Annotated in this window: 46 protein-coding genes and 4 pseudogenes (1 of these 50 only partly in view); 25 read left to right on the top strand and 25 right to left on the bottom strand. The window is 60.5% G+C overall.

The window, feature by feature from the left end:
* The first annotated feature begins 258 nt into the window (after positions 1 to 258).
* Positions 259 to 960, top strand: a complete 702-nt coding sequence (locus tag E4P00_RS23700) for a sterol desaturase family protein (RefSeq protein ID WP_223018448.1) — start codon at positions 259 to 261, stop codon at positions 958 to 960.
* A 5-nt stretch (positions 961 to 965) separates the two neighbouring features.
* On the opposite strand, the gene E4P00_RS23705 is transcribed toward E4P00_RS23700, so the two are convergent.
* From E4P00_RS23705 to E4P00_RS23730, 6 genes are all read right to left on the bottom strand, one after another.
* Positions 966 to 2,411 carry an acid shock protein gene (locus E4P00_RS23705; RefSeq protein ID WP_216091773.1) on the bottom strand — a complete coding sequence of 482 codons (1,446 nt, stop codon included), beginning with the start codon at positions 2,409 to 2,411 and terminating at the stop codon, positions 966 to 968.
* Between the two features lie 149 nt (positions 2,412 to 2,560).
* Entirely contained in the window at positions 2,561 to 2,917 is a 357-nt protein-coding gene (locus E4P00_RS23710) for a hypothetical protein (protein ID WP_078821772.1), read from the bottom strand.
* 2 nt (positions 2,918 to 2,919) lie between these two features.
* Entirely contained in the window at positions 2,920 to 3,915 is a 996-nt protein-coding gene (locus E4P00_RS23715; RefSeq protein WP_216091774.1) for a hypothetical protein, read from the bottom strand.
* Positions 3,916 to 4,054: 139 nt separating this feature from the next.
* Positions 4,055 to 5,122 (bottom strand): lipocalin-like domain-containing protein, encoded by a 1,068-nt coding sequence (locus E4P00_RS23720; RefSeq protein WP_216091775.1) that lies wholly within the window; start codon positions 5,120 to 5,122, stop codon positions 4,055 to 4,057.
* Positions 5,112 to 7,574: an FtsX-like permease family protein gene (locus E4P00_RS23725; RefSeq protein WP_248133223.1), complete on the bottom strand. Its 2,463-nt coding sequence runs from the start codon at positions 7,572 to 7,574 to the stop codon at positions 5,112 to 5,114. Before E4P00_RS23725 ends, E4P00_RS23720 begins: the two co-directional genes overlap by 11 nt.
* Position 7,575: 1 nt before the next feature.
* The gene (locus E4P00_RS23730; RefSeq protein ID WP_032880406.1) at positions 7,576 to 8,244 is read right to left on the bottom strand and encodes an ABC transporter ATP-binding protein; all 669 of its coding nucleotides are present in this window, start codon (positions 8,242 to 8,244) and stop codon (positions 7,576 to 7,578) included.
* Positions 8,245 to 8,517: 273 nt separating this feature from the next.
* Between E4P00_RS23730 and E4P00_RS23735 the strand changes: the two genes are divergently transcribed.
* From E4P00_RS23735 to E4P00_RS23745, 3 genes are all read left to right on the top strand, one after another.
* Entirely contained in the window at positions 8,518 to 9,198 is a 681-nt protein-coding gene (locus tag E4P00_RS23735; RefSeq protein ID WP_248133168.1) for a histidine phosphatase family protein, read from the top strand.
* Positions 9,199 to 9,382: 184 nt separating this feature from the next.
* Positions 9,383 to 11,038 (top strand): lipid IV(A) 4-amino-4-deoxy-L-arabinosyltransferase, encoded by a 1,656-nt coding sequence (gene arnT, locus E4P00_RS23740; protein ID WP_248133169.1) that lies wholly within the window; start codon positions 9,383 to 9,385, stop codon positions 11,036 to 11,038.
* A 21-nt stretch (positions 11,039 to 11,059) separates the two neighbouring features.
* The gene (locus tag E4P00_RS23745) at positions 11,060 to 12,577 is read left to right on the top strand and encodes a glycosyltransferase family 39 protein (protein WP_248133170.1); all 1,518 of its coding nucleotides are present in this window, start codon (positions 11,060 to 11,062) and stop codon (positions 12,575 to 12,577) included.
* A 56-nt stretch (positions 12,578 to 12,633) separates the two neighbouring features.
* On the opposite strand, the gene E4P00_RS23750 is transcribed toward E4P00_RS23745, so the two are convergent.
* Genes E4P00_RS23750 through E4P00_RS23760 form a run of 3 tightly spaced genes read right to left on the bottom strand, consistent with a single transcriptional unit; the run spans position 12,634 to position 15,395 of the window.
* Positions 12,634 to 13,542, bottom strand: a complete 909-nt coding sequence (locus tag E4P00_RS23750; protein ID WP_248133171.1) for a LysR substrate-binding domain-containing protein — start codon at positions 13,540 to 13,542, stop codon at positions 12,634 to 12,636.
* Complete coding sequence (locus E4P00_RS23755; protein WP_148853579.1) at positions 13,542 to 14,390, bottom strand: EamA family transporter; 849 nt, start codon at positions 14,388 to 14,390, stop codon at positions 13,542 to 13,544. The genes E4P00_RS23750 and E4P00_RS23755 overlap by 1 nt, the downstream gene beginning before the upstream one ends.
* Positions 14,391 to 14,447: 57 nt before the next feature.
* Complete coding sequence (locus E4P00_RS23760; RefSeq protein WP_248133172.1) at positions 14,448 to 15,395, bottom strand: TauD/TfdA family dioxygenase; 948 nt, start codon at positions 15,393 to 15,395, stop codon at positions 14,448 to 14,450.
* A gap of 457 nt (positions 15,396 to 15,852) precedes the next feature.
* Between E4P00_RS23760 and E4P00_RS23765 the strand changes: the two genes are divergently transcribed.
* Complete coding sequence (locus tag E4P00_RS23765; protein WP_005789528.1) at positions 15,853 to 16,161, top strand: hypothetical protein; 309 nt, start codon at positions 15,853 to 15,855, stop codon at positions 16,159 to 16,161.
* A gap of 48 nt (positions 16,162 to 16,209) precedes the next feature.
* On the opposite strand, the gene E4P00_RS23770 is transcribed toward E4P00_RS23765, so the two are convergent.
* The gene (locus tag E4P00_RS23770) at positions 16,210 to 22,479 is read right to left on the bottom strand and encodes a non-ribosomal peptide synthetase (protein ID WP_248133173.1); all 6,270 of its coding nucleotides are present in this window, start codon (positions 22,477 to 22,479) and stop codon (positions 16,210 to 16,212) included.
* Between the two features lie 490 nt (positions 22,480 to 22,969).
* On the opposite strand from E4P00_RS23770, the gene E4P00_RS23775 reads away from it, so the two are divergent.
* Both E4P00_RS23775 and E4P00_RS23780 read left to right on the top strand, forming a co-directional pair.
* Positions 22,970 to 23,764, top strand: a complete 795-nt coding sequence (locus tag E4P00_RS23775; protein WP_078821783.1) for a helix-turn-helix transcriptional regulator — start codon at positions 22,970 to 22,972, stop codon at positions 23,762 to 23,764.
* Positions 23,764 to 25,233, top strand: coding sequence for an efflux transporter outer membrane subunit (locus tag E4P00_RS23780; protein WP_248133174.1), 1,470 nt, complete (start codon positions 23,764 to 23,766; stop codon positions 25,231 to 25,233). The genes E4P00_RS23775 and E4P00_RS23780 overlap by 1 nt, the downstream gene beginning before the upstream one ends.
* Here E4P00_RS23780 and hpaA read toward each other — a convergent pair.
* On the bottom strand, positions 25,160 to 26,050 hold the full coding sequence (gene hpaA / locus E4P00_RS23785) for a 4-hydroxyphenylacetate catabolism regulatory protein HpaA (protein ID WP_179119839.1): 891 nt from the start codon (positions 26,048 to 26,050) through the stop codon (positions 25,160 to 25,162). The genes E4P00_RS23780 and hpaA overlap by 74 nt on opposite strands.
* A gap of 98 nt (positions 26,051 to 26,148) precedes the next feature.
* On the opposite strand from hpaA, the gene E4P00_RS23790 reads away from it, so the two are divergent.
* From E4P00_RS23790 to hpaI, 8 genes are all read left to right on the top strand, one after another.
* Positions 26,149 to 26,814, top strand: a complete 666-nt coding sequence (locus tag E4P00_RS23790; RefSeq protein WP_078821785.1) for a fumarylacetoacetate hydrolase family protein — start codon at positions 26,149 to 26,151, stop codon at positions 26,812 to 26,814.
* Positions 26,811 to 27,581: a fumarylacetoacetate hydrolase family protein gene (locus tag E4P00_RS23795; RefSeq protein ID WP_078821786.1), complete on the top strand. Its 771-nt coding sequence runs from the start codon at positions 26,811 to 26,813 to the stop codon at positions 27,579 to 27,581. The genes E4P00_RS23790 and E4P00_RS23795 overlap by 4 nt, the downstream gene beginning before the upstream one ends.
* 5 nt (positions 27,582 to 27,586) lie before the next feature.
* On the top strand, positions 27,587 to 29,047 hold the full coding sequence (hpaE, locus tag E4P00_RS23800; RefSeq protein ID WP_032880382.1) for a 5-carboxymethyl-2-hydroxymuconate semialdehyde dehydrogenase: 1,461 nt from the start codon (positions 27,587 to 27,589) through the stop codon (positions 29,045 to 29,047).
* A gap of 154 nt (positions 29,048 to 29,201) precedes the next feature.
* Positions 29,202 to 30,059, top strand: coding sequence for a 3,4-dihydroxyphenylacetate 2,3-dioxygenase (gene hpaD / locus E4P00_RS23805; RefSeq protein ID WP_078821787.1), 858 nt, complete (start codon positions 29,202 to 29,204; stop codon positions 30,057 to 30,059).
* 15 nt (positions 30,060 to 30,074) lie between these two features.
* Positions 30,075 to 30,467, top strand: coding sequence for a 5-carboxymethyl-2-hydroxymuconate Delta-isomerase (locus tag E4P00_RS23810; RefSeq protein ID WP_248133175.1), 393 nt, complete (start codon positions 30,075 to 30,077; stop codon positions 30,465 to 30,467).
* A gap of 46 nt (positions 30,468 to 30,513) precedes the next feature.
* A complete protein-coding gene (locus tag E4P00_RS23815) occupies positions 30,514 to 31,818 on the top strand; it encodes an MFS transporter (RefSeq protein ID WP_078821788.1) in 1,305 nt (434 codons plus the stop codon).
* Between the two features lie 11 nt (positions 31,819 to 31,829).
* Positions 31,830 to 32,633: a 2-oxo-hept-4-ene-1,7-dioate hydratase gene (hpaH, locus tag E4P00_RS23820; RefSeq protein WP_078821789.1), complete on the top strand. Its 804-nt coding sequence runs from the start codon at positions 31,830 to 31,832 to the stop codon at positions 32,631 to 32,633.
* 16 nt (positions 32,634 to 32,649) lie between these two features.
* On the top strand, positions 32,650 to 33,450 hold the full coding sequence (gene hpaI, locus E4P00_RS23825; protein WP_248133176.1) for a 4-hydroxy-2-oxoheptanedioate aldolase: 801 nt from the start codon (positions 32,650 to 32,652) through the stop codon (positions 33,448 to 33,450).
* A gap of 124 nt (positions 33,451 to 33,574) precedes the next feature.
* On the opposite strand, the gene hpaR is transcribed toward hpaI, so the two are convergent.
* Positions 33,575 to 33,997 carry a homoprotocatechuate degradation operon regulator HpaR gene (gene hpaR / locus E4P00_RS23830; RefSeq protein ID WP_005789546.1) on the bottom strand — a complete coding sequence of 141 codons (423 nt, stop codon included), beginning with the start codon at positions 33,995 to 33,997 and terminating at the stop codon, positions 33,575 to 33,577.
* 206 nt (positions 33,998 to 34,203) lie between these two features.
* Here hpaR and E4P00_RS23835 point away from each other — a divergent pair, with 206 nt between their 5' ends.
* The 5 genes from E4P00_RS23835 to E4P00_RS23855 are packed head-to-tail and all read left to right on the top strand — an operon-like array spanning position 34,204 to position 38,272.
* The gene (locus E4P00_RS23835) at positions 34,204 to 35,502 is read left to right on the top strand and encodes an FAD-binding oxidoreductase (RefSeq protein WP_103733833.1); all 1,299 of its coding nucleotides are present in this window, start codon (positions 34,204 to 34,206) and stop codon (positions 35,500 to 35,502) included.
* Positions 35,503 to 35,535: 33 nt separating this feature from the next.
* On the top strand, positions 35,536 to 35,901 hold the full coding sequence (locus tag E4P00_RS23840; RefSeq protein WP_078821793.1) for a cupin domain-containing protein: 366 nt from the start codon (positions 35,536 to 35,538) through the stop codon (positions 35,899 to 35,901).
* Between the two features lie 11 nt (positions 35,902 to 35,912).
* Entirely contained in the window at positions 35,913 to 36,734 is an 822-nt protein-coding gene (locus E4P00_RS23845; protein ID WP_078821794.1) for a molybdenum cofactor biosynthesis F family protein, read from the top strand.
* A complete protein-coding gene (locus E4P00_RS23850) occupies positions 36,727 to 37,530 on the top strand; it encodes an SDR family oxidoreductase (RefSeq protein WP_248133177.1) in 804 nt (267 codons plus the stop codon). Before E4P00_RS23845 ends, E4P00_RS23850 begins: the two co-directional genes overlap by 8 nt.
* Positions 37,520 to 38,272, top strand: a complete 753-nt coding sequence (locus E4P00_RS23855; protein ID WP_248133178.1) for an SDR family oxidoreductase — start codon at positions 37,520 to 37,522, stop codon at positions 38,270 to 38,272. Before E4P00_RS23850 ends, E4P00_RS23855 begins: the two co-directional genes overlap by 11 nt.
* 67 nt (positions 38,273 to 38,339) lie before the next feature.
* Here E4P00_RS23855 and feaR read toward each other — a convergent pair.
* The 3 genes and pseudogenes from feaR to E4P00_RS23870 form a co-directional block, all read right to left on the bottom strand.
* Positions 38,340 to 39,285, bottom strand: a pseudogene (feaR, locus tag E4P00_RS23860) (transcriptional regulator FeaR).
* Between the two features lie 228 nt (positions 39,286 to 39,513).
* A complete protein-coding gene (locus E4P00_RS23865; protein WP_216091787.1) occupies positions 39,514 to 40,080 on the bottom strand; it encodes a DUF3156 family protein in 567 nt (188 codons plus the stop codon).
* Positions 40,043 to 41,542, bottom strand: coding sequence for an APC family permease (locus E4P00_RS23870; protein WP_122733803.1), 1,500 nt, complete (start codon positions 41,540 to 41,542; stop codon positions 40,043 to 40,045). The genes E4P00_RS23865 and E4P00_RS23870 overlap by 38 nt, the downstream gene beginning before the upstream one ends.
* Before the next feature lie 217 nt (positions 41,543 to 41,759).
* Here E4P00_RS23870 and E4P00_RS23875 point away from each other — a divergent pair.
* Positions 41,760 to 43,075 (top strand): annotated as a pseudogene (locus E4P00_RS23875) (hypothetical protein).
* A 32-nt stretch (positions 43,076 to 43,107) separates the two neighbouring features.
* Here E4P00_RS23875 and E4P00_RS23880 read toward each other — a convergent pair.
* A pseudogene (locus E4P00_RS23880) lies at positions 43,108 to 43,581 on the bottom strand (flavin reductase family protein); the annotation flags it as partial.
* Between the two features lie 58 nt (positions 43,582 to 43,639).
* Entirely contained in the window at positions 43,640 to 44,809 is a 1,170-nt protein-coding gene (locus tag E4P00_RS23885; RefSeq protein ID WP_194438711.1) for a p-hydroxyphenylacetate 3-hydroxylase oxygenase component, read from the bottom strand.
* A gap of 236 nt (positions 44,810 to 45,045) precedes the next feature.
* Between E4P00_RS23885 and E4P00_RS23890 the strand changes: the two genes are divergently transcribed.
* Positions 45,046 to 46,533, top strand: coding sequence for an aldehyde dehydrogenase family protein (locus E4P00_RS23890; RefSeq protein ID WP_248133179.1), 1,488 nt, complete (start codon positions 45,046 to 45,048; stop codon positions 46,531 to 46,533).
* A gap of 563 nt (positions 46,534 to 47,096) precedes the next feature.
* The gene (locus E4P00_RS23895; protein ID WP_078821802.1) at positions 47,097 to 47,372 is read left to right on the top strand and encodes a DUF6124 family protein; all 276 of its coding nucleotides are present in this window, start codon (positions 47,097 to 47,099) and stop codon (positions 47,370 to 47,372) included.
* 222 nt (positions 47,373 to 47,594) lie between these two features.
* On the opposite strand, the gene E4P00_RS23900 is transcribed toward E4P00_RS23895, so the two are convergent.
* The 8 genes and pseudogenes from E4P00_RS23900 to E4P00_RS23935 all read right to left on the bottom strand — a co-directional run bounded on the left by E4P00_RS23900 (position 47,595) and on the right by E4P00_RS23935 (position 54,849).
* A complete protein-coding gene (locus tag E4P00_RS23900; protein WP_248133180.1) occupies positions 47,595 to 48,482 on the bottom strand; it encodes a pyridoxamine 5'-phosphate oxidase family protein in 888 nt (295 codons plus the stop codon).
* Between the two features lie 79 nt (positions 48,483 to 48,561).
* The gene (locus E4P00_RS23905; RefSeq protein ID WP_248133181.1) at positions 48,562 to 49,446 is read right to left on the bottom strand and encodes a LysR family transcriptional regulator; all 885 of its coding nucleotides are present in this window, start codon (positions 49,444 to 49,446) and stop codon (positions 48,562 to 48,564) included.
* Positions 49,446 to 50,366, bottom strand: coding sequence for a LysR family transcriptional regulator (locus E4P00_RS23910; RefSeq protein ID WP_216091792.1), 921 nt, complete (start codon positions 50,364 to 50,366; stop codon positions 49,446 to 49,448). Before E4P00_RS23910 ends, E4P00_RS23905 begins: the two co-directional genes overlap by 1 nt.
* 16 nt (positions 50,367 to 50,382) lie before the next feature.
* On the bottom strand, positions 50,383 to 51,009 hold the full coding sequence (locus tag E4P00_RS23915) for a glutathione S-transferase (protein ID WP_216091793.1): 627 nt from the start codon (positions 51,007 to 51,009) through the stop codon (positions 50,383 to 50,385).
* 140 nt (positions 51,010 to 51,149) lie between these two features.
* Entirely contained in the window at positions 51,150 to 52,397 is a 1,248-nt protein-coding gene (locus tag E4P00_RS23920; protein ID WP_032880344.1) for an ATP-grasp domain-containing protein, read from the bottom strand.
* Complete coding sequence (locus E4P00_RS23925; RefSeq protein ID WP_248090266.1) at positions 52,394 to 53,311, bottom strand: DMT family transporter; 918 nt, start codon at positions 53,309 to 53,311, stop codon at positions 52,394 to 52,396. Before E4P00_RS23925 ends, E4P00_RS23920 begins: the two co-directional genes overlap by 4 nt.
* 22 nt (positions 53,312 to 53,333) lie before the next feature.
* Positions 53,334 to 53,894, bottom strand: a complete 561-nt coding sequence (locus E4P00_RS23930) for a phosphoribosyltransferase family protein (RefSeq protein ID WP_005789578.1) — start codon at positions 53,892 to 53,894, stop codon at positions 53,334 to 53,336.
* Positions 53,872 to 54,849 (bottom strand): annotated as a pseudogene (locus E4P00_RS23935) (cysteine synthase family protein). The gene E4P00_RS23930 and the pseudogene E4P00_RS23935 overlap by 23 nt, the downstream one beginning before the upstream one ends.
* A gap of 346 nt (positions 54,850 to 55,195) precedes the next feature.
* Here E4P00_RS23935 and E4P00_RS23940 point away from each other — a divergent pair.
* Together E4P00_RS23940 and E4P00_RS23945 are read left to right on the top strand one after the other, a co-directional pair.
* Positions 55,196 to 56,272, top strand: coding sequence for an aldo/keto reductase (locus E4P00_RS23940; RefSeq protein WP_248133182.1), 1,077 nt, complete (start codon positions 55,196 to 55,198; stop codon positions 56,270 to 56,272).
* A 223-nt stretch (positions 56,273 to 56,495) separates the two neighbouring features.
* Positions 56,496 to 57,671, top strand: partial view of a DUF1835 domain-containing protein gene (locus E4P00_RS23945; protein WP_248133183.1) — the 5' portion only. The gene runs 30 nt beyond the window's last position; the window shows 1,176 of its 1,206 coding nt (coding positions 1-1,176); it begins with the start codon at positions 56,496 to 56,498; the stop codon falls past the right edge of the window.

Genomic DNA, 57,671 nt, shown 5'->3' on the forward strand with positions numbered 1-57,671 from the left:
GGGTTACTTTTGCGCTTTTTTCAAAAGTGACCCGCTGTAAAAGCGGAACCAATATCAGCCGTTACCCAAATAACGGATATGTACTCGGTCTGATCCAGCATCCTGGTCGGCCCCGAGGCCGCCATCGGGAGCAAGCCCCCTCCCACAGGTCCGGCGTAACGCCAAAGTTGTGTAAATACCCATGCCCCCAGTAAAAGCTCGCACATTCCTCCCCACCCACTAAGCTCAATCTCGAACAAAAACAGCGAGCAGCCCGCCATGCCCCATCTCACCGAAACGTTCCGCAGCCGCTACCGCGCCAACGTGAGTCGCCATTACAACCCCTGGCTACACGCCGCGTTCGTCCTCGGCTACGGCATCACCTGTATCACCCTGGCCTGGTCCTCCACCGCACAGATCACCGCCCTGCAGTGGCTGACGGTGCCCTTGACGCTGGTGTTCTTCAACCTGTGCATCTACCTCGTGCACCGTCACCTCGGCCATCACAAACACTCATTCGCCCGGCTGTTCTACGCGCGCCACACCGGCGATCACCACAGTTTCTTCACGCCCGGCCACATGACCTACGACAGCCCGCGTGACTGGCGCGTCATCCTGTTCCCCGCCTGGCTGATCGTACTGCACAGCCTGGCCATCACCCTTCCCGGCTGGTGGCTGCTCAAGCAACTGAACCCCAACGTGGCGGGGTTGTTTGCCGGGTGCATGATCCTCGGCTACCTGCTCTACGAGGTGTTCCACGCCTGCGAACACTTACCCGCTGAACACCCGGTGGCGCGCCTGCCGTGGATTCGCCAAATGCATCGCCTGCACGCCCTGCATCACCGTCGCGAGCTGATGCAGGGGCGCAATTTCAATATCGTGTTGCCGTTGATGGATTACCTGTTTGGCACGCTGCATTGGGAGCCGGCCACAAAAAAAGGGAGCAGCCCAGATGGACTGCCCCCTGCTTCACATTCCTAGATCAATCAGCGCACGATGGTCTGGTTGCAAATGTGGCCCAGGCTGACGTATTGGGTGATATTGCCGCCTACGCCCACACCCGGAAACTCCTTGAGCTCGATGCGCCAGCCACCTTCGTTGAACCAGGTTTCCCAGTTGTAGGTCTGGCCCGACGCGCTGTCCGGGTACCGCACTTTATAGTCGCCGGAGCAAGTGCCCAAGGCGACATTGCCCGAAGCTGCACCCGTGATGCCGGTCTTGGCCTCATAGTTGACCCAGTTGTAAGTTGCACCAAAGTGCTTGTCGACCCGCAGCACTGGGGTGACCCCGCGCAATGGCTCACCGGTGCTGTCCGACCATTGGGTGCTCCAGCTCAGATTGCGGGCTGCCTGGGTGGCCAGCTGGAAGATCGAGCTGGGAATGCGCACTACGTTATCGCCGTTCACGTTGTGCTGGTTCAAGCGAGGCGCCGAACCCAGGGTCAACTTGTACTGCGCCTGAGGGTTCAACGCCACCGCCGGGTTCGCCCGCACACGTACCTTGACCGTGTAGCCCGGCGTCAGGTTCGGATAGGTGGAGGTGGAATCCGGCTGAATCACTACCCAGTTATTACCGTCGAAACGCTCGAAGATCCACTGGTTGCGCGTACCCGCACCATCATCACCCAGAAACATGCCGACACCCTGGCCACGCAGCGACGTGAAGGAGAAGTAATCCACATCATTGACGCTGTCGAGGTTACCGGTCACCTGATTCAGCGCATCCGGCAGGGCAAATGCGGTTTGCTCGGTATCGTTGGGCTCGTAGGCATCAATGTTGCTGTCTACCGCCACGCCGAAGCTGAACTGCGAGTTGCTCGCGGCATTGGCCACCATGAACCAGTAGTAGTCACCGGCCGGCAATACACCGTTGAGGTACTCATCGGCATTGCCGGCGTTATCAGACGTGCCCAACGGGGTCAGATTACCCTGCCCGTCATCGTGGAACAGGGTCAGCGACATGTCGGTGCCGACACTCTGGTTCAACAACTGCACCTGAATTCGCGCATTCTTCGGCAGGTTGAAGTGGTAGGCGATCTGCGCGCCGGTCTCCACCCCGGTCAGCGTGTAAAGGGTGTTGATATCCAGAGTTGGAAACAGCGGAGTGAAGGCAGCAACCGCCGCTTCCTTGAGTTTCGCCTGATCGGGCTTTACCAACTCGCCTACCTTGGCATCAACCACCGCATTACTGGCAATTGCCTTGCCGGCTGACACCTTGGGCTTGCCGGCCTTGGCTGCATCGAGCTTTTGCTTGAGTGCGTCCGAGACAATGGCCTTCTCCACTGTGCCACCTTGTTTCAACGCTTTGTCCACGGCCTGCTTGACCGTCTGCGCACTGAGCTTGGGAGGGGTTTGCTCGGCCAGGGCAAAGGCCGAAACAAAGCAGGAGGCCATCATGGCCGCGCCTAGCATAAGGGCTTTTTTCGATTTCATTTTTTATCCATCCATAGTTAAAAAATTGAAGCTCAGGTGACCGGTGACATCCGGTCACCTAGGATGGACTGTAGGACAATACTGTACGCATGAACAGTATTTTTTTTAAAATGTGAACCATGGTATTCAGGTCGTGGAAGCGAGCACCTCTAAAGCCAGGTGCACCAATAGCCCCAACTGATAGCCCAAATCATCGCAAGGCGATAAGGCCATACAGCCCAACGCCTGAGCGCTGACGGAATGGCGGCTGACTCTGCCTCAGTCATAAAGCCTTCTTTCACGGAGCTTTCTGGCGCGCGAAGGATATCAATCATCAGACACATACGATGAAATCTGATAAACCGCTGGTTTCGTCCCCAGCGTTGCCGATGTTTACGGACCTGCGGGTTTTCACTGAAGTAACCTTCCAACTCATCGAGTTTTGTTCGTTCGAAAAAAAGTATCAGTCCCAAAACCACAAACGTCCCGATAATCATCACAGCGGTATAGGCGAGAAAAAAATCCATGCTCAAGCCCCCCCTGGCTGGAATATCAAATCACCGTTGTTCTCTACAATTTTTCCACCCAGGAACGCCCCACCATCCCCGCCCTTCTTACCTCCTAGATACCCTGCCATCGCCCCCCCAATTATTGCGCAGGTCAGAGCACCGGTTCCTCTCGTCGCGACACCTAGAAAAATGTTGCATGCACGGCGTGTTAACTCAGCACCAAGCCCCCCTGCGCCAGCAGCCCCTACCACCCCACCCACCAACCTCCCCGTCTCCACATATTTCGCTCTTTTGCATTGCACCTCCCTTCCCACCACACACGCCTCCCTGATTTCCAAACCCGCCACGCCTACATCCATCGCCAGCCCTACATAAGTCCCATTCCCCAGCCATTTCGAAGCCTGCGCAACTGCCCCGATCCGCTGTGCATACCCTGCTATTTCGCCTTTATGCAGGTAGCTCTTGGTTGAAACGCCAAGCACCTTTTTCAATGACTGATTCCCCCTCAGCCCTGTCCCAAACCGCGCTGCACCTTGCAGTTGCCTATCCAGGTTCCCGAACAGCATCTGCCGTTGTCGAACAAACTCAACCCGGTCCAAGCCACCCCCTTTCAACCGCTGATGTAACTGTTCAATCGACTCGAGCGTAAGCACCACCTCATCCAGATGTCGCCCCCACGCAGATGTCGCACTCCCCACGCCTATCGAGCCATACCCCAACAGGCTCTGCAGCAGGTCATAGTCATTGATCACTGCTGGCCCAGCCGACGCATCCAGTGCCAGTCCCCGGCGAATTTCTTCGGCATAGCGCATCAACCAGGCTTCTTCGGCACTGCAAGTTACGCTGTAATTATCAGGAATAATCACCAACTGTCCTGGCGTCACCAGCTTATGGCGCAGGTGCCGATTCAACACATCGAAATGATCAGAGCGCTGCCGATTCAACGCCCCACCCATTAGCCTGGACTTCAAACTGAGGTAGTCCGTGGTGCGGTCGTTGAGGTATGCCTGCGCCATGCCTTACATCTCGAATGCCATGAAGATGGCATCGAAATATAAGCAAGCGCCTACAGCCCGGACACAAGCAGGCGGGGGTCAAACAATACGTTTGGGAAGTTGCCTACACAGCAAAAGATAAGCGCCTACGGAAGACGCCCTAATACCCCGTCATCTCCAAATACCCCACCCCACCCTCGAACTTCACCGGCCCTTCCCAGTAGGGAATCCCCAGGTTCATCCACGCTTGCGGATTGACCGCCTCGGTGGTGATGTCCAGGTGTTTGCCGGGGATCTTCAGCGACCAGCGCGTGGGAATGCTGCGCCCGTCAATCTCGGTTCTGGTCAGCGGCGCCAGTTGAATATCTGCGTTGTGCAGGGTCTCGGTGCGGCCCTGGGCGTCGATCCAGGTTCCGGTGAGGTACCCACCGCCGTCTTTGTCTCGCACGCGAAACAGCATCAGTTGCGCGCCCCGGTCCAGGTGCAGGGAGAACCAGTCCCAGCCGGTCTGGCTGGCGGCCAGGGGTTGGCTGCTCCATTCGCGGTCGAGCCAGGCCGGGCCGCTGACTTCGTACGTCTGGCCGTCGATACTGATGCTGCCGGTGGCAGTGAAAAACGGCTGGCTGTAGTAGTACGACGCCTGGCCCTGGTCGGATTTGCGGCTGTAGCCGTTGTCGCCTTGCAGCACCAACGGGCGGCTGGAGGTCAGTTGCAGGTCGTAGGCGAATTGCCCGCCACTGGCCTTGAGTTGCATATCGGCCAGAGCGCTAGTGGCGCCTGGGCGGGTGGCGAAGTTCCAATCGTCGATCCAGGCGTTGAACGGCAACGCTTGCGCTCCGGCCTGGCCGACACCACCACGGGCGAAGCGTTCGGCGGCGTAGTGGTGGGTGGCGCTGGTGACGGCGGCGTGGCCGAGCCAGATGGTGGAGTCGCGCCAGCCTTGCTGCATCGGCCCGGCATTCACGGCGTTGCGAAACAAGGTCCATTGCACGCCGAACACATTGCCCTGGGCATCCTTGAGGTTGGCGGTGACGTACCACCATTCGATGCGAAAGCCTGGGTGCGGGCCGTGATCTTCGGGGAAGCTGAAGACTTTGCCGGGGACCACTTGGGCAAATTCCGCCGCATCGCTGCCCAGCCCGGCGAAGCTTTCCTCGGGTGCAGGCGGCTTGTCACAGGCACTCAACAGCAGCAGCAACACCCCCCACGCCAACGCTTTAATCTTCATTTGCAAAGGTCCTCAACAAATCCGCCGGGCGGCTGCGGTAGAGCTGCCATAGCGGCCAGGCCGAGGCCAGCAATGTCGCAAGCAACGCCAGCCCCATCAACTGCGCAAGCTGCCCGGGGAATACCTGCAACGGCAGGCGCCAGCCGAACGCCTGGACGTTGATCACCGCATCCAGGCACCACGCCAGCAACAGCCCCAACGGCAACGCAAGGACCAGCGTCAGTACCGCCAGCAGCCAGGTCTGGCCAAGGTTGAGCAGCATCAGTTGGCGGCGTGTCACCCCCAGCGCCCACAACGGCGCAAGTTGCCCGAGGCGACTCTGGCTCTGGGTCAGCAGGCTGATGAACAATGCCACGCCCGCCACGCCCAGGGTCAGACTGTTCAACGCAGCAGTGGCGGCGAAGGTGCGTTCGAAGACCTGGCTGGACCACCCCTTGAGTTGTTGTTGATCGACGATACGGCTGTCTTCCAGGGCAAACTCGCGCTGCACTTCACCCACCAGCGGCTGCACATCCTGGGGCGCCACGCGCAGGTTGAATCGCACCGGTGACAGCGTCGGCCAATGAGCCAACAGGTGCTTGGCGTTGACCAGCATATGGCCCTTGGGGTTGCCATAGTCGGCGTAGATTCCGACGATTTCCGGTGCCCATGTGCCCTGCGGGGTGGGGACTTGAACCCTGTCGCCCAGGCGCACGTTCAAGCGCCGCGCCAACTGCTCGCTGAGCATCACGCTATCGTCTTGCAGCAAGCGGTCCCAGGGTGTGCTCGTCGCCTCCAGCAACGGCCAGTGCTGACGATAGGTGGGGTTGTCGACCACACCAAACAGCTCCGCCGGCCAGCCTTGCAACTGCACCGCGACCTGCCAGCTGGGCAGCACCGCCTGCACCAACGGCTGCTGTGCCAACCATGTGTGCAGTTGCTGCGCCTGAGCCGGATTTTGCGGGTTGAGGTAAAGCTCGGCGGTCAGGCGTTGTTCCAGCCAGTGGTTGAAGGTCTGGCGAAAACCCGAGGTCATGGAGCTTGCGCCAATATTGGCCGCCAGGGCCAGCAACAGCGCCATGAGTGCCAAGCTCAAGGCTGGCAGTTGCTGGCGACAGTCGGCGAGGAACCACTGGCCCAGTACCGAACGACTGCGCCCCAGCACGCCGTTCAACAGCGCATTGAGCAACACCGGCAAACCCAGTGCAGCGCCCAGCAGCAAGGCCGCCATCAGCACGAATCCGGCGGCCAGGCTGTTGCCCAACTCCAGGGCCAGCAGTGCAATGAGCAGCGCCGCAACCGCCACCCAACCCTGGCGCCGCAACCAGCGCCCGTGGGCCTCATGCCAGGCTTGTGCATTGGCCAGCGCCAGCAACGGCAAACGCGCCGCACGCCACAGGCTGCTGGCCCCTGCGAGCAAGGCGCCGAGCAGGCTCAAGCCCAGCCCTGCAAGCCACCACCCCGGGCTCAAGCTCAGTTGACCTGCCACTTCGGCCCCGTACAGGCCGCGCAAGCTGGCGGCGACGTCCGGCAGCAACAGGCTGGCCAGCAGGTAACCGCTGGCGACCCCGAGTACACCGCCCAGCAATGCCAGAACGCCCAGTTCGACACCCAGGCTCAGGATCAGCATTCGCGCACTGACCCCGCAGGCACGCAAAGTGCGCAACAAACCCCGCCGTTGTTCCAGGGCCAGGCCGATGGCTGCGTGCACGATAAACAACCCGACGACGAAGGACAAAAAGCCCAAGGCGTCGAGGTTCAGATGAAAGCTTTCGGTGAGACGTGAGAGGTTGTTGTCCTCGCCCTGCTTGAGTTGCAACCCGGCGGGCGCTTGGGGATGGCGGGCGGCGAAGGCGTTGTCCAGCAGCAAGCGCGACAGCCGCCCCTGCATGTTCAGCACGGGTTGGGCAAAACCGATATCGGTAAGCAGCATACCGGGGGCCATGTCCGGCTGAACCTGCAACGGCGGCAAGCGCTGCCCGCTGGCCGTCAGCGGTTGTTCGCCCGCGTGCAAACCGAGCGCCTCCAAGGTTTGCGCGGCAACCCAGGTACGCCCCGGCGCCTGGAAAAACGCCAGCATCTGCGCCTGGCTCAAGCGCTGCCCGGCCACGCTGCCGCTGCCAGGTAACGATACCGGCTCAATGCCCATCAATTGCAGCCGCTGCTCCTCATGCCCCTTGAGTACCACCCGCCCCTGCACCACCGGTGACACCGGCCACCCGGCGCGGCGCAATTGCGCAAACAGCGCTTGGGGGAAGGCGGCGCCGTCCGGTGCGCTCAAGCTGGCCTGCGGTTCGCCGCCGATCAATTGGCTGGCGCGCGCATAGCCGTCCCGTGCCTGGCTGTTGAGCGCCTGCACGCCCGTCAATAATGCGGTAGCCAGCCACAGGCCGGTCAGCACGCTGAAAAACTGCACCGGGTGACGGCGCCAGTGGCTCAACAACGCACGCAAAGCCCAGCAGAACACCGCCATCTCAGCGCGCGTCCATCGGCACGACACGGCCATGGTGCAGCAGCACCTGCTGGTCCAGGCGTGCGGCCAGGCGTGGGCTGTGGGTAACCATCAACAGGCTGGTAGGGCTGTCCTGCAGCAGATCCAACAGCAACTGCAGCACCTCATCGCTGGTGGTTTCGTCGAGGTTGCCGGTGGGCTCATCGGCCAACAGCAAACCCGGACGCGAGGCCAGCGCCCGCCCTACCGCCACCCGCTGCTGCTGACCGCCGGACAGTTGCTCCGGATAACGCTTGAGCAAATCGCCCAGCCCCAGACGTTCCACCAACTGCGCCTGCCAATGCGGATCGAAGCGCCCCGCCAGGCGCGCCTGGAATGCCAGGTTGTCCTCCACACGCAAGCTGCCGATCAGGTTGAACTGCTGGAACACCAGGCCGATTTCGGTACGGCGCCAATGGGCCAGTTGCCCTTCGTTGAGCTGGTCCAAGCGCTGCTCGCCAATGCGGATGCTGCCGCCGTCGACCCGATCCAGGCCGGCCACCAGGTGCAGCAAGGTGCTTTTGCCACTGCCCGACTCGCCCATCAGCGCCAGACTGCTGCGCGCCCCCAGGTACAGGTCGACACCGGCCAGCACGGCCAGCGGACCTTGGGGAGTGGCGTAGTGTTTGATAACCCCTTGTACCTGCAACATAGGAACGCTCATTTGAAGGACTGCCAACGAGAATAACGGCTGAGGGACATGCCCACGCAAATTTTTCACATGGATTTCACCGCCTGCCCATCCTCGACACTTTAAAGTGCGCTCCCAGCGGTGATAACTCGCAACTTGTTAGTTACTAATACTCACACTTTTTACGACGCGGATGTTCAGCAAAAAGACAGCAGCACTGTGACAGGCTGCTGCTCCACAACGGGCGATCGCCCATTAACCTCACTGGTTATAAGCACAACTAAAGGGCCGAGGGTGAATAGCGTGGCAGACATGATCCTGGCCAATCCAAAACCCAAATGGGCAAGGTTGAAGCGCCTGAAAAAATACCGCCTGCCTGTGCTGGGCATCAGCGTCATCGGCCTGCTGCTCACAGGTTTTCTATTGTGGCCCTCTTCCCCGCTTGACCTGGGTGTCGGCAATCGCCTGGTCACCTCCGGGGTGCTCGCCAGTTGGCGCCAGGGCGACCTGGTGGTTCTGGTGCGTCATGAAGAACGCTGCGACCGCTCGAAAAATCCTTGTTTCGGCCCTGTCAGCGGCCTCACGATCCAGGGCACGCAACGCGCGACCGAACTGGGCAAAGCCTTTGATTCATTGGGCATGGAGGCCACCGACGTGCTGAGCAGCCCGACCACGCGCACTGCCCAAACCTCGCTGTTCATGTTCGGCAAGACCGAGCTGTCCCCGGGCCCGCTCGCCATTTGCGGGGATGCCATGGCGGAGGAAATCCTCAGCCATAAAAAGCCGAGTCGCAACCTGATGTTGATCACCCACAGCGCCTGCATGAGCGACTTCCAGACGAGCCTGGGCTTTCCCCATGCCGCAGCGGCCGAATATGGCAGTGCACTGTTCGTCAAGGTATTGCCCAACGGCAAACTTGAGGCAATGGGCACTCTGAAAATCCAGCAATGGGCCGCAGTACTTAAACAACTTTAATTACACTTATTTACCTATTCAGCAGCTATTACGTTCAGCAAAACGACAGCCCTGTTCTGGCATGTTCAGTTGCGCCTCTTAGTTAGGTTCCCCCCCTCATTGATTCAGTGAACATCACGATGCTCGGCCCGATTAATTCAATACTCTTCTTGCACCTGTTTGAACGTCATGGAGCGATGTGCTCATGACCCGCTTGAACCCTCTGCCCTGGTTAATCCTGGGCTTTGCCGTTTTTTTCTTGCTGCCCCTTGGCTTTCACGGCCTGTGGATTCCGGATGAAACCCGTTATGCCCAGGTCAGCCAGGAAATGCTGATGAGCGGCAACTGGGTAGCGCCGCACTTTATGGGCGTGCGTTATTTCGAAAAGCCCGCCGCGGGCTATTGGCTGATTGCCCTGGGCCAGGCGGTGTTTGGCGAAAACCTGTTCGGCGTGCGTATTGCCTCGGTCCTGGCCACGGCGTTGAGTGTGCTACTGGCCTACCTGATCGCGCGGCGCCTGTGGAACGACCCACGTAAAAGCTTCGCCTGCGCCCTGCTCTATATGAGCTTTGGCTTGGTGGCCGGGCAAGCCGGGTATTCCAACCTTGATCCGCAATTTACCTTGTGGGCCAACCTGAGCCTGGTCGCCCTGTGGTTTGCTCTCGACAGCCCCACCTTACGTGGGCGTCTGGGTTGCTGGGCCTTGTTGGGGCTGGCGTGCGGCATGGGGTTCATGACCAAGGGGTTTCTGGCATGGCTGCTGCCGGTATTGGTCGCGGTGCCTTACCTGATCTGGCAGCGCCGCGTCGGTGAGTTGCTGCGCTACGGGCCGGTGGCGATTATGGTCGCGGTACTGGTTTGCCTGCCGTGGGCATTGGCGATCCATGTGCGGGAACCGGATTACTGGCGCTTTTTCTTCTGGCACGAACACATTCGCCGCTTCGCCTCCGACAATGCGCAACATGCGCGGCCGTTCTGGTTCTTCCTGCCGATCATGGTCGTGGCGTGTCTGCCGTGGGCCGCATTGCTGCCGACAACACTGTGCAAGGCCTGGAAAGAAAAACGCCAGCCGGCGATTGCCTTTCTCGCCCTGTGGTGGCTGCTGCCCCTGGGCTTTTTCAGCCTGAGCAAAGGCAAGTTGCCGACCTACATCATGCCCTGCCTGCTGCCCCTGGCGCTGCTGATGGGCCACGGCTTGATCGACCTGATCAAGCAAGGCAAGGCACGTACGATTGTGATCAACGGCACGGTCAATTTCGTTCTCGGCATGGCGGCCATGGTCGGGCTGATTTACCTGCAAATCACCGACCCGCTGTACGGCAACAGCCACGCCGAGATGTTCAGCCTGTCCCTGGCTTTTATCGTGCTGCTGGGCTGGATCCTCGCCAACCTGTTGCAAGCGGTGCGCCCGCTGACGTTGTGGGCGATGCCGACGCTGGGCATTGGCTTGCTGGTAGCCCTGCTGCCGGCGGGAATGCCGCAGTTGATAGCGGATAACGAAATGCCCGACCAGTTCGTGCTTGAGCACCTGGACGAACTGCAACACACCCGTGCTTTGCTGAGCAACGAACTGGGCCTGGCATCGGCCTTGTCATGGCGCCTGCGTGAGCCAGAGGTGGCGTTTTACGGCACCGAGGGCGAGCTGCGCTACGGCTTGCATTACGAAGAAGCGGCGCACCGCAAGGTCACACTCGACAACGTGCAAGCCTGGTTGGCCGAAGCCCGCGAGCGAGGTTCGGTGGGCGTGCTGATGCGGGTCCGCAGCACCAGCGAGCACCGCGAAGAAGGGCAATTGCCGCCCGGCGGCAAGCGCTATCGCAAGGGCAACCTGGTACTGACGATTTACCCCCAACAACCTTGATCGCCTTTGCAGGAACAGCCCATGAGCCTATGGAAAACCGAACGCGGCGCCCTGGTTTTACTGCTGGGCGTCTCGGCCTTGCTTTTGCTGCTGGGCCTGGGCAGCCGCGACCTATGGGGGCCGGAGACGCGCTGGGCCAACATCGCCTTGCAGATGCTGCAAAGCGGTGATTACTTCGACCCGTATCTCAAAGGCACGCCGTATTACGACAAACCCCTGCCCTCCTACTGGCTGATCACCGGCTTCGCCAGCTTGATGGGCGGCCTTGGCCCGTGGTCGTTGCGTCTGTCATCGGTGATTGCAGCGTGGCTGAGTATCTGGCTGGTGTACCTGATCGGCGAACGGCTGTTTCGCAAAGGCACAGGCTTGATCGCCGGCTGGATGCTCGCCACCACCTTCTACTTCCTGTTCTGGGCCAGGGTCGCCACGGCCGACGTGCTGACCGTGTGCGGCGTGCTGGCAGCCGTGTGGTGGTATTGGCGCGGACCGGAAGACACCAGGCTTGGGCGCTACACGGTGTTTTTCCTGTTGCTGGCAGCGACGTCTCTGTTCAAGGGCTTGATCGGTTTTGTGCTGCCTGGGCTGGTGCTGCTGCCGCACCTGCTCAGCCAGCAGCGCTACAAACGCCACCTCAATCTGCGTCTGCTGTTGGCCATGCTGATCGCCGCGGCGTTTTACGCGATTCCTTTCGTACTGTCTCACCGCTACGGCGCGCCTTCTTATGGCGAGAGCGGTCTGGCGTTGGTATTCAGGGAAAACGTGGTGCGTTTCTTCGATCCCTTCGATCACATGGGCCCGATCTACACCTACCTGATCTACCTGCCGGTCTACACCCTGCCCTGGGCCCCCTGCTGGCTACTGGGCCTGTGGCTGGCGGTGCGGCACTGGCGCCACACCCCACCCAACGTGCGCTGGCTGGTGTGGGGCCTGGGCCTGTTGTTTGCGTTCTTCACCGCCAGCGGCAGCCGCCGCAGCTACTACGTACTGCCGCTGGTGCCCTTTGCTCAACTGCTCGCCGCCTGGTGGCTGAGCGAACGCCTAAAGAAAAAACCGGCGAGCTGGCCGCGCTGGCAAAAAGGCTTCGGCATCAGCGCAGGCCTGCTCTTGCTGGTGCTGGGTGTGATCTACCCCTGGACTACCGGCAACGGCGGCGTGACCCGCTTCGCCGAGGATGTGCAAGCCCAAGCCGTGAAAAGCGCACCGTGGGACCAATGGCAAATGGTGCTGGTGGAGGTCGACAACAAGCTGCCCATGTACCTGCAAAACCACGGCAAGCCCTTCTACTACGTCAGCGAAACCCAGGACTACCCCCGCCAGGGCGACAGCGCCGCGTTCATGGCCTGGCTGGAAAAGACCAGCGGCCGAAGGTTCGATCCGCAACACACGATTATCGTCACGCAGTATTCCAGGGAAGACCCGATGCCGCTGGCGTTTCTGGGCGTGGATCATCGAGTGGTCACTACGCAATCGGATAATGGCGAGCGCTTGTTTCAGAAGCGTGAGGGAGGGAGCGTGGCGTTTGTTCCGATGCCACGCTGAGAATCGAAAGAGGCTCTGTTTGCAAAGGCTTGGCGTGAGCCCCCTACGGGGTGCATTTAAACTTCGCGCACAAACTCGTCAGCCTGCGTCTTGAGCCAATCAAACAACCGAGCGATATCCGGCTCCGACTGACGACCCTCTCGGCAAATGATGTAATAGGCAGCCGGCGACATCATCACAGGAGCTTCCAGCGCAACCAAGGCTCCCTCCTTCAACGCGTCATGTACCAGTGCAGTTCTGCCCAACGCAATTCCCCCGCCTTTTACCGCCAGGCTGATAGCCAAACTGGAATCAGGAAAGCGTGGGCCATGGTGATAGGGCGGTGCTGGGAGCCCCTGGAAGGCAAACCAGCTCTCCCACCCTGGACACACTTGATCATCCACCCGATGAATCAATGGGTACTGGGCGATATCCGCCAGGGCAATATCGCCGTGTATACGCGCAAACGCTGGCGAACATACAGGGAATACCGCATCGCGCATCAAAAGCTCGACATGGTGGTCCGGATAGTCGCCGTACCCCATCACCACGGCGACGTCATACTGATGCGCGCTCAAGCTGCTGCTGCTCATGTCCGCGCTGGTCAACACCAAATCCAGATTGAACGACGCGTGAGCATGAGAACCATGCATCCTGGGAATCAGCCAGGTTGAGCACAGAGAGGACGTACAGGCGAGGTAAAGCGGTTGAGGTTTACCGGGACTGAGCGAATGCAGCACAGCATCCAGGTCTTTGAAAAAACCTTCGGCCACCGGCAACAGTGCCTGCGCCGCCGCCGTGAGTTTGACGCCCCGTGAGTGGCGCTCGAACAACTGCACCCCCCACCAATCTTCCAGACCTGCGATTTGATGACTGATAGCGCTGGCTGTGAGGTTCAACTCGGATGCGGCACGCGCAAAACTGCCGGTCTGCGCGGCACTCACGAAGGCTTGAAGCATAGGGGTCGGGGGCGGACGTTGGGCCATCAGTTGCTCACTTTGATCAGGATGATCCCGCCAACAATGACGAATGCCGACAGCATTCGCCGCCAGCCAAACCGTTCATGAAAAAACAGTGCGGCAATAATGGTGCCGATAATAACACTGGTTTCCCGCAACGCGGACACCTTGGCTACCGCATCCAGGGACAACGCAAACAACACCAGGCCGTAGGACGCCAGGTAAAACACCCCTCCCAACATTCCCACCCGCCAGTGGCAGCGGATGGCCTGGGTGAATGCCGGACGCGCCTTGATCAACGCCAATAACGGGATCGGGATGCTCTGGAATACGGTCAGGTAAATGATGTATTGCAGCACCGTCTCACTGGCTCGCACGCCTTTGGCGTCCACCACCGTATAGGACGCAATGAACGCTCCAGCGCACACCGCCATCAGGATCGGCTTGAGCATGTGCGCCGTCATCCTGCGCACAAATGTCAGGCTGATGATCCCCACGCAAATCATCAGCACACCTGCCATCGCCTGAAACGACAGCTGCTCATGCAGTAAGAAGTAGGAAAAAAGCGCAACCAGTACCGGCGGCACACCACGCATGACCGGGTAAACCTGACCGAAATCGCCAGTCTCGTAAGCCTTGATCAGAAACAATCGATAGATCGTATTGAGCACTACGGAAACCAGCACATAGCCCCACACCTCCAGGCTCGGCACATGAACCAACGGCAGCGCTGCCAGACAGATCAGCAATGCGGTGCCATCGACCATTGCCAAAGTCATAAAGCGACTGCTTCCGGCGCGTACTACGGCATTCCAAGTGGCGTGCATGAAGGCGGAGATCAAGACCAGGGTGATCGCGATATCGGAGTTGTCCATGGGGCTCGGCTTTTGCTGAAAACAGGGAGGAATCAGTTATGCAGGACAAGCCAGGCATCATGGCTTGCGTAACCACATCCGTAGCATGTAGCGATTGAGATCGCTCAGCCGCTCATCATCATTGATCTGCGCACAGGGAACATTCCTGTCTATGAAATGCGTGCGGGTATGCAGGAACTTGTTGTCGGCAGAAATCAATACCTGCCCTGGTTCAAGCAGTATGCGATGTTGGACTGAAGACTGGTCGAGCACAGCATCCAGTATATTCAGCGCCTGAGTTTGTGCGAGGGTCAACGGGACACCAGCCTTCAGATGAGCCGACTCAATGTAGACACGAAAATACCTGATCAAAGGAATGCCTGCGTCTGAAAAACTCAAGATGGGCGCTTTAAACAGCGTCTCATCCTCGGCCATGCCTCGATTCTCAAAAAAGAAATCGCATTTCAGCTGTGTCAGTACACCTGGAAACGTCATCAGCTCTGCGTAGACCGCGCTCGCATCAATCAGAATGCTCTCACCACCCAGCAGTGCTTTCTGACCACACGCCAAGATCAAATAGTCGATAGGTAGCGGGTCACTCACACCATCGTTGTGTACGTAAGCACCCTGCCGGGTTTGGTGGTATCTGGCACCCTCTTCAATACTCTTACCGCCCCGATCGTATACTTCAATAACCTTATGACCGAGATGATTCTGCACCATTGGCTTTCCCAGCAAAGAGCCAAATGTCCAAATGAGTGATTTGAAGACTGCGAGGCTATCGACTTTAAAGCCATCCAAGATCAACACATAAGTTTCATGGTCAATCATGTTTCGAATATTGTTTAATTCCGCATGCAGGATGGGTGAGCTAAGCGGATTGATGCAGGCAGGTGTTGTATCGAAGCGATGATCTTGACCACTGGACTCGACTATATTCTTTGCGCACAACAACTCATCAAATGCGGCTTTTGAAAGTCTGACTTTGGCTGCCTCTTGACGAAAATGACTGACATCCATGTTCATCGCAATCCTTTACGGTGGTGAGTAGGAGCCTCCATTTAACTAAGCTCAACCTTGTCCGAAAAAGCGAAACCTCATCAGGGTAGCCATCAACGCTCGTCATGACAGATTTTTCCTACGCCAAAATATGAGCTGTCACTGCTGGCGTTTTGTCATGGTTTGTAAAGAGCCAGCAAGCCGTCTCTCTTTAAATTGCAGGACATTTCCGAGACAATCCCCGCCGCCTTGTGCCGGTTGGAATCGGTGGCTAGTCTGCGATCCGTCACTGCTCATCAGTGATCGGGTTTAGTCGCCCGGATTCCAGTTGTGCGCAAGCTGTCACCCTGTTCATGGTGGCTGTGCGCAGGGCACCTTTGGGTGCGCCGGATCCAACTGGCCGGTCGACTAACCTGCGTACAGCCGCCACCCTCCGTTTAGTCGCGAAGGGGTCGGCTCCTTATCTACCAGTTGGAGCTACACCATGAATAAAGTCTTACCCGACCCACCCTTCGACCCCGCAAAAACCCGTGCCGCGTTCAACCGCGCCATTGACCATTACCTGCCCAGGCAGGGTTTCCACAGCGTCAACGACGATCTGAGTTTTGAAGATGCGTTGCTGTACACCGCCAGCCTGCTCGACAGTGCCTCAGCGACAGCGCTCGATTGTAGCGAGCTGCTGGACAGCCCCGTGCGGGCGAAGATTCTGGCGGTGTGGCATTTGCTGGAGATCGCCAGAACCACAGTGGATCGCTCTATCGAGTGCATGAAGCCCTTGAAGGCAGCACCGTAAAATGTGGGAGGGGGCAAGCCCCCTCCCAGATTGAATGCATTCCAATCCTCAGATCCTGCGGCGGCGGTTGAGGGCGGGAATGGCGGTTTGCGGCACTTCAACGCGCTGGACCTGCGCCACGGTCCTGGCGGCGAGTTGCGCCAGGGTTGGCTGGCTGAACAAGGTGCGTGCGTCCACTTCCAGCCCGGCCTTGCGCAGGCGGGCCACCAGGTTGACTGCCAGCAGCGAGTGCCCGCCCAGTTCGAAGAAGTGGTCGTGGCGCCCTACCCGCTCCAGTTTCAGTACGTCGGCCCAGATGCCGGATATCAAGGTTTCCACTTCGCCCTGGGGCGCTTCGTAGGCACGGCTGAGCACCGCGTCCAGGCCCGGCTCCGGCAGGGCCTTGCGGTCGAGTTTGCCGGCGGGGTTCAGGGGCAGTGCGTCGAGTTGTACGAAGGCGGCCGGCACCATGACTTCCGGCAGTTGCTCCAGCACATGGGCGCGCAAGGCTTGCAGGCTCGGCGCCTGGCCGCGCAGGGTGAAGTAGGCGACCAGGCGCTCATCGCGAATCAGCACCGCCACTTCACGCAACGCCGGGTGTGCACTCAGGCGTGCTTCGATTTCTCCCAACTCCAGGCGCACGCCGCGCAGTTTGACCTGGAAGTCATTACGCCCAAGGAACTCCAGATTGCCGTCCGGCAGGTAGCGCACCAGGTCGCCCGTGCGATACAGGCGGTCACCGACAACGAAGGGGCTGTCGATAAACCGCTCGGCAGTCATCTGCTCCAACCCCAGGTAGCCACGGGCTACTCCCACACCACCGATATGCAGTTGACCGCTGATGCCTATGGGGACCGGTGCGTCATGGGCATCCAACACGTACAGGCGGGTATTGTTGATCGGCCGGCCAATCGGCAGCTGCACCGCGGGTACCGGCGCGCCGGGTTCGAGGGTCCAGGCGCTGCTGTCGACCGTGGCTTCAGTAGGGCCGTAGACGTTGTGCAAGCGCACCTTGGGCAAGCGCGCCTGCACACCACGGGCCAGGGCTGCGGTCAGTTCGCCGCCGCCGCACAACACATCGGTGAGGCTGGTGCACAGCGCCGACTCGTCCAGCTCAAGAAACTGCTGCAACATCGCCGGCACAAACTTGATCACGCTGATGTGCTGCTCGCGAATCAACTGGGCCAGGTACGCAGGTTCACGATGACCATCGGGCCGCGCCAGCACCAGGCGCATACCGTTGCTCAATGGCCAGAACAGTTCCCACACCGAACCGTCAAAGCTGAATGGCGCGCGCTGCAACAAGGCGCCGCCTGCGGCGTCGGGGCACAATTGCGAGCCCCAGTGCAGCAGGTTACCCAGGCCGCGATGTTCGATCATCACGCCCTTGGGGATGCCGGTGGAGCCCGAGGTGTACATCACGTAGGCCAGATTGGCGACGCTCAAACCCGGTACCGACGGATTGTCGGTCGGCGCCTGGCTCCAGGTGCAGTGGTCGAAGTCGATCACGGGGATTGCAACCTCGCCCGGCACTTCGCGGGTAGCGCCGTGTACCAGCAGCGCCACCGGCTGGCTGTCGGCGAGCATGTAGGCCAGGCGTTCGCGTGGGTAGCCCGGGTCGAGGGGCACATAGGCACCGCCCGCCTTGAGAATGGCCAATAACCCCACCACCAGCTCCAACCCACGCTCCACACACAGTGCCACCCGCGAGTCGGGCTCTACCCCGTGCTCACGCAAGTGAAAGGCCAACTGGTTGGCGCGTTCGTTGAGTTCGCGATAGGTCAGTTGCTGTTCGCCGGCCTGCACCGCGATGGCATCGGGAATGTCCCGCGCATGGGCTTCGAACAGCGCCTGGACGGTGAGGGTTTGCGGGTAGTCCGTGGCGGTGGCGTTGAAGCCTGACAACTGGGTGTGCAACTCGCTGGCGGGCAACACCTGTATGTCGCCAAGCGGCATTTTCGGCGCCTGCTCAAGCGCATCCACCAGGCCGTTGAGCACCGTGTCAAAGTAGCTCAGCACCCGCTCGGCACCGACTGTGCACGGCGCCTTGGCCTTGAGCCGGAAACCGCTGGCCACGTCATCCACCGTCAACATCAGCGGGTAACTGAGGATGTCTTCACTGTTGAGCAAGGCCATGCCCGGTACCAGTTTGAGTTCGGGATCGGCCGAGGTGTGGCGGTAATTGAGCAGACTGTTGAACAACGGTGACACGCCGCTGCAACGCTGGGCCAACGCCAGGGAGGCTTGTTCGTGAGCGAGCAAGGCGCTCAGTTGTGTGTGGGTGTCGTGCAGTGCATCCACCACGTTTTGCCCGACCAGGCGCAGGCGCAGCGGCAAGGTGTTGATGAACATGCCCAACGCCCGCTCGGCACCCTCGCCGGCTTGCAAGCGGCCAAGCAGTACGGTGCCGAACACCACATCGTCGCGACTCGCCACCCGGCTGAGTACCTGGGCCCAGGCCAGGTGGAACAGGCTCGCGGCGCTCACGCCAAGAACGCGGGCCTGGCTGCGCAGGCGCAGGTTGAGCGCGTCACTGAGCAGGCGTTCGGCTTCTTCGGTCTCGGCACGCTTGGCCTGGCGCTCCTGCACGCCGAACGCCAGAGTCGGCTCATCCACCTCTGCCAACTGCTGGCGAAAGAACGCCTCGTGCGCAGCCTGGCGCACGGCTGATCGGGCTTGCGCCACCACATTGCGGTACGGCACCGGCACGGGCAGTTGCGCCTGTTGGCCGAGCAGATGGGCGCGGATCTCGTCCACCAACAGGGTGGTCGAAGTGGCATCGTTGACCAGGTGATGAAAGCGCAGCCTGGCGATCCAGCGCTGATGGTGAGGTTCTTCGGCGTAGTCCAGGGCCATCAGCGGCGCCTGGCGCAAGTCCAGCGGTTGAGCCGGCTCGCGCAGCGGTTCGACCCGCAACCGCGCTTTTCGCCACACCACCTGCATCGGTTGTTCAAGGGCATCCCACACCAGGCTGGTGCGCAGGATGTCATGGCGGTCGATCACTTGTTGCAGGGCGTGGGCGAAGGCATCCAGTTGCTCGCGGCGCGCAAAGCTGAACAGAGCCTGTTGCTGATACGGGTCGTGCGCATCGGTGATGTGGTGATAAAGCAAGCCTTCCTGCAACGGCGCCAGCGGGTAGATTTCCTGCACATTCGCTGCGCCACCAGGGATGCTTGCGACGATGTGGTCGAGGCTGGCTTGATCCAGCTCGGCCAAGGCGAGCAGATCGGTAGTGATATGCGTACAGCCTGGCGGGATTCGATTGTCTGGCACCGCCATTTCATTACCGCCACACGCTGCCGCCAGCGCCGCCAACGTTGGCTGGCCGAACAGCACCTGCACATCGGCACGCAGGCCGGCCTGGCGCATGCGCTGCACCAGTTGCACCGCCAACAGCGAATGCCCGCCCAACTCGAAGAAATGGTCGTGGCGCCCTACTTGCTGCACGTGCAGCAACTCGGCCCAGATCTGCGCAAGGGTAGCTTCCACACCGGCCTGCGCAGCTTCGAAGCGGCGAGTGACAAAGGCTTCCTGGCTGGGCGCGGGCAAAGCTTTGCGGTCGAGCTTGCCATTGGCGGTCAGGGGCAACGCCTCAAGGCGGACATAGGCCGCCGGCACCATATAGTCAGGTAACGAGGCCTGCAGATGGGCGCGCAGGGTTTGAATCTCGACTGGCTCACGCGGGATAAACCAGGCCAGCAATTGCCCTTGGCGAAACTGCACTACCGCGTCCTTGATCGCCGGGTGGGCGGCCAGGGCCGATTCGATTTCCCCCAGTTCGATGCGTACACCGCGGATTTTTACCTGGTCGTCGTTGCGTCCCAGGTACTCAAGATTACCGTCCGACAGCCAGCGCGCCAGATCGCCGGTGCGGTACATACGCGCGCCGTTGAAAGGATCGTCCAGGAAGCGTTCGGCATTCAGTTCAGGACGGTTCAGATACCCCCGCGCCACGCCCTTGCCGCCCACATACAACTCCCCCACTGCGCCAATCGGCACCGGGCGTTGTTGCGCATCCAGCAGATAAACCTGGGCGTTGGCGACCGGCGCGCCGATGTGCAGCGGCTGGCCCACCTCAATGGCTCCGGAGGTGGCAACCACAGTGGCTTCGGTAGGGCCGTAGTTGTTGATCAGTGCAAACGTCTGCGCCTGGGTGAACGTGCGCAGGCGATCGCCGCCAATCAGCAAGGTGCGCAAGGTAGGATGCCCAAGCTGCTGGCTAAAGGCGTATTCGGCCACAGGCGTGGGCAGGAAACACACGTCCAGTGGCTGCGCGCGCCACCAGTCGAGCAGCGCATCGATATCTTCCGCACCGTCGTGGGCCGGTGGCAGGTGCAGCGTTGCACCCACGCATAACGCCGGCCAGACTTCCCAGGCCATGGCATCAAAACCAAAGCCGGCGACGCTGGCGGTATGGCTGCCCGCGTGCAGGTCGAACGCCCGGCAGTGCCAGTCCACCAGGTTCGATACGCTGTGGTGCTCCACCATCACGCCCTTGGGCAAGCCGGTGGAGCCGGAGGTGTAAATCACATAGGCCAGGTTCGACGGCGAGACCGCAACCTGGGGGTTACTGTCGATGTGCGAGGTGACCTGCTCCAGCGCGATCACTGGCACCGTGGAGACAGGCAGGCGCTGGCGCAAATCCTGCTGGGTCAGGATTGCCACAGGCGCACTGTCTTGCAGCAGGTAGTCCAGGCGTTCAGCCGGATGGGCCGGATCCAGCGGCACGTAGCAGGCGCCGGATTTGAGCACTGCCAACAACCCCGCCAACGTGTCCAGCCCGCGTCGGGCCAGCACGGCCACGCGATCATCCGGCTGTACGCCGTGTGCCAACAGTTGATGCGCCAGGGCATTGGCCTGACGGTTGAGGTGGGCGTAGGTCAGCTGATGGCCCTGATACACCGCGGCAATGGCGTCGGGCGTGTGTGCGGCTTGCGCTTCAATCCGCCGGTGCAAGGTTTGCGGCAGTGCGTTGGGCTGCGCGGTGGCGTTCCAGTGCAGCAGCCGAGCCTGAGCTTCAGGCGCCAGCATGGAAAACTCACCGACCGGCAACGAGGGGTCTTCCAGCCCTTGCTCCAACAGCCAGGTGAAGCCGCGCGCCATCGCCTGGACTTCGTCGTGCTGGAAGTACGCCTCGTTGTAGACGCAATGCAGCCACGCACTGTCCTGGTAGCGGTTGCTGCGCAGGTGAATGGCGATCGGCAATGCCTCATGGTGGTTGGACACCTTGATGGCGCGCGCCTGCACCTGACCGAAGCGCAGGTCATGGTCGTCCTGCTCGAACGACACCGACAGGTCGAACAACTGCCCGCGATCGGTTCGTCGCAGGCGCAGCTCACGGTTCATCTCGCTTAACGGGAAGCGCTGATGGCGGAAATCCTGCTTGAGCTGATCGCGTATGCCGCGCACCAGCTCACCAAAAGGCAACCCTTCGCTGAACTGAAAACGCACCGCACTGACCTGGGCAAACATGCCGACGGTGGCGCGAAAACGCGCGTTGGAGCGGTTGAGAATCGGCAGCCCCACTACCCATTCCTGGCGTTGACTGGTGCGGCTGAAATACACGTACATCGCCGCCAGCAACACATGAAAAGCCGACGCCTGGCAGCGGTTGGCGACCTGCTCCATACGGTCGAGCAGCGCCACCGCAAAGCCTTCCAGGAAGGTGTTGCTCGACGCCTTGGTGGTTTGCTTCGGCGTCAGCAGTGGCTCGGGCAGTACCTGGAACTTGTCCAGCCAATAGTCGCGGTCACGGGCGTAACGGGCCGAGTGCAGGTAGCGCTGGTCGTTGTCGATAAAGTCGATATAGGACGGTGCGAACGGCTCCACGTGACGGCCCTGCTCCAGGGCGGTGTACAACTGCGCGAGGGATTGCAGCAACTGGCCGAAGCCCCAACCATCGAGAATCAGGTGATGGGCCTGGATACCGAGGTGGTAGTGGTCGTCGTCGAGTTTGACCAGCAGGACGCGCACCAGCGGCGCGCCGCTCATCATGAACGGTCGGGCCATTTGCGCCTGCATCAGGGCCCGGCTCGCGGCGCACGGGTCGGGTAACGCCGCGAAGTCATGCAAGGCCACGTCCACCGGCAGTGCCGAAGCGAAGGTTTGCCGCGCCAGCCCTTCGGCGTCGGTATGCAATTGAATGCGCAACGCATCGTGTCTGGACACCAGCTGCGCTACGGCCTGCTGGATGCGCTCGGGCATCACTGGGCCGGCAACATCCAGATAGCCGCCAATGTTATACAGCGGCGAATCGCCCACGCGCATCTGATCAAGCCAAATGTCCTGTTGGGCGGCAGTGAGGGGGAAGCTGGCCGGCTGGCGGGAGGAATACTGCATAAGATCCTTCTCATGGGGGTCAGGCACTGGCCGCGCAGGGTGGCCCATTACGCCGAATTTGCCGGATTTGAGCATGGGGGGGCCGCAGGCGTCTGTCACCCGAAACCCGGACATTCAAATGGATGGAACGGGCTTGGTGGGTCGTTCACTGCTGAAACGATTAAAGCGCTGTAGGAGATTGGCTATACATGGCCGATGCTGGCACTTTGAAATTCTGCAAAGTTTTAAACTTTTACCTTAAATATCATCCAGTTAATTAAACCTAAAAATACCTTGCGAGCGTTCGTTGCCGGTTTTATTGACCAGAAACGTCGGAATAATGGCGCAGATTTTATGGCAGCTTGTGTCCCGCGTTTCCGCTACATACGTAGGACAAATCCATATGGCTAAATAAAAACTCGAACGCCGAGTCACGTTCAAGCAGTACGGATCGCCCCGCCGCAGCCCGGAGCCTCCGCAGACGGTTTTCGACATCAAGGATGAGATGGCTATGAATCTGACCCGCAGTATTGGCGACACACAGGGCCCGCATTTTTATGCCGAAATGGGCGAGTTGATTTCAAACAGCGGCCATGAACGCTTCGCCGCAGACATGTTGCACCTGGTAGACAAATGGGTGCCGATTCACCTGGTGGACCTCAGCGAATGGACGCTCGATGAGCTGCGCGACCGCGTGCTCGACATCAAGCTGCTGGGCAGCGCCGGGCTGAAAAAGGAGTTGTCTGTACCCCAGACACTGCACCCGTTGAACGACCACCCGCTGATGCGCGAAATGCTGCGCATGCAAGACCCGTTGTTGATCCAGATGAAAGCCAAGGCCAACAGCGCGCACCCGTTGGGCAGTTCGCACCAGTGCAACCTGGTATCGCGCCAAGGGAATCGACGCTGTGTGATTTCGTTCTACCGGCCGCCAACCCAGCGTGGGTTTTCCCTGGCTGAGTTGTCGTTTCTCAAGTGCTTGTCGGACACCCTGTTGCCTTTGATGGAGCGGCACGCGCAACTGCTGCGTCAGGTGCCGCACGCCGAGACGGAGCCGGCCCACACCCTGCTGGAACAATCGCAATTGCAGCGCGAGTTCTACAAGCGCCTGGCTCTGAGCGATATCACCCTTTCGGCGCGCGAGCAGGAAGTGTGCCTCGGCCTGCTGACCGGCGGCACCGTGCCGCAGATCGCGGAAAAACTCAGTGTGAAAAACAGCTCGATCGAAACCTACCTCAAGCGCGCCGCCGCCAAGCTGGGCGTGAGCGGCCGGCATGGCCTGGCCAAATGGATGGTGGGTGCCTGATGAACAAACGGATGCTTTGCTGCGTCGGGGTGGCGTGGACGCTCAGTGGCTGTTCGCTGATCCCCGAGTATCAGCGGCCAGCAGCGCCGACGCCTGCGCAGTTTCCTCAAGGCGGCGTGTACAGCCTGGCGCAGGCCGGCGACCTGACGCAGAATCCGGATTGGCAGCAGCTGTTCCACGACCCGGCGCTGCAACGGTTGATTGCCGATGCCCTGGTCAACAACCGCGACCTGCGGGTAGCCGCCCTGAATGTAGAGGCGTTCCAGGCGCAGTATCGTATACAGCGCGCCGACCTGTTCCCGGCGATCTCCGCCAGCGGTGCCGGCAAGCGTCAGAAATTGCCGGGTAACGTGACAGGCACCGGCAAATCGGCGATCACCTCCAACTATTCCGCCACCTTGGGCCTGAGCGCTTATGAGCTGGACCTGTTCGGCCGCGTGCGCAGCCTCAGCGAACAGGCGTTGCTGACTTACCTGGGCACCGAAGAAGCCCGGCGCAGTGCGCAATTGAGCCTGGTGGCGAACGTGGCCAACGCCTACCTGACCTGGCGCGCCGATCAGGAACTACTGGCCCTGGCCGAGCAAACCCTGGTGGCCAACGACCACAGCTGGCAACTGACCAGCCGCAGCAAAAACGCAGGCAAAGCTTCGGCGCTGGAGGTGGTGCAAGCCCTTACCGCAGTGGAAAGCACCCGCGCCAGCGTCGCTCGCTATGAACGCCAGGTCGCCCAGGACCTTAACAACCTCGTGCTGCTGGTGGGCGGTCCGGTGGATGAGCATCTGCCCGCTCGCCCGCTGGCCGATGATCTGGTCGCCCGCGTCCCCGCCGGGTTGCCCTCCGACCTGCTGCAACGCCGCCCGGATATCCTCCAGGCCGAATACCAGTTGCAGGCGGCCAACGCCAATATCGGCGCCGCCCGTGCTGCGTTCTTTCCGTCCGTGACCCTCACGGCCAATGCCGGCAGCACCAGCAAGGAGCTGTCGGGGCTGTTCAAGGGCGGCTCTGGCACCTGGACCTTCCAGCCGCAAATCAACCTGCCGATCTTCAACGCCGGCAGCCTGCGTGCCAGCCTCGATTACGCCAAGTTGCAGAAGGACATCACGGTGGCCCAGTACGAAAAGTCCATCCAGAGCGCCTTCCAGGAAGTGGCCGACGGCCTTGCCGCTCGCCAGACCTTCAACGACCAACTGGATGCGCAACGGGATTTCGTTGCCGCCAACCAGAACTATTACGACCTGGCCCAGCACCGCTACCGCAGCGGCGTGGACAGCAACCTGACGTTCCTCGATGCGCAGCGTGCGTTGTTCAGCTCGCAACAGGCGTTGATCGTGGACAGGCTGGCGCAGCTGGTGGCGGAGGTGAACTTGTATACGGCGTTGGGTGGAGCGTGGCGCGTCAACGCAACGCCGACTGCCGCAACCGATACTCCCCCGGCGTCATCTGCGCATACCGCAGGAAAAACCGGCTGAAATACGCCGGGTCCTTGAACCCCAGCTGGTAGCAGATTTCATTTGCGGAGCTGCCGGTAAACAACAGAAGGCGTTTGGCCTCTTGCATCAGGCGTTCAAGAATCAGGCGCTTGGAGGGCAGGTCGGCGATGCGTCGGCACACCTCATTGAGGCGCGCCTGGGTCACGCCGATGGCCTGGGCATAACGCGCCAGCGGCCAATGCTCCAGGTAATGGGCTTCGATCAGTTCGTTGAAGCGGTGAAAAATCCGCAGGTCTTCATGGGCCGTCGGCCGTGCCGGCAGGGCGTGGGCGCACAGGCGCAGCAGGCGGATCATGATCAAGCGCGTCAGGCTGTCGAGGGCGGCTGCGCGGCCTGCCCGTTCGGCGTTGATCTCGCCGCACAGTTCTTCGAAAAGCTGGTCCAGCCCATCGGCGTCGGCGCCCAGCGCGACACACGCAGCCCCGGAGGCGAGGCTGGGGTCGGCGTCGATCAAGCCCCACACCAGTTGCTGGCGCACCGTCAGCACATGCCCGTCGGCATCGGCTTCGGTGACGAAGGCGTGGGCCACCGTGGGCGGCGTGAGAAAAAACATCGGCCCTGCTTCGACGTACTGGCGGTCGTCCAGATACACCCGCACCGCGCCACTCTTGACGTAATGCACCTGGAAAAACCGGTCATGGCGATGCACGGCCATATTGCGCCCGAAAAAACCTGCCAGGTTGCCCAGCTTGTCGTAATGCACCTCGGCGTCGCTGTAACGCTGGTCGTAGACCTGCCCGAGGTTGATGTTGGGAATCGGCTGCACGTCGCCCTCCTCTTGTTGTTGTGATGCCATCGGAGTGTGCCACGCTTGACGGTAGTTAACATATTAATTATAAAGTTAACAACTTAACGAACTGCCTATGCAGCCGTCGTCACCGCCAGGAGAAACGCATGAGCCGTACCCTGCATGATGTTGCCAGCGGCACCCTGTTCGGCGTTGCGCTGAACTACCAGGGCCTGCTGGACCAACATCTCGCCGCCTTCGAGCAGGCGCCCTACCAGAAGCCGCCAACCAAGCCAGTGTTGTTCATCAAGACGCCCAACACCCGTAATGCCCATGGCGGCGTGGTGTTGCAGCCTGCAGGCGAGCGCCTGCAACCGGGCCCGGCGCTGGGCGTGGTGATCGGCCAGCGCGCCAGCCGCGTCAGCCTGGACAATGCCATGGCCCATGTCGCCGGGTATGTGGTGGTCAACGAATTCAGCCTGCCGGAAGACAGCTATTACCGCCCTGCCGTCAAAGCCAAATGCCGCGATGGGTTTTGCGCCTTGGGCCCGCAAGTGATTGAGCGGGATCAAGTGGCCAACCCCAACGAGCTGTCCCTCAAGCTCTTCGTCAATGGCGAGCTGCGCCAGCAAAACTCCACCGCCCATTGGGTGCGCGACATCCCACAATTGATCGCCGAGATCAGCGAGTTCATGACCCTGCATCCCGGTGACGTGCTGATCACCGGTACACCGGAGGGCCGTGTGGATGTGCAGCCGGGTGATCGTGTTGAAGTTGAAATCACTGGCGTCGGCCGCCTGCTCAATATCGTTCAGGCGGAGGCACTGGCATGAAGCGCGCACGTATCCGTTTTGAAGGTCAGATCCATGCCGTGCAGGTAGACGACGATCACAGCGTGCGCCTCAGCGATGGCCGGCGGCTTGCCGAAGATCAGGTGCAATGGCTGCCGCCCGCCACCGGCAATATGTTCGCCCTGGGCTTGAACTACGCCGATCACGCCGCCGAACTGGCCTTCACACCGCCGACCGAACCGCTGGCCTTTATCAAGTCGGTCGGCACCTACACCGGTCACCGCCAGGTCAGCTGGCGCCCGGACAACGTCGCCTACATGCACTACGAGTGCGAACTGGTGGCGGTGATCGGCAAGACCGCGCGCAACGTCAAGCGCGCCGACGCCCTGGATTACCTGGCCGGCTACACGGTGTGCAACGACTACGCGATCCGCGACTACCTGGAGAACTACTACCGCCCCAACCTGCGGGTTAAAAACCGCGACGCCACCACCCCGGTGGGCCCGTGGATCGTCGACGTGGCCGATGTGCCCGACCCAGGCAACCTGAAATTGCGCACCTGGATCAACGGCGAGCTGCGCCAGGAAGGCAGCACCCAAGACATGATTTTCGATATCCCCTACCTCATCGAATACCTGTCCAGCTTCATGACCCTGCAACCCGGCGACATGATCGCCACCGGCACGCCCGAGGGCCTGGCCGATGTGGTGCCGGGCGATGAAGTGGTGGTGGAAGTCGAAGGCGTGGGCCGCCTGGTCAACCGTATTGTCAGTGAGACGGAGTTTTTCTCCGTGCGCAAAGAGGCTTGAACAACATGATCAAACACTGGATCAACGGCCGTGAGGTCGAGAGCAAAGACGTATTCATCAACTACAACCCGGCCACCGGCGAGGCCATCGGCGAAGTCGCCAGCGGTGGTGCCGATGAAGTCGCACAAGCCGTGGCGGCGGCCAAGGAGGCGTTTCCCAAGTGGGCCAACACCCCGGCCAGGGAGCGCGCACGCTTGATGCGCAAGCTCGGCGAATTGATTGAACAGAACGTGCCTCGCCTGGCCGAGCTGGAAACCCTCGACACCGGCCTGCCGATCCACCAGACCAAAAACGTGCTGATCCCACGGGCCTCGCACAACTTCGACTTTTTCGCCGAAGTCTGCACCCGCATGGACGGCCACAGTTATCCGGTGGACGACCAGATGCTCAACTACACCCTGTACCAGCCGGTAGGCGTGTGCGGGTTGGTGTCGCCATGGAACGTGCCGTTCATGACCGCCACCTGGAAGACCGCGCCGTGCCTGGCGCTGGGCAATACCGCCGTATTGAAAATGTCGGAGCTGTCGCCACTGACCGCCAATGAACTGGGACGCCTGGCGGTGGAAGCCGGGATCCCCAACGGCGTGCTCAATGTGATCCAGGGCTACGGCGCGACCGCTGGTGATGCACTGGTACGCCATCCGGATGTACGGGCGATTTCCTTTACCGGCGGCACTGCCACTGGCAAGAAAATCATGCAGACCGCCGGCCTTAAAAAGTACTCCATGGAACTGGGCGGCAAGTCGCCGGTGCTGATTTTTGAAGACGCCGACCTAGAGCGCGCCCTCGACGCCGCACTGTTCACGATCTTCTCCCTGAACGGCGAGCGGTGCACCGCCGGTAGCCGGATCTTTATTCAGGAAAGCGTCTACCCGCAATTTGTCGCCGAGTTCGCGGCGCGGGCCAAGCGCCTGATCGTAGGCGACCCGCAGGACCCCAAAACCCAGGTCGGTTCGATGATCACCCAGGCCCATTACGACAAGGTCACCGGCTACATCAAGATCGGTCTGGAGGAAGGCGCCACACTGCTGGCCGGCGGCCTGGAGCGCCCGGCCAACTTGCCGGCGCACCTGAGCCGCGGCCAGTTTATCCAGCCAACGGTGTTTGCCGATGTGAACAACCGGATGCGCATCGCCCAGGAAGAAATCTTTGGTCCGGTGGTGTGCCTGATCCCGTTCAAGGACGAAGCCGAAGCGCTGCAACTGGCCAACGACACCGAATACGGGCTGGCGTCCTATATCTGGACCCAGGACATCGGTAAGGCTCATCGGCTGGCGCGCGGTATTGAGGCGGGCATGGTATTTATCAATAGCCAGAACGTGCGCGATTTGCGTCAGCCCTTTGGCGGGGTGAAAGGCTCGGGCACCGGGCGCGAGGGTGGCCAGTACAGCTTTGAAGTGTTTGCCGAGATCAAGAACGTGTGTATTTCCATGGGCAGTCATCACATTCCGCGCTGGGGTGTGTAGCCCAGGATCAAACAAGCCTCCTGTGGGAGCCGGGCTTGCCCGCGATGCAGACACCGCGGTCCTTCAGCCTTACCGAGTCGATGCAATCGCAGGCAAGCCAGCTCCCACAGGGACGTCACAAGCCTTACAAGAATAATTATTCAGGAGAATCATCATGGGCGAAGTGGTTCTGGCAGCGAAGATCTGCCACGTACCGTCGATGTACCTGTCGGAACTGCCCGGCAAGCATCACGGCTGTCGCGAAGCGGCGATTGCCGGGCACAAGGAAATCGGCCGGCGCGCCCGCGAACTGGGGGCCGACACCGCCGTGGTGTTCGACGTGCACTGGCTGGTCAACAGCGGTTATCACGTCAACTGTGGCGAGCAGTTCCAGGGCACCTACACCAGCAACGAGCTGCCGCACTTCATCAAGAACATGGATTACGCCTACCCCGGCTGCCCCGAGTTGGGCGAGCTGATCGCCGCCGAAGCCAACCTGGCCGGCGTGCGCAGCATGGCCCATAACATCCCGAGCCTGGAGCTGGAATACGGCACGCTGGTGCCCATGCGTTACATGCACATGGGCGTGCCCGAGGATGAAAAATTCAAGGTGATTTCCATTGCCGCCTGGTGTGCCTGGCATCGTCTGGAAGACAGCTTCGCCTTTGGCGCCGCCGTGCGCCGAGCCATCGAAAAGAGTGACCGCAAGGTGCTGGTGCTGGCGTCCGGCTCGTTGTCCCACCGTTTTTCCGACGACCGCCAGGCCGAAGCGAATATCCACAACTGGACCCGTGAGTTTGACAAGCAGGTAGACCTGCACGTCGTCGAGATGTGGCAGCAAGGCCGCTTCAAAGAGTTCTGCGCGATGCTGCCGGACTACGCCGAACACTGCTTTGGCGAAGGCAAGATGCACGACACCGCCATGCTCCTGGGCCTGCTGGGTGGGCCGGACTATGCCCAGCCGGCCGAGATCATCACGCCGCCGTTCGGCAGTTCGGGCACTGGCCAGATCAACGCGATTTTCCCGCTGTAGCTTTGGGAGAAACCTATGCCGCACTTTATCGCTGAGTACACCGACAACCTTGAACCTCAGGCCGATTTGCCTGGCCTGTTTGAAAAAATCCACCGCGTGCTGGGCGACAGTGGCGTGTTTCCGTTGGGCGGCATCCGTAGCCGTGGTGTGCGCCTGGACACCTGGCGCATGGCCGACGGCAAGCATGACTACGCCTTCGTGCACATGACCCTCAAGGTCGGCAACGGCCGCGACCTGGCCACGCGCCAGGCGGTGGCCGAAGCCGTGTTCGCGGTGATCACCGCGCACTTCGCCCAATTGCAGGCGCAGCGGTTGTTGGCGCTGTCGTTCGAGATGGTCGAGTTGCACCCACAGCTCAACTTCAAGCAGAACAATGTGCATGCGTTTCTGAATAACGCGGCGGGATAAAAACCTGCCCTCCCCTCACGGCCACTCAGACAAAAAGTACAACATCATGAGCACAGCCCACTCCACTGCAAGCCTGCGGCTTGCCGAGCACGACCGCACCCATCGTTTGGTGACCTGGCGCCTGATGCCCTTGTTGCTGGTGTGTTACCTGTTCGCCCACCTGGACCGTATCAACATCGGCTTCGCCAAGATGCAGATGAGCCACGACCTGCAGTTCAGCGACACGGTGTACGGCTTTGGCGCCGGGCTGTTTTTCATTGCCTACGCGCTGTTCGGCGTGCCCAGCAACATGGCCCTGGACCGGGTCGGACCACGGCGCTGGATCGCCTGCCTGATGGTGGTGTGGGGCCTGCTCTCCACCGGCATGTTGTGGGTGGAAAGTGCTAGGGGCTTCTACGTGCTGCGCTTTTTGCTGGGGGTGGCCGAAGCCGGATTTTTCCCGGGGATTCTGGTGTTTCTCAACCGCTGGTACCCGGCGCGGCGACGTGCCCAGGTCACCGCCTTGTTTGCCATTGCCGTGCCCATGGCCGGGGTGTTGGGCGGGCCGATTTCCGGGGCGATCCTGGAGAACTTCCACGACGTGGGCAGCCTGCGCGGCTGGCAATGGATGTTCCTGATCGAAGGTGCGCCCGTGGTACTGCTGGGGCTGGTGGTGCTCAAGTGCTTGCCGGACAGTTTCGAAGTGGTGCACTGGTTGAGCAGCGAACAAAAACAGCAACTGCGCACCCAGTTGAGCAACGAAGAACAGCGCAAGACCATCACCTCGTTCAGCGGCATCCTGCGGGACCCGCAAGTGTGGCTGCTGGTGGCCGTGTACTTTGCGGTGATGCTGGCGGTCAACACCCTGGCGTTCTGGATGCCGACCCTGATCCACGGCGCCGGCATCGGCCGCGACAGTCAGGTCGGCTTGCTCAGCGCCGTGCCCTACCTGGCCGGCTGCTTCTTCATGCTCGGCTGCGGGCGCTCGTCCGATCGCCAGCGCGAGCGTCGCTGGCATTTATGCGTGCCCCTGCTGATGGCCGCTGTCGGCATTGCCGTCGCGGGCCTGGCGCCCGGCAATGCGCTGCTGGTGATGAGCGGGTTGGTGGTCGCCGGCATGGGCGCCAGCGCGGCGCTGCCGATGTTCTGGCAACTGCCGCCGGCGTTTCTTTCCAATACCACTCAGGCGGCGGGCATCGCCATGATCAGCTCGTTCGGCAGCATCGCCGCGTTCCTCGCGCCCTACCTGATCGGCTGGATGCGCGACGCCACCCAGAGCGCCAGCCTGGCCCTGTACGTACTCGCCCTGTTTATCGCCCTCGGTGGCCTGCTGGTGCTGCGCACTCAGGCCGCCATCGTCAACCCACACTAGAGACCGTTGCCATGCTCGACTCCCAGCAAATCCTAGCGGCCGCCGCCCACCTGGACCGCGCCGAACGCAGCCGCGAACAGGTGCGTCAGTTTTCCCTCGACTACCCCGGCATCACCCTCGAGGATGCGTACGCCATCCAGCGCGAATGGGTTGCGCAAAAGATCAAGAACGGGCGCACGCTCAAGGGCCACAAGATCGGCCTCACTTCACGAGCCATGCAGGTTTCTTCGAACATCACCGAGCCCGATTACGGCGCCCTGCTCGATGACATGTTTTTCGACGAAGGCAGTGATATTCCCTTCGAACGCTTCATCGTGCCGCGTGTGGAAGTGGAACTGGCGTTCATCCTTGGCAAGCCGCTCAAGGGCCCCAACTGCACGGTGTTCGATGTGCTCGATGCGAGCGAATGGGTGATTCCCGCGCTGGAGATCATCGACGCACGCATCCAGCAGGTCGACCCACAGACCAACGCCACCCGCAAGGTGTTCGATACCATCTCCGACAACGCCGCCAATGCCGGCGTGGTACTCGGTGGCCGGGCTGTGCGCCCCACCGAGATCGACCTGCGCAAAGTGCCGGCGGTGCTGTATCGCAATGGCGTGATCGAAGAGTCCGGCGTCTCGGCGGCAGTGCTCAACCACCCGGCCAAGGGCGTGGCGTGGCTGGCCAACAAGCTGGCGGCGCATGACGTCACCCTACTGCCGGGCCAGGTGATTCTCGGCGGCTCGTTTACCCGTCCGGTGGCCGCTCGCCCCGGGGATACCTTCCACGTCGACTACGACCTGCTCGGTTCGATCGCCTGTCGCTTCGTCTGAACACTGGAGGATTGTCATGGACATGCCTATCAACCGCTTCAAACAACGCCTTCACAACGGCGAGGTGCAGATCGGTCTGTGGCTTGGCCTCGCCAATGCCTATAGCGCCGAGTTGGCCGCCAATGCCGGTTTCGACTGGCTGTTGATCGACGGCGAACATGCGCCCAACCACCTGCCGGGGATGCTTGCGCAATTGCAGGCCATCGCGCCCTACCCCAGCCAGGCGCTGATTCGCCCGGTGGTCGGCGACACGGCATTGATCAAGCAACTGCTCGATATCGGCGCGCAGACGCTGCTGGTGCCCATGGTCGAAAGCGCTGCCCAGGCCCAAGAACTGGTGCGCGCCCTGCACTACCCGCCCCAGGGTATTCGCGGCGTCGGCAGTGCCCTGGCCCGTGCTTCGCGCTGGAACAGCATCACCGACTACCTCGACCAGGCCGACGCGCAGATGTGCCTGCTGGTGCAGATTGAAAACCGCGAGGGCCTGGCCAATCTGGACGCTATCACCGCCGTCGAAGGCGTGGACGGTGTGTTCATCGGCCCGGCGGACTTGAGTGCGGCCATGGGGCATCGCGGTAACCCCGGGCATCCTGAAGTGCAGGCGGCGATAGAGGACGCGATCGTGCGCATTGTTCAAGCGGGCAAGGCGGCGGGGATTCTCAGTGCCGATGAACGCCTGGCGCGGCGCTATATCGAACTGGGCGCAACGTTCGTGGCGGTGGGAGTGGATACCACCGTGTTGATGCGCGGGTTGCAAAGCCTGGCCGGGAAGTTCAAAGACGTACCGGTGGCTGCCAATACCGGTGGTGTCTACTGAGATCCAATGTGGGAGCTGGCTTGCCTGCGATAGCGGTGTATCAGCGACAAATAAGCCAGCTGACCCGACGCTATCGCAGGCAAGCCAGCTCCCACAGTTGACCCGCGGTGGTTCAGTCATTAGTTCAGCGCTTGATGTTCTTCAAGTCATCCAACAACCCCAGCAAGGTCTGGAATTTCTCTTCGCCAAGCTGATCCTGCAAACGCTGGTAGTTGGCCTCCATGCACTGGCTCATGGACTCGAAACTCGCCTTGCCCTTGTCCGCCAGGGTAATGAGCACCCGGCGCTGGTCCTGTTCGGCCTTGCGTCGGTGCACCATGCCGGCGGCTTCCATGCGCACCAGCACGCCGGTCATGCTCGGCTTGAGGATGCACGCCAGTTCCGCCAGTTGGTAAATCTCCAGCTCACCGTGCTGTTCGAGGATGCGGATGATGCGCCATTGCTGTTCGGTCAGGCCGTGTTCATTCAGGGACGGGCGGAAAAAACTCATCGCGGCCTCACGCGCTTGCAGCAAGGCCAGGGTCAGGGATTGTCGAGGTTTGGACATAGGATCAGGGTCACGAAGTATTTAGTTAATAATTTAACGAAACTCTAACATTCCCCGCCAGCGAGCGCGCTATAACTTGTGTGTGTCCTCGCCCGTGGCGCGCTGAATCAAAAAACCGGGCACGCAGGATCAAGACTTCCAGCCCGTCAGGGGCCCTAATGGAGGCATCCGCTTTAGCGCCTTCCTTCACTTTTTCAGGCTGCGCCATGATCAACATCGAAACCCCTACGTATTACACCGCCACCAAGAAATACAACCTCAGCTTCCCCACCCTGGAGCAAGACATCGACGCGGACGTCGTGGTGATCGGTGGCGGCTTTTCCGGGATCAACACCGCGCTGGAACTGGCGGAAAAAGGCATCACCAATATCGTGGTGCTTGAAGCGCGCTACCTGGGCTTTGGCGGCACCGGCCGCAACGGCGGGCAGATCATGGCGGGCATCGGCCATGACCTGGAGAAGATCAAGAAGGACGTGGGCGAAGACGGCCTGCGCCAAGTGTTCGAGATCAGCGACCTGGGCGCAGATATCATCAAGAACCGCATCGCCAAGTACAACATCGATGCCGATTTCTGCCACGGCTACGGCTATATGGGCTTCAACGCCCGCCAGGAAAAAACTCTGCGCGCCTGGGAGAAGGACTTCAAGTCGGTCAACAGCCAGCATGAAATCCGCTTTCTCGGCGGCTCGGATGTGCAGCAGATCATCGGTTCCAACGCCTACACCAGTGCGCTGCTGCACATGGGCGGCGGGCATGTGCACTCGCTGAACCTGCTGCTGGGCGAGGCCACCGCGCTGGCCGGCCATGGGGTAAGGATTTTTGAAAACAGCCCGGCCCTGGAGGTCAGCTACGGCGAACGCATCACCGTGCGCACCGGGCGCGGTTCGGTACGCGCCGGCAAGTTGCTGTGGGCCTGTGACAGCTTTCTCAACAAGCTCGAACCGGAACTGCACCGCTCGACCATCAACACCTACGCGTTCCAGATGATGACCGAGCCGTTGTCCGAAGAATTGATCCAGCGCATCAGCCCGATCCGTGGCGCCTACAGCGATATCCGCCCGGTGATCGACTACTACCGCGTAACCAATGAAAACCGCCTGCTGTTCGGCGCCGCGACGCCTTTGGTCGAGCATATTCCCGGCGACCTGAAAGCCTGGAACCGCCACCTGATGCTGAAGATTTTCCCCTACCTCAAGGACGTGAAAATCGACCTGGCCTGGGGCGGCCCGATGGCGTGCAGCCCGAATCTGTTCCCGCAGATCGGCACCTTGCCGGGGCGCAGCAATGCGTTTTTCGTGCAGGGCTATTCAGGCTTTGGCGTCACGCCCAGCCACATCATCTGCAAGGTCCTGGCCGAAGGCATGAGCGAAGGCTCGGCGCGCTATGACCTGGTCAGCTCGATCCGCCGCCCGACCATCATCGGCAAGGACGCAATTCGCCCTCTGCTGCTGACGGCGGGCAAATCCTGGCACCAATTGTCCGGCTACTGGAACGGGCGTCGTTGATTCGCTTTTTTTCACTCATCAGGAACCACTGCCATGACCCTCACCACCGTCAAACATAACGTCCAGCTGTCGGAACTCGATGCCTGGGGCACCGTGGCCGACCTCGGCTCACAGATCCTTGAAGGCGAGGTGCGCGCCTTCGGCAAGATGACATTCGGCGCACCTACCGATGCGGTCAGCAGCGCTTACTTCGGCACCACCCAGGGCAAATTCCGCATGGTCTACCCGTTCGCCGAACAAGCCACGGTGGTCACCGGCGAGGTGATACTCACCGATGAGTCCACCGGCCAGTCCACCCGCTACAAGGCCGGTGACAGCTGGTTTGTGACCAAGGGCACGCCGGTGCTGTGGGAAGTGGTCAGCGAGAGTTTCGTCAAACACTACTTCGCCGTCGTGTAAGGAGCCTTGCCATGAGCACTTCTTCTGACTGGATCACCGTGGGCGCCCTGGCCGACGGTTTTGCACCCGAAGCGTTCATCCTGCCGAACCTCGCCGACCTGGCGGGCCAGACCTTCACTCTGCACTTTGCCAATGGCTGGCAGATCGAGCATCGCTTCGAACAGGAGCGCCTGGCCTGGCACGCCGCCGACGGACACTCCAGCGGCAGTGCAGCCTACCGCGCCAGCTCGATTCGCCCGGGCCTGTACCTGGTGGACTTCATCAAGCACGAGGCCGGGCAAAGCTGGTCGATCAGCCTGGTGCTGGACACGCCAACTGCCTCCTTTACCGCGGTGATTGGCCGTATGCCGGAGCCGGCAGAGACCCACGAAGGTCTTTACCACCGCGCCCTGGCCGGCAAACCGCTGACCTCGGTGCACGCCGAGTTCCTCCACGGCAGCCTCGACCGGCCGTGGCAGGAGGGCCATTGCCTGCACGCCCCCACCGAGGAACTGGTGGGCCTGCGCAACCACTACCGCTACAGCCCCAGCGAGGTCTACGAGCACATCTACCTCAACCCGCGGTTCTATGCCTGGCAATGCCTTGAGGGTGTGGAGAAAGGCTTGTGCGACACCGACCGCTGCCATTACTACAAGATCGCCGAGCAGCTGTACCTGTTCGTCTGGCAGGAGAAGATCGTGCCCACCCTCGGCCTGGTGCTGATCGACCTGCAACAACACCGCAGCGACGGCAAGATCTTCGGCTACGCGGGGGCATCCTTCGACGCGCTGTCGAACTTCCCGATCAGTTCCTATTGCCAGGTGCTCAACCGCACGGAGTACCCCCGTGACTGAGCCGCGCACGGTAGTGATCACCGGGGCCGGCACCGGCATCGGCGCCGCCTGTGCCCGGCTGTACGCGCAGGAAGGCGCACGGCTGGTACTGATCGGCCGGCGCCGCGAGCCACTGGAACAGGCGGCGCAGGCCAGCGGCGGCCTGATCCTGGTGGGCGATGCCGCCTGCCCCGACACCTGGGAGGGCTTTATCCGCGAGATTCACGCCCACTACGGGCGTATCGATGTACTGCTGGCGTGTGCCGGCGGTCATGGCCTGGGCAGCGCGACCCAGACCAGCCCGTCTACGTGGGAAGCGGCGCTGCGCAGTAACCTGGACAGCGCGTTCTACAGTGCCCGCGCCTGCCTGCCGCTGTTGCAGGAAAGCGCCGGCAGTGTCGTGCTGATCGGCTCCATCGCCTCGCTCGCGGCGGGGCCCGAGGTGTGCGGCTACACCACGGCCAAACATGCGTTACTCGGGCTCAATCGCTCGCTGGCACGGGACTACGGCCCCCACGGCGTGCGCGTGAACGCGGTGTGCCCGGGCTGGGTGCACACGCCGATGGCCGATGCCGAGATGAAGCCGTTGATGGAGGCGTACGGCGACACCTTGCAGCAAGCGTACGAGCGCGTGTGTGCCGATGTGCCGCTGCGCCGCGCCGCCCGGGCCGAAGAGATCGCCAAGGTATGCCGCTTCCTGGCCAGCGACGACGCATCGATCATTACCGGGGCGACCTTGGTGGCGGACGGTGGGTCCAGCATCGTCGACGTGCCGACGCTGGCGTTTACGCGCCTGGAGCCTGCCCATGCCCAATGACCTGGATTTCAGCGGCCAAGTCGTGCTGGTCACCGGCGGCGCCCAAGGGATTGGCCTGGGCATCGTCCAAGCCTTTGCCGAACGCGGTGCGCGGGTGGTGATTGCTGATCGCCTGCTGGAACAAGCTGAAAGGGTGGCCGCTGGGTTGTGCGCGCAGGGCTATCAGGTCGAGGCCGCAGGTGTTGACCTGGCGCAAGCCGAGGCGGTGTTTGCCTGCGTTCAAGGCTTGGCGCAACTGGATATCGTGGTGCACAACGCCGGGTATTTTCCGCTGACAGCCTTTGCCGACATCACCCCGGCGATCTTGCAACGCACCTTGACGGTAAACCTTTCGGCGCTGTTCTGGCTGACCCAGGCGGCGTTACCGATGTTTCGCGCGCAAGGCCGGGGTTGCGTGCTGGTGACGTCTTCGGTCACCGGCAATCGGGTGGGTTATCCGGGGCTGAGCCACTATGCGGCGTCAAAGGCTGGGGTGAATGGGTTTATCCGCAACGCGGCGCTGGAACTGGCGCCGTTGAATGTGCGGGTCAATGGCGTGGAACCGGGCATGATCGCCACGCCGGCGATGAGCAACCTGGGCGATGCCGCGCTGAATGAGAGCATCGCCAGCCGTGTGCCACTGGGGCGTTTGGGCGCGGCTGCGGATATTGCCGGCGCCATGCTGTTTCTGGCTTCTGACCTGGCTGGCTATATCACCGGGCAGACATTGGTGGTCGATGGTGGCTCCACCCTGCCCGAATAACGGGGACCCATGTGGGAGGGGGCTTGCTCCCTCCCACATTGGATCTCCTGCAGCCTGAAGGACCTGTTTATGCCCCCACCGCCTGCAACCGGCTGGAGCGAAAATCCTTGGGCGACACCTCGAACTGCTTCTTGAACGACCGGCTGAAGTGCGCCGAGTCGGTAAAGCCCCACTTACTTGTAGGCAATCGAGGTGATCGACTCGCTACGCAGGAAGGGGTTGGTCAAGTCGTCCGCACTGCGCTTGAGCCGCGCCCGCTGGATGTAGCGGCAGACGCTGTCGTCCTGCTCCTCGAACAAACGGTACAGGTGCCGCACCGAGATATTCAGGCGATTGGCCAGGCCAATCGGGCTCAGGCCAGGCTGGCCCAATGACTCATCAATGACCTTTTGCACATAGCTGCGCAGATTATTGCCCTGCAACGCAGCAACGCCCTCGCGGCACTCATCACCCTGCTCCAGCGCCGAGCCCAGCAGCGACACAAAGGCCGCCTGCAGCGCGTCCACTTGCGTGGCGTCGTCGTCAGTGTCGTCCTTGCACAGTTGATCCATCAGCACATGCAACATACGCCCACAGGCTTTGGTCGAGGAGATCTTGCCGAACGCCCGCGCCTGGCCGCCCAGGTGCTTGCACACCTCGGTGCGCGACAACGACAGCGAGGCATGTTCGATCAAACCAAAGGGGGTGATTTCGATCGAGCCCACCGAGTCCATCAACAGCATCTCGCCGGGGGCCAGCTGCACGGTCTGCTCGTTCTGGGTGATCTGCGAATAGCCGCTGCGCTGGCTGACCAGGAAGCACTCCTGGTCATTGTCGTGATCGGCGTGGTGCGTCGGGCGTTTGATCAGCCCGGCATTGGTGCGCAGGATGGCCAAGCCACGAGGCAAGTTGTGGATCTCGCCAATAAACAGCGAACGGTTGAAGGCCAGTTCGGTATCGAAGTGGCCGCACGCGGCGCGCAGTTCGCGGTTCCAGCTGTCGAGCCCGTCGGGTGCATGCTGTGGGATGCTCATGGGGGTGTCTCCGCAGTGGCGTTCTTTTTGTTGTTCTGATGCAATAGTTAACATGTTATCTATATGCACGCAACAACAACCTGTTTGCCCTTTGCAGAAGCACTAATGATGCCAAACGGTATGTGGGAGGGGGCTTGCTCCCGATAGCGGTGGGCCAGCCAACACATTCATTGGATGACCCGCCGCTATCGGGAGCAAGCCCCCTCCCACAGAGGTGCGTCATTGGTTTCACAGGCCAGACATCACCCGCTGCAACCCACCTATGGCTGCCAATAGATACCTGCGTTGCTCGGTGCTCAACGCAATGTAACGCCGAAACGCAGGCATCCGGTTGACCACCTCACTGCCGCCCATATGCTCCAGGCGCACACACCATTGCCGGTCCTTGAGATCAATGCGCAGGCGCTTGAAATCCAGCGGCATCAGCGCCTGGAACAACCCGCTGTCGGCCAGCAAACGCGACTGTAGCTCACACGCCAGAGCCTGGCTGCCGGAGCGCCGGCGCACGCGGATACCGTTGCGCCGAATAGCGCCGCCATGGTGCACCTCGAAGCTGCCAGCGCCACTCGCTGAAGCAGGTACGCGCAGGACGCACTCGGTCAGCACCAGGTGCATCAACAACTGCGACTCGGTGCGCTCGACAATCTCGAAGTTCACACCGTCCACTTCAAGCGTCGCCAGGCCTAGATCACGCCGTAAGCGCGCCAGGGTCACCCCAGGTCGATAACCGCTCGGTGCACGGTCTGCGCTGAACAGCTCATACAGTTTTTGCCGCAAAGTCGTTATAACCGTCATGGGCAGGCCCCGGTTCGTGGCTGAATTCCTTGGCCAACACCTCCTCAACGCAGGCGGGCTTGAAGGGGTTGACCTTCTGCACCACCAGGGTCCAGAACAACGCATAGGTGGCGGTCACGCCGAGCATCACCCCAAACGGCACATAAATGTCGGCCGGGTTCATGCCTGGCGGGGTGATAAACCACATGCCCAGCAGGATGCCGATGCTGGAGACGATCTGCGGCAGCGGGAACCACGGCGAGCGATAGGCCCTGGGCAAATCCGGACGGCGAATGCGCAGGATCACCACCGACAGCGTCACCAACAGGTAAGCAAAACTCCACGCGCACACCGCCGCCAGCACCAGGTGCATGATGTTGTCGGTGTTGCCGCCCAGGTACAGCGCATGCAGGCACGGGATCAGCATGGCCACCAGGATGCACAGCAGCGGTGTCTTGAAGCGCGGGTGCAGGTAGGTGAACACCTTCGGTAACGCGCCATCCACCGCCATGCCATAGAGGATGCGCGGTACGCCAGCCATCAGGGTATTGATGGTTGCAGCGCCGGCAAACAGGAAGCCAATGCCCAGCCACAGCGGCCCGATCTGCCCCATCACCTGCTCGGCGAACCGTGGGATGGCCATGGGTGTATCCAACAGGTGCACGCCGGAGGCGGCGTCGAGCACCACGTTTTCCACCTGGCGTTTCATCGCGGCGCCATAGATGAACATGCATGTCGCCACGCCCATCAGCCCGAGCATCATCGCCCTTGGCATGACCTTGGCCGATTGGCGCAGGTCAGGTGCCAGCGGGGTAACGAACTCGCAACCGACGAACATGAACATCGCCATGCCCACCAGCGACAGCACGGTGACCAGGTCGGTGCCCACCAGTGATTCCCCGAACCAGCCATCCAACTGCACTGCCGGCGCGGCGATCAGGCCCAGCACGCCGAACACCATCAGGGTGGTCCACATGCCGAACGTGAGGATAATCTCTGCCCGGCCAAACGCGCTGACCCCGAAGGCGTTCAGCACCCCGAACACCAGCACGAACCCCACGCCCAGCAGCCACGAGCCGCCGGCCGATTCTGCCAGGGTATTGAGGTGTTCGAAGTTCACCAGGGCCATGACCCCGGCGAGGATGGTTTCGGCGGTACCGGCGAACACATGCACGATCAGATACGCCGACAAAGTGCCGGTAATCGCAAAAAACCGGCCCATGCCGCAGTTGATGTAGTCGTACACCGAGCCCGTGGTGGGCAGTATCGAGGCGGCCTCGGCGAAGGTCGTCGCCTGGGCCAGCATCATCACCACGGCGATCAGCATCGCCAGGGCAAAGGCGCTGCCGCCAATGCCAAAACCCATGGTGGCGGTGAGGATCACCGGGCTTGCCATGATCAGCCCGATGGTGCTGGCCAACGCGGTGGGGAAACCTACCGTGCCCCGGTTGAGGTGCGCGGTGAGTCGGTCGTTGATCGACATGGTGGGGTCCTCGAAAGCGGTTTTTTTAGTGTGTCGGCACTCTGCGCCCCACCTGGCTCGATCGTCTTGCCCCTGTCTGCCGAAGGTTTTGTTGCTGCCTGCCACGGCGTATCGCCTGGCGGCCAGGGTCAACTGCCTGGCACGCATATGAAAGACTTGGCCTGCGACCGCTCGCCCTAATGCGCCCTCACTCTTAACCAAGTTGGGGACAATAACAATGGAGCACACACTGAAAAACCGCCGCCTGCGCCAGGCGGTCGGCCTCGGCATTGCACTGCTGGTCGGCCAGGCCCAGGCCATCGAGTTGTATGCCGATACCGACACCCAGGTCACCGGCAACTTCCTTGCCGTCTACGGCCTGTTCAACAGCCCGAAGAACTACGATGGCCGCAGCGGCGGCTCCACCTGGCGCGAGGGGTTCATCAAGTACGGCCTGAGCGTCGAGCAGAGCCTGGGCAACCTGGGCGGCGTATACGGCACGGCGAACCTGGTGAGTTCCGGCACCTGGGGCGACGGCGATGCGTCGGGGTTGACCAACGGCACCGAGCGCACCACCAAGTTTGACGAAGCGTTCGCCGGCTGGCGCTCCGGCGAGCTGTTCCCGGCGCTGGGCAAGGATGGGGTAGACCTGTCGTTGGGCCGCCAGATCATCATGTTGGGCGACGGCTTCATCATCAACGACGACGGCCCCAACCTCGGCAATGGCGTAGGCAACGGCGAGTTCAATCGCGGCGGCGCCTACTACATTGCCGCGCGCCATGCCTTCGACAAGACTGCGGTGATTCGCCTGGGTGGCAAGGACGGCGTGCATGGCAGCCTGATGTGGATCAAATCCGACAACCGCGCCCAAGCCCTCACCGAAATGGCCGCCGGCACCCTGGAGTACAGCGCCGCGCCGGGCACCCTGGGGCTGACTTACATTCACGGCATCGATGTGGACGAGCGCTTCGCCACCGACCTGCAGCGCCAGCGCAAGGGCATGAACCTCTATAGCCTGCGCGGCGCCGGCAATGCAGGTATCGACAACGCGCACCTGGCTTTCGAACTGGCCCGCCAGGACAGGCGCGACAGCCAGCAAAACGCCGGTTACGTCGAAGCCGGCTACACCTTTGCCCACCTGCCCTGGTCACCGGACCTGACCTACCGCTACGCACGTTATTCGAAAAACTGGGATGGCATGTTCTCAGGCTTCAACCGTGGCTACGGCACCTGGGTGCAGGGCGAAGTGGCGGGCAACTATTCAGGCCCATTCAACAGCAACACGGCGGTGCAGCACGTAGCGCTCAAGGTCAAGCCGCTGGGCAACATCACCCTCGGCGCACTGTTCTTTGACTACAACACCGTCAGCACCCGCGGCCAGTTGAACCTGGATGGCCGCGAACTGGACCTGTACGGGCCGTGAACGACCACCTGATCATCACGCCGCTGCTGGGCCTGTACAAACCCGATAAAGCGGCCGACACCGGCGGTAACCAGGTCGGCGGCAACGGCACCAATGTCTACAGTCAGCTGGTGGTGGCCGTGCCGTTCTGAACCACCTCGGGCGCGCAGGGAGGCAGCGCCCGGACCTCGGCGTAGGCGCCCTGGTGGTAGAGCAACGGCGCACGGCCGAAGTCATCGAACGCCACCACCTTGCCGATCATGATCCAGTGATCGCCGCCATCGATCTGCTGGTACTTCTCGCAGTGAAAGCGCGCCGAGCAATCGGCGAACACTGGCGAGCCGCCCTCACCCGGCTCGTACTCGATGAGGGCGAAGCGGTCTTCACGGGGGCGCGCAAAGTTGTTGGACAGGTGCACCTGGTCCGCCGCCAGCACATTCACCGCAAAATGACTGGCCTCCTCGAACACTGCATGGCTGTTGGAGCGCTTGTCGATGCTCCACAGCACCAGCGGCGGGTCGAGGGACACCGAGTTGAAACTGTTGGCGGTCACGCCGACCTTGTGCCCGGAAGCGGTGGCGGCAGTGACCACCGTCACACCGGTGGCGAAGTTGCCGAGGGCGCGGCGAAAGGCCCGTGGGTCGAAAACGTCAGACATGCAAGACTCCCAGGTGGCCGCGAGTGGCCGCCCTTATTGTTATGGGTGATAGGCGCGGCTACACCATGCTCGGGTCGGGTTCCAGACCCATCAGCTCACGGCCGAGGATCTGCGCGCACACGTCGTAGTCGGTATAGGCATGGGCGCCTGTCATATGGGAATCGCGGAACAGGCGCTGCATCTCGTTGTGCTCGAACCAGGCATTCCCGCCCGCAGCGGCGAACAGGCGGTCTACCGCGTCGATGCACATCTTGGTGGCGTAACCCTGATTGGTGCGCCAGAACGCCAGGGTTTCCCGCGTGGGATAACGGTGGGCGGCGCTGTGTTCGGCGTGTTCCTGCCAGGTTTTTTCCAGGAACGCTCGGGCGGCGGCGACCTGGTGGGTGGACTCGGCCAGGCGCATCAACGCCGGGGTGGCTGCACCGACGGCGGCACCGGTGTAGGCGCGCACCCGCGTCCTGGTTTTTTCGCGAAACACCTCAAGCATACGCTCGGCCACACCGAGGCTGACGGTGGAGAAGCCACTGGCGAAATATGGCCGATACGGCGCGTAGAAAATCTGGCTGTCGGGGTAGAGGCCAAAGCCCGCGGACTTGCCCTCCATCATGTCCTTGGCCTTCTGGATACGGTGTTCGGGCACCCAGGCGTTGTCGATGATCAGGGTCTTGGTGCCGCTGCCTTTCATGCCGGCCGCAAACCAGTCGTCGCGAATCTGATAGTCACTGCGCGGTAACACAGCAAAGCAGTAATCCTGGGTGCCTTCGGCGTTCTGGCGACGGCAGCCGACAATCGCCCACTCGCCATGGTCACAGCCGCTGCTCCAGCCCATCTCACCGCTGAAGTACACCCCGCCCTCGCCCTCGGTCACCCGACCGAACGGCGCAATACTGCTGCTGGCCGTGGCATCCGGGTTGGCACCCCAGATTTCCTGCTGCAACTGGGCCGAGAACAGCGCCAGTTGGTGGCTGTGAGTACACAACAAGCTCATCGCCCAGGCGGTACTGGCGCAACTACCGGCGAGCAAGGCGATGCAGTCGGCGAACTCGGGCAGCGTCAGCTCCAGGCCGCCGAAGGCCTTGGGCTGAAAGGCACGGTGCAGGCCGATGCTTTTGAGCAGGGCGATATTTTCATCCGGTACCTGGCGCAGTTGCTCGGCACGGCTGGCATTCGCGGCAATGGCCGGCAAAAGGGGTTTGAGGTCTTCAAGGAGCGGGTTTGGCTTTTTCATGGACGGCCCTGCTTATTATTGGAAGTCCGACAGGCGTTCCGGATTGCGGAACGGCGCTGGATGCAGGGCCAGTATCGAACGGGCCGTGCTGGCGGGAAATGCACGTTCGGCAGGCAAGCTTGTACTTTTCACAGGCGCGGCAGGCACAGGCATAAAACCTGGCAGGCACAGTCAAGCCGCTTATTGGTGCGTTGGTTACCCTCGGGTTTTCTTTTGTGAATTGCCAGGAACCTGCCATGAGCGATATCCCGTTGCTGCCTCAAGTCGAAGCCTTTTTGCGTCGCCGCCATGGGCTGTTTATCGACGGTGTCAGCGTGCGCAGCCACGCCGATCAAACCCTGAACGTCATCAACCCTGCCACCGGCCAGGTGATCGCCGAAGTGGCCGACGCTGACCTGACGGATATCGACGCCGCGGTCGCTTGCGCCAACCGTGGTTTCCAGCGATGGTCCCAGGCCGCGCCCGCCATACGCGGCAACGTGCTACTCAAATTGGCCGATCTGCTGGAACAGCACCGTGAAGAACTGGCGCAGATCGAAACGTGCCAGTCGGGCAAGATCATCCAGATCTCCCGCGCTTTCGAGGTCGACCAGGCCGCGCATTTCCTGCGCTACTACGCCGGCTGGGCTACCAAGCTCAGCGGCCAGACCCTGACCCCATCCCTGCCGTCGTTCAATGGCGAGCGCTACACCGCCTTTACCCTGCGCGAGCCAGTGGGCGTGGTGGTTGGCATCGTGCCGTGGAATTTCTCGACCATGATCGCCATTTGGAAACTCGCCTCGGCGCTGGTGACCGGCTGCAGCATCATCATCAAGCCCAGCGAATTCACGCCGCTGACCCTGCTGCGCATCGCTGAACTGGCCATCGACGCCGGGCTGCCGGCGGGTGTGCTGAATGTGCTCACCGGCGGCGGCCATGTCGGCAAGGGGCTGGTGGAACACCCCGGCACGCACAAGGTTTCATTCACCGGCTCAGTGCCCACCGGCATCGCCGTTGGCCGCAGCGCCATGGGCGCCGGCCTCACCCGTGCGACCCTGGAACTGGGGGGCAAGAATGCCGCCGGCTTCCTACCCGATATGGACGTGGACAAGGCAGTGGACGGCATCATCGAAGCGGGCTTTTTGCATTCGGGGCAAATCTGCGCGGCGGCCGAACGCTTTTTCGTGCACCGCTCGCAAATCGACGCCGTGCTGGAAAAACTCAAGACGCGCCTCGGCCGCCTGAACATCGGCTCACCGCTGGACGAACACACCGAATTCGGCCCGGTCACGCACCAGCAGCACCAGCACAAACTGCTCGGCTACTTCAACCAGGCCCGCGCCGAAAACAACACGATCATCCACGGCGGCCACCTTATCGACCGCCCCGGCTGCTACGTCGAACCCACGGTGATCCTCGCCAACCACCTGCACGACACCCTGCTCAACGAAGAAACCTTCGGCCCCATCGCCACCTTCCTGCCCTACGATGACGAAGACGAACTGCTGGCGCTGATGAACCACGGGCCCTACGGGTTGAGCGCCAGCCTGTGGACCAACGATTTGGGCAAGGCCCTGCGCATGATCCCGGCCATCAAGGCAGGCACCTTGTGGGTGAACATGCACACCTTGCTCGACCCGGCGGTGCCGTTTGGTGGGTGCCGGTCTTCGGGGGTTGGGCGGGAGTTTGGCAGTGCATTTATTGAGGATTACACCGAACTTAAGTCGGTGATGATTCGGTATTGATTGGGGGGGCAGTGCACATCTGGTTTGGTGTACATCTGGTTTGGTGTACACCGACCCCATGTGGGAGGGGGCTTGCCCCGATGGCGGTGGGTCAGTCACAGATGTATTGACTGACACGGCCTCATCGGGAGCAAGCCCCCTCCCACACTTGGATCGCATTGCGTCAGTGAGATAGCTGTCGTTTTCAGCCCCCAGCGCCTGCGCCTCCATCTCGATCAACCTTGCGGCAACGACCACCCGCTGACGTTGATCCAAAGAGTGAGCTCATCAGACCGCTCTTACACAAACTTCGGGTTGCGTCCGATGAGTGTCGCCGCTAACCTTCGCGGGTCGCTGCAAAATCAGCGAACGGGTGTGGAAGCCCGAACTCTCCAGGCGTATAAGCGCCCATAGCCTTAGCGGGCGCTTTTTTCATGCTCGCTATAAAGTGTTATGGCGGCTGTGCGCGGGGCACTTTCGAGTGCGCCGGGGTCCTGGAGTCCGGTCTTCCACACCTGCGTACAGTCGCCACCCCATCATGTGGAAGTGATTGTGGCGGCTCCTCTAACTCCAGGAGCAACCGTATGAAGAAAGTCACACCCAATCCCCCGCCATCCCCCTCGGATGACAACCCACAACTACCTCCCGATGTCATTTTCACCGTCCGCCCCGGACTCAGCACTGAAGCCGCCCTGAGCAATGCCAGCGAAATGCTGGAGTCAGCGACTGTCTGTGCCTATGACTGTGCCGAACAGCTTGACGGCCAGAGCCGCAAGCATGTGCTGGCGGTGGTGCAGATGATTGAGATTGCGCAGTTGCTGGTCGATGAAGCGCTGAACCGGGAATGCCCGGTGGCCTGATGAACAAACGCAAACCCAACAGGCAATGATGTTCTCTGTGGGAGGGGGCTTGCTCCCGATGGCGGTGGGTCAGTCACAGCTGTGTCTACTGACACCACCTCATCGGGAGCAAGCACCCTCCCACATTTTGATCTCACTGCATCAGTGAGGTAGTTGTGCCAGGGAGAGCGTGCCAGGCTACCAGGTGCCCATTGCTAGGCTGTGCGGTGAAAACTCCGCGAACTACCACCGCAATGCCAATGCTGCCGGGCGGCGGACCACGTGCTCCACCGTCACCGTCCACAAGCGCTGCGCGCCCTCGAACTCGGCCACTGGCGGCCCGCTGAGAATCAACGATGTGCGCCCCGCCACTTGCAGCACGTCGCCGGTTTCAAAATCGACAAACAACAACCCCGCCACCGGGTTGGCTTGCAGGTTACCGAGGGTGTTGAAGAACAGGTTGCCGACAAAATCAGGGATGGTCAGCACGTTGCCTTCCACCCGCACAAACCCCGTGTTGCCGCCGCGATGGGAAACGTCCACCGAGCGTTCGCCGTGCTGGTCCACGTAGCTGGCGACGAAGAAGGTGTCGGCGTTGCGGATCAGCGTTTGGGCGGCGGCGTCCAGGCTGGTGCTGCGCTCCGCTGTATCGCCAGGTTTGCGCGCAATCCCAGCGACAGGCCGCAGTTGGATGTACTTGGGGCAGTTGCCGAAGGTGTGCACCACGTTCACCGCAAAGCCGTCATGATCCAGCGCTCCGATCCGACCGTTCATGCGGTTGCGACGCCGGGTGCCGAGGTCGATGCCCAGCAGGCCAACGGACGCGCCACGAGTGATGCCAGCCGAGGCCGGGTCGCTTCTGGCGGGCAGGCTGTCGATTTGCAGCGCCTGTGGATCCGGTGAATGGGCAAACCCTGGCGCGCCCTCCAGCATGGTCGCCCAGGGGATACCCTGTTCGTCCACCACACCCAGAATGAGGTAAGGCAACAACGGATAAAAATCACGATGCTGCTCGGGCAAATAATCACGAATGACCTTCGGCCCGATCATGGCCATGCGTTCGGCGACGCCTGCACTTTCCTGCAATTGCCGTTCGCCGACATGCCAAGGGGATTGTTCGATCGAGTTCATGGCGATCACCTCTGGTTGGATAACCGAATGCTGCGCCTACCCAACCCTGCAGAGAATGCCCATCCCAGGCAATCCACTATTACGCCAGCTGAAATGCCGGATGTTCGCGCAACGCGGTGACGCAGTAGTCGACAAAACTGCGCACGCGCATCGGCGCATGGCGGCCTTCGCGGTAGATCACATGCACCGGCAGAGGCGGCAGTTCAAAGGCCGGCAAGACACGACGCAGTTGGCCATTTATGAGGTGATCATGAACCGGATAACTGAGGCAACGAATCACCCCCGCGCCCTGTACCGCCGCATTGATCGCGCCTTGCACCGTGGCGCAACTGAGGCGTGCGCGGGCCTTGAGGGTGTAGTAGGGGAATCCCCAGTGCACCGCTTCAGCGCTGGCAATCAGATGATGTTGCTTGAGGTCGGCCGGATGCCGGGGCTCGCCTTTGGCCGCCAAATACGTGGGGCTGGCGCACAGCAGGGTGCGCACCTGGCCGACCTGCCGTGCAATCAGCGACGAGTTGGGCAGCTCACCCACCCACACTGCCACGTCAAAGCCCTCTTCGTGCAGGTTGGGGTAATAGTCGTGGTAATGGGCGATGACACGCACCGCCGGGTAGCGATCCATGTAGCCGGCCAGCAATGGCGCCATGACATAGCGACTGAACAACAACGGCAGGCATATCCGCAGGTTGCCCTGGGCGTGCACATGGGCGCCGTTGGCCGAGGCTTCGGCCGCATCCACCGCTGCCAGCAGGCGTACACAGTCGGCAAGATAAGCCTGGCCTGCATCGGTGAGGTTGACCCCGCGTGTGCTGCGCTGCAGCAACACCACCCGCAGGCGTGCCTCCAGGCGCGCAACCGCACGTACCAGGGTCGGGCCGGAGACCTGGGCACGGCGTGCCGCCGAGGCCAGGCTGGGTTGCCCGGCCAGCGCCGCAAACAGCTGCATATCGCGAAAGCGCTCCATCAGGTGCGCCGCTTCGTCGCCGGGTTCAGGGCCGGGTCCTGCCCGAGGTGATGGCTTAAGAAATCCACAAAGGTATTGACCTTGGCCGGTATGCGGCCGTTTTGCTGGAACACCACGTGGATCGGCAGCGGCGCCGGTTCGAAAGCCTCCAGCACCAGCTCCAGCTCACCCGCCGCCACCGCTGCCGCCACCTGATAGGACAGCACCCGGGTCAGGCCCCAGCCCAGGCGCGCCAGGGTGATTGCGGCATTGTTCGCCGTAACGCTCAGACGCGGCTCAATGGCTATCTTCAGCGGCTGGCCGGAGTCGACGAACGTCCATTCACTGACCAGTTGGCTGGACGATGAGGTGACGATCCTGGCTTCTCGCAATTGCTCAGGCCGCTGCGGGCGCCCATGTTGGTCCAGATAAGCCGGCGATGCGCACACCACCCGGCGCACTTCACCGACCTTGACCGCCTGCTGCCCGGGTTCGTGCAGATGGCCGATACGCACCGCTACATCGACGCCTTCATCGGCCATATTGACCACCCGGTCGACCAGCAAGGCACTGATGTTCACCAGGGGGAACTGGTCCAGGTACTCCCCCAGCACAGGCGCCACATACAACTCGCCAAACAGCACCGGTGCGGTCACCGTCAACTGGCCGCCAGGGATGGAGTAACTGCCTGCGGCCGCTTCCTCAGCCTCCTCCAGCTCGGCAAGGATGCGCCGGCAATCTTCCAGGTAACGCTGGCCGGCTTCGGTCAGGTGCAGGCTGCGGGTGGTACGCGCCAGCAGTTGCGTACCGATGCGCTGTTCCATAGCGGCAATGGCGCGGGTCACGCTGGGTGGCGAGGTCTTCAGGCGGCGTGCAGCAGCCGCAAAACCCTCCTCCTCGGCCACCGCCAGGAATACCTGCATCTCATGAAATCGGTCCATCGGCATCCCTTGATCGTTACTGTGATTGCAGCCCCACCGCCGTGCGCGGCATAGCGACAAACCCTGGCAAGGCTTCGATGCTGGCAAGCCAGGCACGCACCTCAGGGTAGTCGGCCAGCGACACGTTGCCTTCCGGCGCATGGGCCACGTAGGTATAGAACGCAATATCGGCAATGCTTGGCTGATCGCTGGCCAAAAAACGGCTCTCGCCCAGCTGCTGCTCCATCACGTTCAGCAGGGCATAGGCTCGGTTGATTGCGCTGACAGTGTCCACCTCGGCGCCAAACACTGTGGCCAAGCGCGCCGTGGCGGGCCCAGCATGGAGTTGACCAGCGGCGGCCGAGAGCCAGCGTTGGACCCGCGCTTGCCCGATGGGGTCGCTTGGCAACCACTGCCCTTTGCCATAGGTACTGGCAAGGTAGACCAGAATCGCATTGGAGTCGGCCAGCACAGTGCCGGCGTCGTCGATCACCGGCACCTGTCCGAAGCTGTTGAAGTTGGCGATGAACGCAGGTGCTTTGTGAGCGCCTTGTTTGAGGTCCACGAGGATGAATTCAGTCGGCAGATCCAACAGGGACAACATCAGCTCGACTCTGTGGGAGTGGCCAGACAAGGGAAAACCATACAGTTTGATAGCAGGCATGAAAGACTCCAGATCGTTGTCGACCGAGTATTCGCGTCGAGGGAAGCGATCTTCTTATGGGCAACCCTGCGATGGAATCACCAGATTGTGCAATCCAGCATTTCACAGAATGAAACAATGAGGTGATCCATGGCGAACGGCTACCTCTCCGCCAGATAAGCCCCCCGCCATTCAAGTATGCGAATCTGGTGGTAATCTGCCTCGAGCACGGCGGGGTCTTCATGTACCAGATACACCGTGCCCGGCTGACTGAAAACATCCTGCGTCACGCCGATCTGCTGGCCGTCCTCAACGTAAAACACTGCTTCGAAAAACGACTCAAGCTTGAGTAACTCCCTCAAGAACCCATCTTTTTCAAAACGCCCCTCTGAGCGGTTTATCAAGCAAACATTGTAGGTATGTTGCAGACGCTGATAATTGATCTTCCTCGCCAGTTGTTGTTCAAATAACTCAGGCTGCATGAGGGATAAAACCACAGCATCGATCTGACCAAGACCAGTAGTTACCTTTGAAACCCCAGGCCGAAGAATGCCGTCAGTGCGGGCAGCAATTTCCACCAGTTTCGGACCGTCTTCAGTAAACATAATCTCCGCATGGCTAGGCCCATTTCGGATCCCCAGGCACTGCACCACTGCTCGTGTGTATTGGACCAGAATCGGATAAACCATCGAATCGGGCCCAATCAGTTCGTCAATGTCATAGAGTACGCCGCCGGTCGGCGTTCGCTGCTTTCGATAACGGACGACTTCAGTGACGAGTTGTTGCCCGTCGAGCGATACCATGTTCACCACATACTCCAGTCCCGCCAGGTATTCCTGAATCAGGACCCGCGTGTTAGGTATATTCAGCTTGTTGGTCGTTCCTAACAGGCGCTCCATAGCAGCTTTGCACGCGCACATATCCTCGCAAATAGACACCCCATCGGCGCCTGCGCTCTCGAGGGGTTTGATGACCACAGGAAAACGTCCGTGTTCATCGATCCACTCTTGTGCAGGACGCCAACTATCAGTAATGAACTGCCTTGCGGCCGGCAACTGCGCTTGGGTAATGCAATGGATCATTTCGTACTTGTTTCGACGTGCGTTAGTTTTGTCGAAATCATTGCGATAAGGCAGCTGCAGTTGCTCATTCAGCTCGTCAGCCAGAAGCACACCCGTTTCTGCACCCGCGAGGATGAACTGTGGCATGAAGCGTTGGACTTCAGCCAAGGTCATTCCAAAATCGCTATTGACGATCATCTGCTCATAAAGCGTGCAATCAAAACCTTGATAATAATAGCCGTCCAGTGTTGCTGATGAAGCCACATGCACCAGCACGCAGCCATCGTCGTTCAATTGCTTCGCTAAAAATTTACCCGATGAGAACCCATCGACTATCACAATTTTCATACGATCTCCCGTTTCAGCGCATGCAACGACCTGAACGACAGCAAAAAGATGATGACTGTTACGGCTGAGAGGCTGGCTACAGAAAACTCAACTCTCGAATCCAGGTACTGGAACAAAAAAACGAACACAGGAAGCGTCAGCAATACCAGGGAAACGTGAATAGGCGTGAGGTAATAGATGGTTTTCTGAATCAGGTAAATCGGCAGCAAATGTCCGGCTATCACCAAGATAGCCATAGGCAGAACCCATCCACTATCGAGTAAAAAGCTGCCTCCTGTAGCAGGAATCGCAACGGCACAGACACCCACCATCGCGATGTTTCTGACACCCAAAATCTCGTAGACCGACCATTGACGAGCGAACATCTCTTTAGAAAAAACCGTGTACATGACCGTGCCCAACGCGCACGTCAATACGCTAACGATACCGAGCACCCGCTGCACAGCGGTGGTGGTGACTACACCGCTGTCCCCCGCAAGGGAATTGAACAACATGATCGCTACCGAGATGAGCACCAGCCATGAAACCACCGCATCGACTACGGCCACCTTCACGCTACGATTGGTCAGCAGGGAGACAATCAACGTGAGTGCAGGGCCGCAGGCTACGGAGGCGACTCCCACTACTGCTGGCTCCAGATACCGGAGTGCGTAAAACAACCCGCCCCAATTGCACAGAACCGCAAGATTGATGATAACGATCAATCGCCATTGGGTTCTGAGCTTTGACCACAATGAATTGGGATTTCGATAAACCGCCCAAACACCAAAGACACAGGCTGACGTTGTAAAACAATAAAAAATAACGTTCAACGTGCTGATCGACTGCGTGACCAACGCAACATAAACATCGAATGCCGCACTGATCAAGCAAAACACCAAGCCGATAATTAACCCGGTTCGTTGCATCAACATTTAGCCACCCGCGCGCGCATTTTCATTCAACCGTTACTCGATCTTCGCTCACCAACACTTTCAAAATAGTTTTAACGGTAATCCCAGTCGCACCTACTACATTCTCAACCCCAAAATTCCCAACCTTCTCTACAGCGCAGACAACATCTGCCACTTCACCACCCGCCCCTTTCACAGCGTCTACCAGCGCAATTACCGCACCGCCGGAACTTAGCGTATCGTCAATGATGATGACTCGATCGCCAACTTCGACGCCGTTGAGATACAACTGTCCCTTGTAGTATTCGGAGTCAATATCGACCACTTGCTCATTGAAACCACCAAGACTGTAGGAATACCACCTGGCCATGGCTAAAGGTATACCCGTCAACAATGAGACCGTGGTTGCCAACGCGGCCCCCTTATCTTCCTCGGTGACAATTTTCGAAACGTCACGCTCCATGACTTTGATGATTTTATGCGCGACCTCAATTAAAACTTCCGGCCGCAAAGCAGGTATCTGATCCGTAAACTCATTGACCGTAGTCAGAGATTTTCCAGATCTCACAACTTTAGCTTTTTTATAAATTTCTTCCAGCAACATGGCGCACCTCACTGTACTCAGGATAAAACCCATCCCAGCGACTCGCATACTTCCAAGAGCTATCAAAAAATAACGTGACTATGTTCTTGCGTTTATGCGCTTGAACGATCTCGTCACACATCAGTAGATTGGCTCCGCAGGTTGGTCCAATGGGTATTTTTTCTGACGCGATGAAGTGCTTCATCCGAGCCCAAGCGTCGACATCATCAATCACTCGTATTTCATCAACTAGACCGGAGTCTGTATTCGCTGATAAAACTCCTGCGCCCAAACCCATCAAATTGTGCGAGCGATGATTGAACGCCAAATTATTTTTTTGCGCAAACAGAGGCGCAGAGTTGCTAACCTCCAGCGCTATTGTTTTAATCCCGCTGTACGTTTGCTTCAATACCTCAGCGATTCCAGAAAAAGTGCCGCCCGTACCGATTGAGCACACGAAGAAATCCGGCACGATATTTTGTGCACTCAACTGTTTCACGATTTCTTTCCCACAGCACCGCCAACTGTCTTTATTCAACAGGCTATTAGACTGATCCAGATACTAAAACTCTTCCGATGAGTTCTCGGATAGATACGCTTTTGCTTGGAGAACTGCTCCCGTCAAAAAAGACTCTTTTGGAGTCTCTACTATATCCGCCCCATAGGTACGTATTTGTGTTTTCCGCTCCTCGGTCATACCTTCAGGCATGAATATCTTTACGCCGTATCCCTTCAACCTGCCGATCCAAGCGAGTGCAGCCCCTCCGTTCCCAGTAGAACAGTCAATTAGCGTCATACCAGGTTTAAGGACGCCTGCCTTCTCCAATTTATTGATAATATTTAAATAGGTGCGATCCTTATGACTTCCCGATGGATTCAAGTACTCACACTTAGAGAAAACCCTATTTCCATTCACAGAAAGTGTTGCCAATTCGAGTAGCGGCGTATTACCAATATCTTTCAGCTCCATTTCCATGCCTCAGCGACTCGTCAATGAATTCAAACGCTAGCAAATCATTTCGACAAATAATAGCTAGCCGAACGGATAGGTAATAGAAAACATTTGGCCACCTATCCATTAAGGGAAATGTATGTAGGAACGCCCCGACAACAGCAGATAAACCACGTAATAACTAGCAATTTATTACGTACAAAAAAGACTTTTCGTACGGGACTCGCCATCTTCAATAGCAGTGCGCCCTGCCAAATCCCGTGGCCGCAATGGTGCGGCGCCCCCCTCAGACGAGTTTTCATTAAAAAATTCAAACTATCGCCCTTCCCATCGTTCACACCTTCACGTGCAACGTTAAGTAGGAGGCGACATGCAATACCGACAACTGGGTCATTCCGGCCTGCTGGTATCGGAAATCATCCTGGGCACCGTGCCCTTTGGCGGTCGTGCGGAGTTCGAAAAATGCGGCGCAGTGGACGTGCCCTTGGCCAAGCGTATGTTCGATATCGCATTCGATGCCGGGGTGAATATGGTCGACACCGCCGATCTTTACTCCCACGGCTTGGCCGAAGAGGTCGTCGGCAAAGCCTTGGGCGACAAGCGCAACGATATTCTGCTGGCGACCAAGGGCCGCAGCCCGGTGGACCAGAACCCGAACAATTCCGGCTCATCGCGCTATCACCTGATCCGCGCCTGCGAAGCCAGCTTGAAGCGTTTGGGCACCGACCATATCGACCTGTACCAACTGCATAACTGGGACGGCATGACGCCCATCGAAGAGACCCTCGAAGCCCTGCGTCTGTTAGTCGGCTCGGGAAAGATCCGTTACTTCGGCACCAGCAACTTCACCGCCTGGCAGATGATGAAAACCCTGGGCAAGGCTGAGCTGCACGGCATGCTCAAGCCCATCACCCAGCAGATCTACTACACCCCGGAATCCCGTGAAGCCGAGTACGAATTGCTGCCGTTGGCCTTGGACCAGCACGTCGGTACTTTGGTATGGGGCCCGATGGGAGAAGGCCTGCTGACCGGCACGACCCGACGCGGGCACAAGCCGCCACCCAATACCCGCCAGGGCAGCGGCTGGCCGGAACCCTATGTGCATGACCAGGAGCGTGCCCTGGACATTATCGAAACCCTTGCCGCCGTCGGTGATGAGCATGGCGTCTCGGTCGCCCGTACCTGCCTGGCCTGGCTAAAGGATCGGCCGGGAATCACTTCGCTGATCGTCGGTGCGCGTACCGAAGAGCACCTGCGCGATAACCTTGCCGCGACTGAACTGAAGCTGACCGAGGAACAATCGTCACGCATCGAGGCGGTCACCCGGCGTCAGCCGTTGTATCCCTATTGGCATCGCTTTACGGCCGGGATTGATCGTTTTGATCCTGCGGAACAGCCGTTCCTGGCCGAGCACCAAAAGACCATGGATGCGCGCAAGGACAAGTAAACTCAGCCCTTAATGTGGGAGCGAGCTTGCTCGCGCCTATAAAGAACGTTAAGCCCGCGCCCACATTTTCGGGTTGCACCGAATAGCAATGCTGCCTATATTTTCCGCCTGGCGCTCTCTACGCCACCTTCCGCGGAAAGGGCTGCGCCCAGGACATCACAGCTCTACCTCATTTCTACGACTCCCAACCTTGAAGCGGAAAAGGTTCGAACAAGGAGCTCGTATGTCGCAACGCCCTTTCGCCTCAAATACCGACGGCCGCCTTAACCTTGAGCAGCAGCGCAAGCGCGCCAAGGAACTGTTGTCGCGTCTGAAAAGCCAAGACCCCAGCGCAACCTTGTCCCAGGCTCAGTGGCAGCTTGCCAAACAGCTGGGCTTCGCCAGTTGGCCCAAGCTCAAGGCCCACGTCGACGCCCTCGACTTTGCCGCCCGCCACCCTGGTTTCGAGGCCAGCGATGAATCCCGCACCACCCACTGGCGCTGTGGCAACGATATTGCCCACAGCCTGCAACTGGCCGGGTTCAAGGGCCAGTTCCGGATGCTCACTGACCCGCTGTGCATGGGGCCAGTGCGTGAACTGCCCAGCGAAGCGTTCCGAGCGATGCGCAGTACCTTTATCAGCCAGGCCTTTGCCATTGACTCCACTGAAGTTGCGCATCGCATCAACGATGAATACAACCAACTACAAGCCTTGAACAACGCCGATCCCAGTGTGCTGTGGTGCGAGGCGGACGCCTACGATCAATTGTTCCTGGTCCGCGCCCTGGCTGGCCTTGAGCAGGCGCCGCGCAAGCTGGAGCTGATTGAGGCAGACCGAATTCCCGGAGTCGAGCGATTTATCGGCATAGGCCAATTGGCCCCCGATGTGCTGGCCTGGCTCTGGCCGCAGCGGCGCTTGATCGACGACGACGCAGTGCAGTTGGCCAAACGGGCCTGGTCGGCTTACTGCGACAGCTCACCGCTCAAGCTCGCGGAACTGGCCCATGGCAATTACCCTGCCCTGCCTTTTCTGGCACCGGCGTTACGACGCCAGTTACAGGAGTTGCCGGGTATCGAGGACGGTTTGTCGCTGACTGAACGTTTGTCCCTGAGGTATATCGCCGAGGCCGGGCCTGTGCCTTTCGGCCGGGTGTTTGCCGAGTTGATGGCCAAGCGCGAGCCACTGCCTTTCCTGGGCGACATGATGTTCCATGCGCTGCTGCGCCCATTGATTGATGGGGCGGCGCCGCTGCTGATCGAGTCCGAAACGGACGTGGAGTGGCCGCGCCGCGTATTGGCGCTGACGCCACTGGCGCAGCAGGTGCTGGATGGCAATGCCTGCTGGCTGGACCACGCCAGCCATGAGCGTTGGGTCGGCGGTGTGTGCCTGCGGCCACGGCAACCTTATTGGGCACTGGGC

It is taken from the genome of Pseudomonas sp. B329 (assembly GCF_023127835.1).
Taxonomy (GTDB): domain Bacteria; phylum Pseudomonadota; class Gammaproteobacteria; order Pseudomonadales; family Pseudomonadaceae; genus Aquipseudomonas; species Aquipseudomonas synxantha_A.

What these genes read in the sequence shown, in the direction of transcription:
- E4P00_RS23700 (WP_223018448.1), top strand. Translation starts at nt 259, where the DNA reads ATGCCCCATCTCACCGAAACGTTCCGCAGCCGCTACCGCGCCAACGTG.
- E4P00_RS23705 (WP_216091773.1), bottom strand. Translation starts at nt 2,411, where the DNA reads ATGAAATCGAAAAAAGCCCTTATGCTAGGCGCGGCCATGATGGCCTCC.
- E4P00_RS23710 (WP_078821772.1), bottom strand. Translation starts at nt 2,917, where the DNA reads ATGGATTTTTTTCTCGCCTATACCGCTGTGATGATTATCGGGACGTTT.
- E4P00_RS23715 (WP_216091774.1), bottom strand. Translation starts at nt 3,915, where the DNA reads ATGGCGCAGGCATACCTCAACGACCGCACCACGGACTACCTCAGTTTG.
- E4P00_RS23720 (WP_216091775.1), bottom strand. Translation starts at nt 5,122, where the DNA reads ATGAAGATTAAAGCGTTGGCGTGGGGGGTGTTGCTGCTGCTGTTGAGT.
- E4P00_RS23725 (WP_248133223.1), bottom strand. Translation starts at nt 7,574, where the DNA reads ATGGCGGTGTTCTGCTGGGCTTTGCGTGCGTTGTTGAGCCACTGGCGC.
- E4P00_RS23730 (WP_032880406.1), bottom strand. Translation starts at nt 8,244, where the DNA reads ATGTTGCAGGTACAAGGGGTTATCAAACACTACGCCACTCCCCAAGGT.
- arnT (WP_248133169.1), top strand. Translation starts at nt 9,383, where the DNA reads ATGACCCGCTTGAACCCTCTGCCCTGGTTAATCCTGGGCTTTGCCGTT.
- E4P00_RS23745 (WP_248133170.1), top strand. Translation starts at nt 11,060, where the DNA reads ATGAGCCTATGGAAAACCGAACGCGGCGCCCTGGTTTTACTGCTGGGC.
- E4P00_RS23750 (WP_248133171.1), bottom strand. Translation starts at nt 13,542, where the DNA reads ATGGCCCAACGTCCGCCCCCGACCCCTATGCTTCAAGCCTTCGTGAGT.
- E4P00_RS23755 (WP_148853579.1), bottom strand. Translation starts at nt 14,390, where the DNA reads ATGGACAACTCCGATATCGCGATCACCCTGGTCTTGATCTCCGCCTTC.
- E4P00_RS23760 (WP_248133172.1), bottom strand. Translation starts at nt 15,395, where the DNA reads ATGAACATGGATGTCAGTCATTTTCGTCAAGAGGCAGCCAAAGTCAGA.
- E4P00_RS23765 (WP_005789528.1), top strand. Translation starts at nt 15,853, where the DNA reads ATGAATAAAGTCTTACCCGACCCACCCTTCGACCCCGCAAAAACCCGT.
- E4P00_RS23770 (WP_248133173.1), bottom strand. Translation starts at nt 22,479, where the DNA reads ATGCAGTATTCCTCCCGCCAGCCGGCCAGCTTCCCCCTCACTGCCGCC.
- E4P00_RS23775 (WP_078821783.1), top strand. Translation starts at nt 22,970, where the DNA reads ATGAATCTGACCCGCAGTATTGGCGACACACAGGGCCCGCATTTTTAT.
- E4P00_RS23780 (WP_248133174.1), top strand. Translation starts at nt 23,764, where the DNA reads ATGAACAAACGGATGCTTTGCTGCGTCGGGGTGGCGTGGACGCTCAGT.
- hpaA (WP_179119839.1), bottom strand. Translation starts at nt 26,050, where the DNA reads ATGGCATCACAACAACAAGAGGAGGGCGACGTGCAGCCGATTCCCAAC.
- E4P00_RS23790 (WP_078821785.1), top strand. Translation starts at nt 26,149, where the DNA reads ATGAGCCGTACCCTGCATGATGTTGCCAGCGGCACCCTGTTCGGCGTT.
- E4P00_RS23795 (WP_078821786.1), top strand. Translation starts at nt 26,811, where the DNA reads ATGAAGCGCGCACGTATCCGTTTTGAAGGTCAGATCCATGCCGTGCAG.
- hpaE (WP_032880382.1), top strand. Translation starts at nt 27,587, where the DNA reads ATGATCAAACACTGGATCAACGGCCGTGAGGTCGAGAGCAAAGACGTA.
- hpaD (WP_078821787.1), top strand. Translation starts at nt 29,202, where the DNA reads ATGGGCGAAGTGGTTCTGGCAGCGAAGATCTGCCACGTACCGTCGATG.
- E4P00_RS23810 (WP_248133175.1), top strand. Translation starts at nt 30,075, where the DNA reads ATGCCGCACTTTATCGCTGAGTACACCGACAACCTTGAACCTCAGGCC.
- E4P00_RS23815 (WP_078821788.1), top strand. Translation starts at nt 30,514, where the DNA reads ATGAGCACAGCCCACTCCACTGCAAGCCTGCGGCTTGCCGAGCACGAC.
- hpaH (WP_078821789.1), top strand. Translation starts at nt 31,830, where the DNA reads ATGCTCGACTCCCAGCAAATCCTAGCGGCCGCCGCCCACCTGGACCGC.
- hpaI (WP_248133176.1), top strand. Translation starts at nt 32,650, where the DNA reads ATGGACATGCCTATCAACCGCTTCAAACAACGCCTTCACAACGGCGAG.
- hpaR (WP_005789546.1), bottom strand. Translation starts at nt 33,997, where the DNA reads ATGTCCAAACCTCGACAATCCCTGACCCTGGCCTTGCTGCAAGCGCGT.
- E4P00_RS23835 (WP_103733833.1), top strand. Translation starts at nt 34,204, where the DNA reads ATGATCAACATCGAAACCCCTACGTATTACACCGCCACCAAGAAATAC.
- E4P00_RS23840 (WP_078821793.1), top strand. Translation starts at nt 35,536, where the DNA reads ATGACCCTCACCACCGTCAAACATAACGTCCAGCTGTCGGAACTCGAT.
- E4P00_RS23845 (WP_078821794.1), top strand. Translation starts at nt 35,913, where the DNA reads ATGAGCACTTCTTCTGACTGGATCACCGTGGGCGCCCTGGCCGACGGT.
- E4P00_RS23855 (WP_248133178.1), top strand. Translation starts at nt 37,520, where the DNA reads ATGCCCAATGACCTGGATTTCAGCGGCCAAGTCGTGCTGGTCACCGGC.
- E4P00_RS23865 (WP_216091787.1), bottom strand. Translation starts at nt 40,080, where the DNA reads ATGACGGTTATAACGACTTTGCGGCAAAAACTGTATGAGCTGTTCAGC.
- E4P00_RS23870 (WP_122733803.1), bottom strand. Translation starts at nt 41,542, where the DNA reads ATGTCGATCAACGACCGACTCACCGCGCACCTCAACCGGGGCACGGTA.
- E4P00_RS23885 (WP_194438711.1), bottom strand. Translation starts at nt 44,809, where the DNA reads ATGAAAAAGCCAAACCCGCTCCTTGAAGACCTCAAACCCCTTTTGCCG.
- E4P00_RS23890 (WP_248133179.1), top strand. Translation starts at nt 45,046, where the DNA reads ATGAGCGATATCCCGTTGCTGCCTCAAGTCGAAGCCTTTTTGCGTCGC.
- E4P00_RS23895 (WP_078821802.1), top strand. Translation starts at nt 47,097, where the DNA reads ATGAAGAAAGTCACACCCAATCCCCCGCCATCCCCCTCGGATGACAAC.
- E4P00_RS23900 (WP_248133180.1), bottom strand. Translation starts at nt 48,482, where the DNA reads ATGAACTCGATCGAACAATCCCCTTGGCATGTCGGCGAACGGCAATTG.
- E4P00_RS23905 (WP_248133181.1), bottom strand. Translation starts at nt 49,446, where the DNA reads ATGGAGCGCTTTCGCGATATGCAGCTGTTTGCGGCGCTGGCCGGGCAA.
- E4P00_RS23910 (WP_216091792.1), bottom strand. Translation starts at nt 50,366, where the DNA reads ATGGACCGATTTCATGAGATGCAGGTATTCCTGGCGGTGGCCGAGGAG.
- E4P00_RS23915 (WP_216091793.1), bottom strand. Translation starts at nt 51,009, where the DNA reads ATGCCTGCTATCAAACTGTATGGTTTTCCCTTGTCTGGCCACTCCCAC.
- E4P00_RS23920 (WP_032880344.1), bottom strand. Translation starts at nt 52,397, where the DNA reads ATGAAAATTGTGATAGTCGATGGGTTCTCATCGGGTAAATTTTTAGCG.
- E4P00_RS23925 (WP_248090266.1), bottom strand. Translation starts at nt 53,311, where the DNA reads ATGTTGATGCAACGAACCGGGTTAATTATCGGCTTGGTGTTTTGCTTG.
- E4P00_RS23930 (WP_005789578.1), bottom strand. Translation starts at nt 53,894, where the DNA reads ATGTTGCTGGAAGAAATTTATAAAAAAGCTAAAGTTGTGAGATCTGGA.
- E4P00_RS23940 (WP_248133182.1), top strand. Translation starts at nt 55,196, where the DNA reads ATGCAATACCGACAACTGGGTCATTCCGGCCTGCTGGTATCGGAAATC.